This is a genomic window from Brevundimonas sp. NPDC092305 (assembly GCF_044755415.1).
GTDB lineage: Bacteria > Pseudomonadota > Alphaproteobacteria > Caulobacterales > Caulobacteraceae > Brevundimonas.
In genome coordinates, this window is the sequence record NZ_JBIVQY010000002.1 from 502,279 (window position 1) to 556,998 (window position 54,720).

The 54,720-nt window shown below is 68.2% G+C and carries 53 protein-coding genes and 1 tRNA gene (2 of these 54 cut by a window edge); 31 read left to right on the forward strand and 23 right to left on the reverse strand.

Annotated features, from left to right (window positions below; all coding sequences use genetic code 11):
• On the forward strand, positions 1–129 hold the 3' end of the coding sequence (locus ACIQC9_RS12935; protein ID WP_400616534.1) for a GNAT family N-acetyltransferase. Its footprint begins 546 nt before the window's first position; the window shows 129 of its 675 coding nt (coding positions 547–675); its start codon lies beyond the left edge, outside the window; the stop codon is at positions 127–129.
• Here the strand turns inward: ACIQC9_RS12935 and ACIQC9_RS12940 are convergent.
• A complete protein-coding gene (locus ACIQC9_RS12940) occupies positions 126–1,460 on the reverse strand; it encodes an RsmB/NOP family class I SAM-dependent RNA methyltransferase (protein ID WP_400616536.1) in 1,335 nt (444 codons plus the stop codon). The two genes, ACIQC9_RS12935 and ACIQC9_RS12940, sit on opposite strands and share 4 nt — an antisense overlap.
• Before the next feature lie 47 nt (positions 1,461–1,507).
• Positions 1,508–3,496 (reverse strand): potassium transporter Kup, encoded by a 1,989-nt coding sequence (locus tag ACIQC9_RS12945; RefSeq protein ID WP_400616539.1) that lies wholly within the window; start codon positions 3,494–3,496, stop codon positions 1,508–1,510.
• A 155-nt stretch (positions 3,497–3,651) separates the two neighbouring features.
• Between ACIQC9_RS12945 and ACIQC9_RS12950 the strand changes: the two genes are divergently transcribed.
• Positions 3,652–4,122, forward strand: coding sequence for an Rrf2 family transcriptional regulator (locus tag ACIQC9_RS12950; protein ID WP_400616542.1), 471 nt, complete (start codon positions 3,652–3,654; stop codon positions 4,120–4,122).
• 6 nt (positions 4,123–4,128) lie between these two features.
• Complete coding sequence (locus ACIQC9_RS12955) at positions 4,129–4,941, forward strand: SDR family NAD(P)-dependent oxidoreductase (RefSeq protein ID WP_400616544.1); 813 nt, start codon at positions 4,129–4,131, stop codon at positions 4,939–4,941.
• A gap of 60 nt (positions 4,942–5,001) precedes the next feature.
• Here the strand turns inward: ACIQC9_RS12955 and ACIQC9_RS12960 are convergent, their stop codons facing one another.
• Positions 5,002–7,347: a TonB-dependent receptor plug domain-containing protein gene (locus tag ACIQC9_RS12960; RefSeq protein WP_400616546.1), complete on the reverse strand. Its 2,346-nt coding sequence runs from the start codon at positions 7,345–7,347 to the stop codon at positions 5,002–5,004.
• A 248-nt stretch (positions 7,348–7,595) separates the two neighbouring features.
• Between ACIQC9_RS12960 and ACIQC9_RS12965 the strand changes: the two genes are divergently transcribed.
• Positions 7,596–8,693, forward strand: a complete 1,098-nt coding sequence (locus ACIQC9_RS12965; protein ID WP_400616548.1) for a phytase — start codon at positions 7,596–7,598, stop codon at positions 8,691–8,693.
• Between the two features lie 61 nt (positions 8,694–8,754).
• On the opposite strand, the gene ACIQC9_RS12970 is transcribed toward ACIQC9_RS12965, so the two are convergent.
• Positions 8,755–8,829: transfer RNA gene (locus ACIQC9_RS12970), tRNA-Gly, on the reverse strand.
• Between the two features lie 176 nt (positions 8,830–9,005).
• A complete protein-coding gene (locus ACIQC9_RS12975; protein ID WP_400616551.1) occupies positions 9,006–9,788 on the reverse strand; it encodes an SDR family oxidoreductase in 783 nt (260 codons plus the stop codon).
• Between the two features lie 54 nt (positions 9,789–9,842).
• Here ACIQC9_RS12975 and ACIQC9_RS12980 point away from each other — a divergent pair, with 54 nt between their 5' ends.
• Positions 9,843–10,238 (forward strand): YkvA family protein, encoded by a 396-nt coding sequence (locus ACIQC9_RS12980; RefSeq protein WP_400616553.1) that lies wholly within the window; start codon positions 9,843–9,845, stop codon positions 10,236–10,238.
• On the opposite strand, the gene ACIQC9_RS12985 is transcribed toward ACIQC9_RS12980, so the two are convergent.
• A complete protein-coding gene (locus ACIQC9_RS12985; RefSeq protein WP_400616555.1) occupies positions 10,235–10,960 on the reverse strand; it encodes a 2OG-Fe(II) oxygenase in 726 nt (241 codons plus the stop codon). The genes ACIQC9_RS12980 and ACIQC9_RS12985 overlap by 4 nt on opposite strands.
• A gap of 3 nt (positions 10,961–10,963) precedes the next feature.
• Positions 10,964–11,965: an NADPH:quinone oxidoreductase family protein gene (locus ACIQC9_RS12990; protein WP_400616557.1), complete on the reverse strand. Its 1,002-nt coding sequence runs from the start codon at positions 11,963–11,965 to the stop codon at positions 10,964–10,966.
• A 99-nt stretch (positions 11,966–12,064) separates the two neighbouring features.
• Between ACIQC9_RS12990 and ACIQC9_RS12995 the strand changes: the two genes are divergently transcribed.
• On the forward strand, positions 12,065–12,934 hold the full coding sequence (locus ACIQC9_RS12995; RefSeq protein ID WP_400616559.1) for an isoaspartyl peptidase/L-asparaginase family protein: 870 nt from the start codon (positions 12,065–12,067) through the stop codon (positions 12,932–12,934).
• 394 nt (positions 12,935–13,328) lie between these two features.
• Positions 13,329–13,955: a hypothetical protein gene (locus ACIQC9_RS13000; RefSeq protein ID WP_400616561.1), complete on the forward strand. Its 627-nt coding sequence runs from the start codon at positions 13,329–13,331 to the stop codon at positions 13,953–13,955.
• 93 nt (positions 13,956–14,048) lie between these two features.
• On the opposite strand, the gene acnA is transcribed toward ACIQC9_RS13000, so the two are convergent.
• Complete coding sequence (gene acnA, locus ACIQC9_RS13005; RefSeq protein WP_400616563.1) at positions 14,049–16,781, reverse strand: aconitate hydratase AcnA; 2,733 nt, start codon at positions 16,779–16,781, stop codon at positions 14,049–14,051.
• Between the two features lie 201 nt (positions 16,782–16,982).
• Here acnA and ccmA point away from each other — a divergent pair, with 201 nt between their 5' ends.
• Both ccmA and ccmB read left to right on the forward strand, forming a co-directional pair.
• The gene (ccmA, locus tag ACIQC9_RS13010; RefSeq protein ID WP_400616566.1) at positions 16,983–17,579 is read left to right on the forward strand and encodes a heme ABC exporter ATP-binding protein CcmA; all 597 of its coding nucleotides are present in this window, start codon (positions 16,983–16,985) and stop codon (positions 17,577–17,579) included.
• Entirely contained in the window at positions 17,576–18,241 is a 666-nt protein-coding gene (ccmB, locus tag ACIQC9_RS13015) for a heme exporter protein CcmB (RefSeq protein WP_400616568.1), read from the forward strand. The genes ccmA and ccmB overlap by 4 nt, the downstream gene beginning before the upstream one ends.
• On the opposite strand, the gene ACIQC9_RS13020 is transcribed toward ccmB, so the two are convergent.
• Positions 18,238–18,462, reverse strand: coding sequence for an alkylphosphonate utilization protein (locus ACIQC9_RS13020; RefSeq protein WP_400616570.1), 225 nt, complete (start codon positions 18,460–18,462; stop codon positions 18,238–18,240). The genes ccmB and ACIQC9_RS13020 overlap by 4 nt on opposite strands.
• An 87-nt stretch (positions 18,463–18,549) precedes the next feature.
• On the opposite strand from ACIQC9_RS13020, the gene ccmC reads away from it, so the two are divergent.
• From ccmC to ACIQC9_RS13055, 7 genes are all read left to right on the forward strand, one after another.
• Positions 18,550–19,272, forward strand: coding sequence for a heme ABC transporter permease CcmC (gene ccmC / locus ACIQC9_RS13025; RefSeq protein ID WP_400616572.1), 723 nt, complete (start codon positions 18,550–18,552; stop codon positions 19,270–19,272).
• Between the two features lie 3 nt (positions 19,273–19,275).
• On the forward strand, positions 19,276–19,428 hold the full coding sequence (gene ccmD, locus ACIQC9_RS13030; protein WP_400616574.1) for a heme exporter protein CcmD: 153 nt from the start codon (positions 19,276–19,278) through the stop codon (positions 19,426–19,428).
• Positions 19,425–20,021, forward strand: a complete 597-nt coding sequence (locus tag ACIQC9_RS13035) for a DsbE family thiol:disulfide interchange protein (protein ID WP_400616575.1) — start codon at positions 19,425–19,427, stop codon at positions 20,019–20,021. Before ccmD ends, ACIQC9_RS13035 begins: the two co-directional genes overlap by 4 nt.
• Before the next feature lie 34 nt (positions 20,022–20,055).
• Entirely contained in the window at positions 20,056–20,295 is a 240-nt protein-coding gene (locus ACIQC9_RS13040) for a hypothetical protein (protein ID WP_400616577.1), read from the forward strand.
• An 18-nt stretch (positions 20,296–20,313) separates the two neighbouring features.
• On the forward strand, positions 20,314–21,093 hold the full coding sequence (locus ACIQC9_RS13045; protein ID WP_400616579.1) for a DUF1223 domain-containing protein: 780 nt from the start codon (positions 20,314–20,316) through the stop codon (positions 21,091–21,093).
• A gap of 97 nt (positions 21,094–21,190) precedes the next feature.
• Positions 21,191–21,907 (forward strand): hypothetical protein, encoded by a 717-nt coding sequence (locus ACIQC9_RS13050; RefSeq protein WP_400616581.1) that lies wholly within the window; start codon positions 21,191–21,193, stop codon positions 21,905–21,907.
• A gap of 8 nt (positions 21,908–21,915) precedes the next feature.
• On the forward strand, positions 21,916–23,637 hold the full coding sequence (locus tag ACIQC9_RS13055; RefSeq protein ID WP_400616583.1) for a CHAT domain-containing protein: 1,722 nt from the start codon (positions 21,916–21,918) through the stop codon (positions 23,635–23,637).
• On the opposite strand, the gene ACIQC9_RS13060 is transcribed toward ACIQC9_RS13055, so the two are convergent.
• From ACIQC9_RS13060 to ACIQC9_RS13070, 3 genes are read right to left on the reverse strand one after another with little or no spacing between them, the layout of a single operon-like run.
• Positions 23,634–24,710, reverse strand: a complete 1,077-nt coding sequence (locus ACIQC9_RS13060; RefSeq protein ID WP_400616585.1) for a phosphotransferase family protein — start codon at positions 24,708–24,710, stop codon at positions 23,634–23,636. The genes ACIQC9_RS13055 and ACIQC9_RS13060 overlap by 4 nt on opposite strands.
• A complete protein-coding gene (gene glpK, locus ACIQC9_RS13065) occupies positions 24,707–26,200 on the reverse strand; it encodes a glycerol kinase GlpK (RefSeq protein WP_400616587.1) in 1,494 nt (497 codons plus the stop codon). The genes ACIQC9_RS13060 and glpK overlap by 4 nt, the downstream gene beginning before the upstream one ends.
• Positions 26,197–26,505 (reverse strand): hypothetical protein, encoded by a 309-nt coding sequence (locus ACIQC9_RS13070; RefSeq protein ID WP_400616589.1) that lies wholly within the window; start codon positions 26,503–26,505, stop codon positions 26,197–26,199. Before ACIQC9_RS13070 ends, glpK begins: the two co-directional genes overlap by 4 nt.
• Positions 26,506–26,567: 62 nt before the next feature.
• On the opposite strand from ACIQC9_RS13070, the gene ACIQC9_RS13075 reads away from it, so the two are divergent.
• The 4 genes from ACIQC9_RS13075 (at position 26,568) to ACIQC9_RS13090 (ending at position 30,245) form a co-directional block, all read left to right on the forward strand.
• Positions 26,568–27,554, forward strand: a complete 987-nt coding sequence (locus tag ACIQC9_RS13075; protein ID WP_400616591.1) for a threonine/serine dehydratase — start codon at positions 26,568–26,570, stop codon at positions 27,552–27,554.
• 54 nt (positions 27,555–27,608) lie between these two features.
• Positions 27,609–28,061 (forward strand): MaoC family dehydratase, encoded by a 453-nt coding sequence (locus ACIQC9_RS13080; RefSeq protein WP_400616594.1) that lies wholly within the window; start codon positions 27,609–27,611, stop codon positions 28,059–28,061.
• Between the two features lie 22 nt (positions 28,062–28,083).
• On the forward strand, positions 28,084–29,745 hold the full coding sequence (locus tag ACIQC9_RS13085) for an MFS transporter (RefSeq protein WP_400616596.1): 1,662 nt from the start codon (positions 28,084–28,086) through the stop codon (positions 29,743–29,745).
• A gap of 107 nt (positions 29,746–29,852) precedes the next feature.
• The gene (locus tag ACIQC9_RS13090; protein ID WP_400616598.1) at positions 29,853–30,245 is read left to right on the forward strand and encodes a hypothetical protein; all 393 of its coding nucleotides are present in this window, start codon (positions 29,853–29,855) and stop codon (positions 30,243–30,245) included.
• Positions 30,246–30,248: 3 nt separating this feature from the next.
• Here ACIQC9_RS13090 and ACIQC9_RS13095 read toward each other — a convergent pair whose 3' ends face one another.
• From ACIQC9_RS13095 to ACIQC9_RS13105, 3 genes are read right to left on the reverse strand one after another with little or no spacing between them, the layout of a single operon-like run.
• Positions 30,249–30,833 (reverse strand): GNAT family N-acetyltransferase, encoded by a 585-nt coding sequence (locus ACIQC9_RS13095; protein WP_400616600.1) that lies wholly within the window; start codon positions 30,831–30,833, stop codon positions 30,249–30,251.
• Entirely contained in the window at positions 30,830–31,762 is a 933-nt protein-coding gene (locus tag ACIQC9_RS13100) for a Gfo/Idh/MocA family protein (protein WP_400616603.1), read from the reverse strand. Before ACIQC9_RS13100 ends, ACIQC9_RS13095 begins: the two co-directional genes overlap by 4 nt.
• A 5-nt stretch (positions 31,763–31,767) precedes the next feature.
• Positions 31,768–32,928: a DegT/DnrJ/EryC1/StrS family aminotransferase gene (locus ACIQC9_RS13105; protein WP_400616606.1), complete on the reverse strand. Its 1,161-nt coding sequence runs from the start codon at positions 32,926–32,928 to the stop codon at positions 31,768–31,770.
• 165 nt (positions 32,929–33,093) lie between these two features.
• Here ACIQC9_RS13105 and ACIQC9_RS13110 point away from each other — a divergent pair, with 165 nt between their 5' ends.
• Genes ACIQC9_RS13110 through ACIQC9_RS13120 form a run of 3 tightly spaced genes read left to right on the forward strand, consistent with a single transcriptional unit; the run spans position 33,094 to position 34,831 of the window.
• Positions 33,094–33,609 (forward strand): D-glycero-alpha-D-manno-heptose-1,7-bisphosphate 7-phosphatase, encoded by a 516-nt coding sequence (locus tag ACIQC9_RS13110; RefSeq protein WP_400616609.1) that lies wholly within the window; start codon positions 33,094–33,096, stop codon positions 33,607–33,609.
• 42 nt (positions 33,610–33,651) lie between these two features.
• On the forward strand, positions 33,652–34,527 hold the full coding sequence (locus tag ACIQC9_RS13115; protein ID WP_400616612.1) for an alpha/beta fold hydrolase: 876 nt from the start codon (positions 33,652–33,654) through the stop codon (positions 34,525–34,527).
• Between the two features lies 1 nt (position 34,528).
• Complete coding sequence (locus ACIQC9_RS13120; RefSeq protein WP_400616615.1) at positions 34,529–34,831, forward strand: hypothetical protein; 303 nt, start codon at positions 34,529–34,531, stop codon at positions 34,829–34,831.
• Here ACIQC9_RS13120 and ACIQC9_RS13125 read toward each other — a convergent pair.
• A complete protein-coding gene (locus ACIQC9_RS13125; protein ID WP_400616617.1) occupies positions 34,828–36,867 on the reverse strand; it encodes an NAD(+) synthase in 2,040 nt (679 codons plus the stop codon). The two genes, ACIQC9_RS13120 and ACIQC9_RS13125, sit on opposite strands and share 4 nt — an antisense overlap.
• A 99-nt stretch (positions 36,868–36,966) precedes the next feature.
• On the opposite strand from ACIQC9_RS13125, the gene ftsY reads away from it, so the two are divergent.
• From ftsY to ACIQC9_RS13145, 4 genes are all read left to right on the forward strand, one after another.
• Positions 36,967–37,902, forward strand: coding sequence for a signal recognition particle-docking protein FtsY (gene ftsY / locus ACIQC9_RS13130; RefSeq protein WP_400616620.1), 936 nt, complete (start codon positions 36,967–36,969; stop codon positions 37,900–37,902).
• Positions 37,903–37,904: 2 nt separating this feature from the next.
• Positions 37,905–38,525, forward strand: a complete 621-nt coding sequence (locus ACIQC9_RS13135; protein WP_400616623.1) for an inner membrane-spanning protein YciB — start codon at positions 37,905–37,907, stop codon at positions 38,523–38,525.
• Positions 38,526–38,630: 105 nt separating this feature from the next.
• Positions 38,631–40,115, forward strand: coding sequence for an amidohydrolase (locus ACIQC9_RS13140; RefSeq protein WP_400616626.1), 1,485 nt, complete (start codon positions 38,631–38,633; stop codon positions 40,113–40,115).
• Entirely contained in the window at positions 40,115–41,461 is a 1,347-nt protein-coding gene (locus ACIQC9_RS13145) for an amidohydrolase family protein (RefSeq protein ID WP_400616629.1), read from the forward strand. Before ACIQC9_RS13140 ends, ACIQC9_RS13145 begins: the two co-directional genes overlap by 1 nt.
• Before the next feature lie 157 nt (positions 41,462–41,618).
• On the opposite strand, the gene ACIQC9_RS13150 is transcribed toward ACIQC9_RS13145, so the two are convergent.
• The 5 genes from ACIQC9_RS13150 to ACIQC9_RS13170 form a co-directional block, all read right to left on the reverse strand.
• The gene (locus ACIQC9_RS13150; protein ID WP_400616632.1) at positions 41,619–42,689 is read right to left on the reverse strand and encodes a substrate-binding domain-containing protein; all 1,071 of its coding nucleotides are present in this window, start codon (positions 42,687–42,689) and stop codon (positions 41,619–41,621) included.
• 65 nt (positions 42,690–42,754) lie between these two features.
• On the reverse strand, positions 42,755–44,152 hold the full coding sequence (gene lpdA / locus ACIQC9_RS13155; RefSeq protein ID WP_400616635.1) for a dihydrolipoyl dehydrogenase: 1,398 nt from the start codon (positions 44,150–44,152) through the stop codon (positions 42,755–42,757).
• Positions 44,153–44,154: 2 nt separating this feature from the next.
• Complete coding sequence (locus tag ACIQC9_RS13160; protein WP_400616638.1) at positions 44,155–45,780, reverse strand: 2-oxo acid dehydrogenase subunit E2; 1,626 nt, start codon at positions 45,778–45,780, stop codon at positions 44,155–44,157.
• 1 nt (position 45,781) lies between these two features.
• Complete coding sequence (locus ACIQC9_RS13165; protein WP_400617354.1) at positions 45,782–46,849, reverse strand: alpha-ketoacid dehydrogenase subunit beta; 1,068 nt, start codon at positions 46,847–46,849, stop codon at positions 45,782–45,784.
• Positions 46,850–46,908: 59 nt separating this feature from the next.
• Positions 46,909–48,159 carry a thiamine pyrophosphate-dependent enzyme gene (locus ACIQC9_RS13170; protein WP_400616641.1) on the reverse strand — a complete coding sequence of 417 codons (1,251 nt, stop codon included), beginning with the start codon at positions 48,157–48,159 and terminating at the stop codon, positions 46,909–46,911.
• Between the two features lie 148 nt (positions 48,160–48,307).
• Between ACIQC9_RS13170 and ACIQC9_RS13175 the strand changes: the two genes are divergently transcribed.
• The 3 genes from ACIQC9_RS13175 (at position 48,308) to ACIQC9_RS13185 (ending at position 51,351) form a co-directional block, all read left to right on the forward strand.
• Positions 48,308–48,796, forward strand: a complete 489-nt coding sequence (locus ACIQC9_RS13175; protein WP_400616644.1) for an Lrp/AsnC family transcriptional regulator — start codon at positions 48,308–48,310, stop codon at positions 48,794–48,796.
• A 33-nt stretch (positions 48,797–48,829) separates the two neighbouring features.
• Positions 48,830–49,777, forward strand: coding sequence for a pirin family protein (locus tag ACIQC9_RS13180; RefSeq protein WP_400616647.1), 948 nt, complete (start codon positions 48,830–48,832; stop codon positions 49,775–49,777).
• Between the two features lie 92 nt (positions 49,778–49,869).
• Positions 49,870–51,351 (forward strand): S41 family peptidase, encoded by a 1,482-nt coding sequence (locus tag ACIQC9_RS13185; RefSeq protein WP_400616650.1) that lies wholly within the window; start codon positions 49,870–49,872, stop codon positions 51,349–51,351.
• On the opposite strand, the gene ACIQC9_RS13190 is transcribed toward ACIQC9_RS13185, so the two are convergent.
• The gene (locus ACIQC9_RS13190) at positions 51,352–52,725 is read right to left on the reverse strand and encodes an alpha/beta hydrolase family protein (protein WP_400616653.1); all 1,374 of its coding nucleotides are present in this window, start codon (positions 52,723–52,725) and stop codon (positions 51,352–51,354) included.
• 134 nt (positions 52,726–52,859) lie between these two features.
• Between ACIQC9_RS13190 and ACIQC9_RS13195 the strand changes: the two genes are divergently transcribed.
• Positions 52,860–53,846, forward strand: a complete 987-nt coding sequence (locus ACIQC9_RS13195; protein WP_400616656.1) for an LLM class flavin-dependent oxidoreductase — start codon at positions 52,860–52,862, stop codon at positions 53,844–53,846.
• Here ACIQC9_RS13195 and ACIQC9_RS13200 read toward each other — a convergent pair.
• Positions 53,841–54,720, reverse strand: partial view of an alpha/beta fold hydrolase gene (locus ACIQC9_RS13200; protein ID WP_400616659.1) — the 3' portion only. 80 nt of this gene lie beyond the right edge of the window; the window shows 880 of its 960 coding nt (coding positions 81–960); the start codon falls outside the window, past its right edge; the stop codon is at positions 53,841–53,843. The two genes, ACIQC9_RS13195 and ACIQC9_RS13200, sit on opposite strands and share 6 nt — an antisense overlap.

The following is a 54,720-nucleotide window of genomic DNA, read 5'->3' on the forward strand; positions in this document are numbered from 1 at the left end:
ATCCTGGAGCGTGGGGACACGGCCTTCCTGCATGCGCGGATCGCCCATGACGCGACCATCGCCTTCTACGAAACCCTCGGCTTCAAACGTCGGACGACGCCCAGCTATCTGGTGATGGCGTCGGCCTAGGCGACCCGGTCCAGCCGCGCGACGAAGAAGCCGTCCAGTCCGCCCTTTTCCGCCCACATCGACGGCAGGATGCGCAGCCAGCCTTCCGGCGTCAGGGCTTCGGCAGGGGCGCCGAGCGCGGCCGGGTCGACGGGCGCGGTCTTGAAGGCCGGGTTGCGGCGCAGGAAGGCGATGATCTGGGTCTCGCCCTCTTCGCGCTCCATCGAGCAGACGCAATAGACCAGACGCCCGCCCGGCTTCACCCGTTCTGCGGCGGCGTCGAGCAGGCGATGCTGCACGTCGGCCAGTTTGGCGACATCGGCGGGCTTGGTGGCGCGCAGGACTTCCGGATTGCGGCGGAAGGTGCCCGTGGCGGTGCAGGGCGCATCCAGCAGGACGGCGTCGAACGTGCGGTCGTCCTCCCAGTCCTCGGCGGGGACAGCGACGATCTCGGCCGACAGGCCCGTGCGCTCAAGATTGGCGCGCAGGCGCTTCAGGCGGGTCTCCGACCGGTCCAGTGCCACAACGGCGGCGCCCGAGGCCGCCAGCTGCAGGGTCTTGCCGCCCGGCGCGGCGCACAGGTCGGCGACGATCTCGCCAGCTTTCGGGGCCAGCAGGCGCGCGGGAACGGCGGCGGCGGCGTCCTGCACCCACCAGTCGCCGTCCTCAAAGCCGGGCCAGGCCGCAACATCGCCGCGCTTGCCCGTTCGCACCGTCCCGCCGGTCAGGGCCTCGCCGTCCACCGAGGCGGCCACCGCAGCCGGATCGACGGCGGGCTTCATGCTCAGGTCCGTCGCCGGCTCGTCGCGCGCGACCAGAGCCAGCGCGGCCAGCGTCGCCTCGCCATAGGTCGCGCGCCAGCGGGCGGCGATCCAGTCGGGCAGGTTGCTCTCGGCCGTGGTCAGGCCGGGACCTTCGCGGTCGACGCCGCGAAGCACAGCGTTGACGAGGTTCTTGTAGGGGCGGGTCTTGGGATCGCGCTCGGCCAGTTTTACGGCCGTCGACACCGCCGCGAAGGCCGGAGTCTCCAGCACCAGCGTCTGGGCCAGCGCGACGCGGAGGATGGTGCGCACGGCCAGCGGCGGGGCTTTCTGCAAGCGGCGGTCGAGGATCTGGTCGATCTCGCCCAGCCGACGCAAGGCGGCCATGGCGACGGCGCGGGCGAAGGCGCGATCCGGTCCGGGCAGGGCGGCGACCTCGCGGAACGACAGGGCGGCGTCCAGACCGCCACGGCCTTCCAGCGCCGCGTTCAGCAGGACGCCGGCGGCCAGCCGCGCCTCGACGCCGATGTCGGCGGCCTCGTCGCGGACCTCCTGTCGGGGCGGGCGGGGTCCGCGGATCTTCTCGGCCATGCGGCGTCCACGCGCCGCCGAACTGCGGCCCGTCGCGGGCGGGGGGCTCAAACGGACACCTGCGTGCCCAGTTCAACAACCCGTCCGGGCGGAATGTGGAAGAAGTCGGTGGGATTGGCCGCGTTGCGCATCATGAAGATGTACAGCTTGTCCTGCCACAAGGGCATCCCCTGCGTCGCCGACGCGATCACCGAGCGGCGACCGAGAAAGAAGCTGGTCGCCATGATGTCGAACTTCAGACCCTGGCGGCGGCAGATGCTGAGCGCGCGCGGCACGTTCGGCGTTTCCATGAAGCCGTAGCTGATGGTCAGCTTCTTGAAGTCGTCCGAGATGGGCTCGATCGTGACGCGCTGATCTTCGGGCACGCGCGGCCGATCGGCGGTGCGGACGGTCAGGATGACGTTCTTCTCGTGCAGCACCTTGTTGTGCTTGAGATTGTGCATCAGGGCGACCGGGGCGACGTCGGGGTCCGAGGTCAGGAAGATGGCCGTGCCGGGCGCGCGGTGGGGCGGCCGGGCCCTCAACATCTCGATCAGATCGGCCAGCGGCAGGCTGTCCTTGCGAGTCTTGTCGGTCAGGATCTGGGTGCCGCGCACCCAGGTCCACATCAGCAGGATCAGGGCCGCGCCCAGCACCAGCGGCATCCATGCGCCGTCGGGGATCTTCAGCAGGTTGGAGGTCAGGAAGACGCTGTCGATGAAGCCGAACGGGATCAGCGTCGCCAGCACCGCCCATAGCGGCCACTTCCACTTCAGCCGGATGACCGAGTACGCCATCAGGGTGTTGATCAGCATCACGCCGGTGACGGCTACACCGTAGGCGGCGGTCAGATTGGCCGAGCTCTGGAACACGAACAGCAGAACCAGCACCCCGATCATGAGGAAGGTGTTCACCGCCGGCACGAAGATCTGGCCAGCCTGGGTCTCGGAGGTGTTCTTGATGTCGATGCGGGGCAACAGGCCCAGCTGGACCGCCTGCTGGGTCACCGAGAAGGCGCCTGTGATCACGGCCTGCGAGGCGATGACGGTCGCGACCGTGGCGAGCAGCAGCATGGGCCAGTAGATGGCCTCGGGCACCATGCTCCAGAACGGGTTCTCCGACGCGGTCGGATTATCGAGGATCAGGGCGCCCTGTCCGAGGTAGTTCAGCGTCAGGCAGGGCAGGACGAAGGCGATCCAGCCGATGCGGATCGGCGCCTTCCCGAAGTGGCCCATGTCGGCATACAGCGCCTCGGCGCCGGTCACGGCGAGGAAGACGCTGCCGAGGATGACGAAGCCCAGGAAGCCGTCGTTGATCAGCAGCTGCACGCCGTAGTGCGGCGACAGGGCCCTGAGCACGCTGATGTCGTCGAAGATGTGGATCAGGCCCAGAATGCCCAGACTCAGGAACCAGACGGCGGTGATGGGGCCGAAATATTTGGCCAGACCCGCCGTTCCGCGCGCCTGGATCATGAACAGGCCGATGAGGATGCCCGCCGACACCGGCACGATGAAGGGATCCAGCGATCCGCCCACGCCCGGCGCGTCCTTGACGCCCTCGATCGCCGACAGCACCGAAATGGCCGGCGTGATGATGCCGTCGCCGTAGAACAGCGCCGCGCCGCAGACGCCGAGGATGAAGATCAGGGCCGAACGTTTGCCCAGCGCGTGCTGCGCCAGCGCCATCAGCGCCAGGGTGCCGCCCTCGCCCTTGTTGTCCGCCCGCATCAGGAACATGACGTATTTGAACGTCACCACGACCATCAGCGCCCAGAAGGCCAGCGAGACCACGCCGATCACGGCCAGATCGCCGCCCACGCCCTCGCGCGCATGGCCGATGGCCTCGCGCAGCGCATACAGCGGGCTGGTGCCGATGTCGCCGAACACCACGCCGATCGCGCCGATGATCAGCCCGGCCTTGCCGTGCTTCACATGGCCGCCCTCGCCCGCCGCCGAGGGGTGCGGGTGAGCCGGAGCGACGTGTCCATCGGCGGCGGTTTTGGGATTTTGGGAATTGGCGGCGGAGCCGTCTTCACCTTGGGGAGCAGCCCCGGCCATGAAGTTCCTCCGGGACGCCGCCCGATGCGGTTCCCATCAAAAGAGCGGCGAGCCTTTAGGCTCTTTCCGGAGCCGTATCAATCGTGCTGCAGGTGCGAAGGTTGCACCGGTTTGTGAAAGGACGCGAGAGGCCCTATCTTCACGGTTGAAACGCCATGTCAGACAGCCAGAAATTCCCCGTCGCCGCCCATTCGTTGGCCTATCTGGCCCACAAGGGCGCCTATTCGCCCGCCGATGCGGCGGCGAGCGCGGTGCTGGCCGCCTCCGTACCGACCAATCCTGTCGTGGTGCGCCGTGTGACCGCTCTGCTGGCCAAGGCGGGGCTGATCGCCACGCGGCCGGGCGCATCCGGCGGCGCATGGCTGCTGCACCGGCCCGAGAACATCACGCTGGATCAGGTGCTGAAGGCCGTCAACGGCTGCGCCCATCTGGGCTCGACGCCGGCGGGCGCGCGGGGCTGCCCGGTCAGCGAACATATTCCCCGGCAGGTGGCCAAGGCCCTGACCGCCGCCGATCAGGCCGCGGGCGAGGCCCTGTCGAAGATCACCATCGCCGATCTGCTGGCCGAGAACCCGCCGTCTCTGGCAGGCTATGCGCCGCATTCGTCCTGCCCCGTCGCCGCCTAGGCCGCGATGAGCCTGCCGTCCCGGCGACGACCGACCATCCTGATCACCGGCGCCTCGGCCGGCATCGGCGCGGCGCTGGCGCGGGTTTATGCGGCCGAGGGCTGGGACCTGATCCTGACGGCGCGGCGGACAGGACCGCTGGAGGCTCTCGCTGAAGAGGTTGCGCGGCTCGGCGCCGTCTACACCGTCATCGCCGACGATCTGGCCGATCCCGAAGCGCCCCGCCGTCTGTTCGACGCCGTCGAGACCCGGGGTCTGCAGGTCGACGGCCTGATCAACAACGCCGGCTTCAGCCGCACCGCGGGCTTCCTGTCCACCGATCCGGCCGAGCATGCCGCCATGATCCACGTCATGCTGGCCGCCCCGACGGAGCTGTCCCGGCTGTTCGCGCCCGGTATGGTCGAGCGTGGCTTCGGCCGCATCCTGAACGTGGCCTCGCTCGCGGGTCAGATGCCGGCCACCGGGGGCGACACCCTGTATGGCCCGATCAAGAGCTTCCTGATCAAGGCCTCGCAGGGGCTGCATCTCGAACTGGCGGGAACCGGGGTGCATGTCACCGCCCTGTGTCCCGGCTACACCCTCACCGAGTTCCACGACGCCAACGGCACCCGCGCCGAGGTGTCTTCCGCCTATCCGGGATGGATGTGGATGAGCGCAGAACGTGTCGCCCGCGTGGGCTATGCGGCGTGCGAGAAGAACCGCGCCAAGGTGACCCCCGGCGCCATGAATGTGCTCCTTGCCACCTTGGGCAAACACCTGCCCGACGGACTGGCCCTGGCCATGGTCGGCGGCCACGCCCGCCGCCTGAAGCGGCTCTAGCTCAAAAGAAAGCCGGCCCGGAGCGAGCCCCGGGCCGGCTGATCCAATAGTCGTCTGAACTCAGAACGCGATCCGCATCACGGCCTGATAGACCGGGCCTGCGGTTTCCGTCTCGATTTCATACTCGTCGTAATCGCGGTCGATCTGGTCCTCGATGGTGTTGAACTTGTCGAACACCTCATCCTTGGACGAGTCGAGCAGGTTCGAACCAGTCAGGCGCACCACGATGTTCCGGGCGATCTGCTTCTCGACGAAGATCTCCAGATCGGCGCCATAGGTCGTGACGACCTCCTCGCCGATGAGCCGACCCTCGGCGTCGCCCTGCTTGCGGTAGGTCGCGCCGAAGGCGGCGCCCCAGCTGGGGATGTCTTGGGTGAAGCCGGCGTTGAAGACATAGTCCGATTGCGAGTTGAAGCGGCGCTTGCCGAAGACGTCCTCGACCGAGCTGTCCAGCCACGAGTAGTTCAGGAACACGCCGGTGTCGGGCATGCCGATGAAGTCCAGCGGCGTCGACAGATCGAATTCGACGCCCCAGACCTGACCGTCGCCGACGTTGTCGGCGGTCAGAACGAAGGAGGTCAGCTCTTCTTCGGCCAGCGCTTCGGCTTCCGCCTGAGTCAGGCCGTCATCAAGCGCCTCCTCCAGAGCGTCGTCGTAGTTGTCCTGCGCCTCTTCCGAGAAGTCGCCGGTGTTGACCAGCTCGATCAGGTCGGTGATGTCGCGATAGAAGAGGTTGATCCCCATCACGCCGCGGCGGCCCAGACGACGCTCGAACCCCAGATCGGCGCCCCAGGCGGTTTCCGGTTCCAGGTCCGGATTGCCGAGGAAGTCGTTGTCGCCGTACTCGCCGTCCAGCAGGGCGGGCGAGATGAAGTTGAAGTTCGGACGACGCACGGTGCGGGCCGCCGAGAAGGTGATCCGGTCCGATTCCGAGAGGCGGAAACGCAGGCTCGCCGACGGCAGCAGGATGCCGTAGTCCTTCTCGTTGACCCGGTCGGCCGGGTCGACGGTCTCGTCCGTGATGGTGACGTCGGTCGTCTCGTAACGCAGACCGGCCTCCCACTTCAGCGCGCCGGTCTCGCCCGACAGCATGACATAGGGGTCGAGTCGGGTTTCCTCGATTGTGTTGACGCCGCCGTTCACGGCCTCGAACGGCTCGAATTCGTCGTCGCGGACCAGACGGAAGGCGGTGACGTTCTCGATCGTGTCGTCCGGCTCCGATTCCTGAATGTTGGTGTCGCGATCCTTGCGGGCGTACTGAACACCGAACTCCAGTTCGAGACCGCCGAGGTCGAGCTTGTGCTCGAGGGCCGCCTGAAGCTCGTTGTCGGTGATCGCGGTGTCGGTGAGCGTCGCTTCCAGCTCTTCGTCCTGAACCGCGTACTCGTCCTCACGTTCGAACTGGCTGTCGTCGATGGAGGCGTAGCCGAGCTTGAAGGTCGTCTCGCCGCCGAACATCTCGCGCTCGTAGCGGCTGTTCAGCGACCAGTTGTCGGTCCGGATGTCCAGCGGATTGGCGTTGATGACCTCCAGCTCGTCCGGGTCGACCACGCCGCCCGAATATTCCATCGAGTTCTCGTCCTGCACCCGGTCGGTGCGGACGAAGACGCCATTCAGTTCCAGAGTGCCGCCGCCGACCTCGACCTCATACGAGGCGTTGGCCGAATAGTCGGTGCCGTCGCGGACGTCGGACTGGACCTCGATGTTGTCGATGTCGTCGCCCGGTTCGTCGAAGCGCTGGCTGAACTTGTCCTTGGGATTACGGCGATCCTGGATGTTGCCGCCGATCAGCAGGCGGCCCGGCCCGACCTGTCCGCCCCAGACGGCGCCGTAGGTGCCGCCCCACTGGCCGTACTCGCTGTCGTTCCAGTGCAGGGCGCCCAGACGCACATAGCCGCCGTCCAGCGACATGGCGTCGCGCAGCACGATGTTGATTGCGCCGGCCACGGCGTCGCCCGAACGGTTGGCCGAGGACGAACGCACCACCTCGACCCGCTCGATCAGCTCGGCGGGGATGCGGTCCACGAAGAAGCTGCGGTCCAGATTGGCGCCGGGCACCCGCTCGCCGTTGATCAGGATCTGCGTATAGGCCGAGTCCAGACCGCGGATGCGCACGCCGTCCGATTCCAGCACGTCGGACAGGAAGGCGACCGAGGGTACGCGCTTCAGGGCGTCGCCGGCGGTCAGCGGCTCGAAGCGCTGGAAGTATTCGAGGTCGTAGGACAGCGTCGGCACTACGTCGTCGGTGCGGTTGCGCATGACCGGCTCGCCGGTGACGATGACCTCGTCCAGCGCCGTGACCGGGCCCGGGCCCTGCGGGTCGATGGACGGGCCCGACTGCGCGGCGGCGATGTCGGCGAAGGCGAGAGGCGCAAGGGCGGCGCCGAGCAGAAGACCGTATTTCATTGAAGGCATCCCCGATGGCCGGTCGTCGTACGGACGCCGGTTCGGGGAGCCCAGCTAGGCCGTAGCGGCGACGGGGGTGCGACGTTTTGGCGAATGCAGCGCGGCGATTTTCGAACGCTGGAATGACAAAAGCTCACGTCACGGAAGGCTTGTCGCGAAGCTGACGCCAAACCGTCGCGGATCTCGCGTTGACGCCCGCGCGGACCGTATGGTCAGGCCGGGGCCATCAATCCTGTGAGGGGCACACCATGACGATCCGAACCCTGATGATCGCGGCCGGCGCCGCGGCTCTGCTGGCGGGCTGCGCCACCCATGAAGTGGACTTCCAAGGCGAGGGCGAAGGCTTCGTCGGCGAGGGTTCGCCCGTCCGCGCCGTGCTCGAGACCCCGTCAGTCGGCACCGGCGGGGGCGAGGACGCCGCGGATGATCCCGCCATCTGGGCCTCGGCGACGCCGGTGACCGTGAATGGCAAGTCCAGCCCGGGCTTCGTCGCCGGCACCGACAAGAAGGCCGGCCTCTACATCTACGACTTCGACGGTCAGGTGATGCAGTTCCTGCCCGAGGGTCTGTTGAACAACGTCGATGCGACCGAGGGGCTGTCGGTGGGCGGCAAGCCCATGGTGGTTCTGGGCGCAAGCGACCGGACGCCGGGCCGGATCGGCATCTCGCTCTATCTGTTCGACCCCGCCGGGACCGGCGAGAACGCGGTTCGCAGCTGGGGCTACATCCCCACCGACGTGGTCGAGCCCTACGGCTTCTGCTTCGCGCGTCGCGGAGCCGAGGTTCACGCTGTACTCGTCGGGCATGAGGGCGAGCTGCGTCAGTATGTGCTGATCGCTGACGCCGCCGGCCAGCCGTCGACGCGTCTGGTTCGCCGGGCCGAGATCGGCACGATCTCAGAGGGCTGCGCCGCCGACGAGGCGACCAGCGCCCTCTATATCAAAGAGGAGAACGTCGGCCTGTGGCGCTATGACCTCGACCCGGCCACAGGCGGCGCCCGCACGCTGATCCAGCCGATCGAGGCCGGCAAGCTGGTGGCCGACGCCGAGGGCCTGACCATTCTGGCTGACGGCGCCGCCCGCTATCTGATCGGCTCCAGCCAGGGCGACTCGACCTTCCCGGTGTGGCGCATCGACGGCGCCGCGCCCGAGTACAAGGGCCGGTTCGTGGTCGTCGACGGCCCGGTGGACGGCGTGACCGGCACGGACGGCCTCGCGGCCATGGGCGGCCGGGTTGGGCGCTTCCCCGAAGGCGTCGTCGTCATTCAGGACGACGTCAACGACGTGGGCACCCAGAACTTCAAATACGTCGACTGGCGCGACATCCGGACGGCCCTCGGCCTGTAGAGCCCCGGGACCCGGACGCAACAAAGGCCCGGTCTTGCGACCGGGCCTTTTCTGTTTCGACTGGAGCGGGCGAGGCGATTCGAACGCCCGACCCCAACCTTGGCAAGGTTGTGCTCTACCCCTGAGCTACGCCCGCGCTTCAGTCGAGGGCGGGCGTATAGCGGAGGGTCCTGCCTGACGGCAAGCCCCTTTTTTGCTGGCCGCAGTCAAAAGGCTCCGCCTTTTCGACCCGACGCGGCCTGGCGCTCCGCGCAGCACCTTGCGCTCAAGCAGCGAGCGACCGCGTCGCGAGCGGTAGCGCGCTTCCGCCCGTCAGCGCGGCGCCAGACGGATAGCCCCATCGAGCCGGATGCATTCGCCGTTGATGTAGACGTTGCGGGCGAGCTCCAGCACGAGGCTGGCGTAGTCGGCGGGCGTGCCCAGACGGCTTGGGAAGGGGATGGCGGCGGCCAGCGCGTCCTGAATCTTCTGGTCCATGCCCGCCATCATCGGCGTCCACATGATGCCAGGCAGGATGGTGTTGCAGCGGATGCCTTCCTGGGCGAGGTCGCGGGCGACCGGCAGGGTCATGGCGTAGACGCCGCCCTTGGACGCCGAATAGGCCGCCTGACCGATCTGGCCGTCCTGCGCCGCCACCGAGGCGGTGTTTACGATCAGGCCCCGCTCGCCGTCGGCCATGGGCTCCAGCGTGACCATGCCCAGCGCCGACTGCGACAGGACGCGATAGGTGCCGAACAGGTTGACCCGCACGGTGCGCTCGAAGCTGGCCATGTCGTGGCTGCGGATCTCGCCGGTGTCCTTCTTGCGCGAGACGGTCTTCTGGCCCGTGGCGATGCCGGCGCAGTTGACGGTCAGGCGCTCCTGCCCGTGGGCGGCGCGGGCCTTTTCGAAAGCCGCCGCGACGGACGCGTCATCGGTGACGTCGACCTGACAGAAGACGCCGCCGATCTCGGCCGCAATGGCCTCGCCCTTCTCGGCGTTGAGGTCGAACAGGGCGACCTTCGCGCCCGTCGCCGCGATGGCCCGCGCCGTGCCTTCCCCGAGGCCGGAGGCGCCGCCCGTAACCACCGCCGAGATCGAACCGTCGAGTTTCATGGCCGGAGCCCCTATGTTGGTTGAACCTTGAGATCGCCGCGGGGTTTAGCCGCCATGTCCGTCAAAGCCAAACCGATGACGCCGGAGGAGGCTCTGGATCCCTCCAGAGCCCTCGTGCCCTCTGTCCAGCGCGTCAACGAAGTGCGCGTCAGGAGCGGTTTCTGGCCCAAGCTGCGGCGCACGGCGGCCCGCATCCCGTTCGCGAAGCAGCTGGTCAGCGTATGGTATTCCGCCCGCGACCCGGAGACGCCGATGGCGGCCAAGGGGATCATGATGGGGGCGCTGGCCTATTTCGTCCTGCCGATCGACGCCATTCCCGACATCTTCGCCGGCATCGGCTTCACCGACGACGCGGCGGTGATCACGGCCCTGATCGCGACGCTGGGCGCCAACATCAAGAGCCGGCACCGCCAGCAGGCCGAAGAGGCGCTGGAGCGGTTGAAGGACTAGTCGGGCCGGCTCGAACGGATCCAGCCGGTGATGGCCAGCCGGTCGCCGCCGGCGAAGGGCGTCACCATCGACACCGAGTGCGGGGCGGGCACGGCGAAGACGTTCAGGGCGTTGAAGGCGGGCGTATAGGCCTCGGCCACGTGCCCGTCCTGATCGATGAACTGGAGCAGACCGCCCCGGTCCACGCTCCACCCGGGCGTCAGATTCATCACATAGGCGAACAGCCGGTTCTTGCCCTCGGCCTCATCCGTATGGGCGTTCAGATAGTCGCCGGGGCGATAGCGGGTGCACTGGGCGTCGCAATAGGTCGCGCGGTCATCGCCCGTCAGCGCCCGGACCCAGTCGAGAAAGACGTCGCCGTTGAGGAAGTCATGGAAGGCCTCGGCCGGGTGACCGGTGCGTCGCCCCGCCTCGATCTCGTCCGAGACCGGCCAGGTGTCGAAAGCGTAGTGGAAACCGGTTCGGGCCTGCTGGCGCATCCCGGTTTCCAGCTCCGTCCGCCGTGCATCCGGCAGAGCGTCCCAATCGCCGGCGGTCATCGTGAAGGGGGTCTGGCCCAGCAGCAGGGAACGGGTCCACGAGGTGGCTCCGGTCAGCGCTTCATGCAGGGTCGCGGCGCTTCCGGCGTCCAGAAAATCGGGCGCATGCAGTCGGCCGGCGCGGCGGAAGACCGGGCCGATGGTTGCGGGATCGAGATGGCGTCCGATCTGGAACCCGGCCAAGCGTCAGTCCTCGACCGTCACCACGACCTTGCCCATGACCGAGCGGTCGCCCAGCGCCTTGATCGCCTCGTGGGCGCGTTCCAGCGGGAAGGTACGGCTGACGCGGGGCCTGATCTTGCCTTCGCTCCAGAAGCGGAACAGGTCGGCCATGTTGGCGGCGTGGGCGGCCGGGTCGCGCATGACGGCCGCGCCCCAGAAGACCCCGATGACGGACACCGACTTCAGCAAGGTCAGGTTCAAGGGCAAGGCGGGGATGCCGGCAGGGAAGCCGACGACCAGATAGCGGCCGTTCCAGTCCATGGCGCGCAGGGCCGGCTCGCAGTAGTCGCCGCCGACCGCGTCATAGACCACGTCCGGCCCGTCGCGGCCCGAGGCCAGCTTCAGCTCGCCCGACAGCTCCTTCTGGGCCGCCTTGTCCATCTTGCCGGAGGGATAGATCAGGCCGTTGTCCGCGCCGGCCTCCAGCGCGAACTGGACCTTGTCGTTGGTCGAGGCGGCCGCGGTGACGGAGGCGCCCATGGCCTTGCCCAGCTCGACCGCCGCGACGCCCACGCCGCCGGCGGCGCCCAGCACCAGAAGGCGCTCGCCCGGCTGCAGGTTCGCCCGGTCCTTCAGCGCGTAGTAGGAGGTGCCGTAGGTCATCACCAGCGCGGCGGCGGTCTGGAAATCCATGCCGTCGGGGATCTTCATCACCGAGGCGGCGGGCACGGCCAGCCGCTCGACCATACCGCCCCAGCCGGGCACGGCGATGACCCGGTCGCCCTTGAAGACGCCCTTGACCCCTTCGCCCACGGCCTCGACCACGCCGGCCACCTCGCCGCCTGGCGAGAAGGGGCGGGTCGGTTTGAACTGGTACTTGTCCTCGATGATCAGGGTGTCGGGGAAGTTCACGCCGACGGCCTTCACCTCGATCACGACCTCGCCCTTCTGCGGCCGGGGATCCAGCACCTCCTCGACGACGAGGGATTCCGGACCGCCGGGGGCCTTGGACAGGACTGCGCGCATGAAACTCTCCGGAGAGGCGCGGCCTCGGTGGCGCGCCCGGTCCGGGAACGCTAAGCAGCCCCACGCCCGTTGAAAAGAGGCGATCGGGAGACGCGAGACATGACGGCCCTCATCCTGCACGGCGGAGCCGGCGCCCGACGCGAGCGCAACTACGACCGCGAGGTCGTGCACATGCGCGAGGTCGTCGAGGCCATGAAGGTCCGGCTGGACGCGGGAGAGGCCGCGCTGGACGTGGCCGTCGAGGCGGTGGTCATGCTGGAGAATTCGGGCCTCTACGTCGCCGGGCGCGGAGCCTCGCCCAATCTGGCCGGCGAGTACGAACTGGATGCCAGCCTGATGGACGGCGACGGACGGCGGCCGGGAGCGGTTGCGGCGCTGCAGGGTTTCCGCAATCCTGTGCGGGCTGCGCGGGCGGTGCTGGACCACACGCCGCATGTGATGCTGGTCGGCGCGGGCGCGGGTCAGTTCTGCGCCGCTCAGGGTCTGGACCGGATCGAGGACCCCGAGAGCTGGTTTACGAAGGCGGGCAAGGGCGAGGACAACCATCCGCCGGGCGTGCTGAGCCACGGCACCGTCGGCTGCTGTGTGCTGGACAGCCGGGGCCGGCTGGCGGCGGCGACCTCGACGGCGGGCGTCTTCGGCAAGATGCCGGGGCGGGTCGGCGATACGCCCATCCTCGCCGCCGGGACATGGGCTGACGACCGGATCGCGGCCTCCGGCACCGGTCAGGGCGAGTATTTCATGCGGGTGGCGGCGACGGCCCAGGTCAGCTGGCGCGTGGCGGCGGGCCAGTCGCTCGCCGAGGCGACCCGGGGCGTCATCGACGAGATCGGCGGTCTGGGCGGCGACGGCGGGCTGATCGCGCTGGACCAGCACGGGAACATCGCCCAGCCCTACAACAGTCAGGGCATGAAGCGGGCGTGGCTGACTATCGATGGCAAGATCGAGGTCGCGGTCTTCGACGATTAACGAACGTTGGTTCGTGATGCGGGCGTTCCGGATTGAGCGACGTCCGGAAAACACCGTACGAAGCGTCCGATGCGTCCGATGCGTCCGGGTCATCCGGGTGCGAGTCGTCGCGTCGGTGGCTCTCATACAGAAGATTGTATCCGAGCCCTGCGTCAGAACCGGTCGCAGGCCATGGACGCTAGTGATGCATCGACCAAGATGCGACGAAGACGGTCTCTGTGCGCCGTCAGTTCATCCAGCGTTCACGGACCCGGCACTCACCTCGATGGGTTGAGGGAGGAACGTTATGGAACAAGATTCTGGAGGTCTGGCGGACAAGACCCGGCAGGGGGATGCAGAAGCCGTCTGGACCCTTCGGCCCCGTTTGGTTCGTCTGCTTGGCATGGGCGCCGTCATGCTGATGATGTCCGCCTGCACGACGATGGACAAACCGGAGTTTGTCGGCGGCGCCCCCATCGCTATCGCAAACGCCGGGCGCGACGTGAAGGTTCGTTGGGTCTGGACCGAGCTGGGGCCGAATGCTCGAAGAAGCCACTTCCGCATAAGGGATGACGCCTACGACCTGCCGTTGATCGCCGATCCTCACAGCCCGGAATATTCCAGTCGGGAAACAGAACGCGCACAGAGACGTCAACTCATGGAGTGGGAGCTTGAGGAAGACATCTCTCACCAGGTTCTCGAGGAACTGAAGGCCTGCACGAACGGCGGCCGCATGGTCGATGTCCTCGTGAGGATCGAAGACCTTCAGTACTATGCATTTGAGGAGTCGGAGGGCGAGGATCGCATAGCTGCCGTCATAGAATTCTTTGAGACCGATGGATCGGGCCCTGTCGGCCGCTATCCCGTCCGGGCGGCGGCGGCGCGTACGTTCTCCGTCGAGGCGACGTCCGGAGGGGAGGGCTGGTCTATCGGGATCAATGATCGCGAAGACCGCATGGCGGAGCGGCTTGGGCGGGAGATCTGCAAGGAGACGTTCGACAGCACCGCTCGTCCGTCGTGGTGGCGGAACATGACCGACTGACAGAATGCGAAAACGGCCGGCGGAGCGATCCGCCGGCCGTTCTGCATTCTGGCTGCGCTAACGCTCGCCGCGCGGCGGCTCGCCGTTTGAGCGCTATTCCGCCGCGACCGCTTCCGGAGCCGGGGCGGTAGAACCGCCGGCGAGGTTGCGCAGGACGTAGGGCATGACGCCGCCGGCCTTGAAGTAGTCCAGCTCGGTCTGGTTATCGATACGGCAGCGGACCGGGAAGCGGGCCATCTTGCCGTCCGACGGGCGGAACAGCTCGACCCACAGGTCCTGACGCGGACGCAGGCGGCCGATGTTGACGTCCGACAGGCCGCGGATGGTGACGATTTCCTCGCCCGTCAGGTTCAGCTTCTGCCAGCCGTCCGTCTTGAACTGCAGCGGCACGACGCCCATTCCGACGAGGTTGGAGCGGTGGATGCGCTCGTAGCTCTCGGCGATGACGGCGCGGACGCCCAGCAGGCGGGTGCCCTTGGCGGCCCAGTCGCGCGACGAGCCGGTGCCGTATTCCTTGCCCGCGAAGACGACCAGCGGACGCCCTTCGGACTGGTAGCGCATGGCCGCGTCGTAGATCGACATCGTGTCCTGCGACGGGAAGTGCTTCGTCACGCCGCCTTCGATGTCCGGGGTGATCCGGTTGCGGATGCGGATGTTGGCGAAGGTGCCGCGCATCATGACTTCGTGGTGGCCACGGCGGGCGCCGTAGCTGTTGAAGTCCAGCGCATCGACGCCGTGGTTGGTCAGCCAGACGCCGGCGGGCGAGGTCTTCTTGATCGAACCGGCCGGGCTGATGTGGTCGGTGGTGATCGAGTCGCCGAAGATGGCCAGAACGCGCGCCTCGACGATGTCGGTGACCGGGGTCGGCTCCATCGACAGGCCCTCGAAATAGGGCGGGTTGGCGACGTAGGTCGAGCTGTCATCCCACTGATAGGTCTGGCCGCCCGTGACCTTGATGTTCTGCCAGTGCTTGTCGCCCTTGAAGACGTCCTTGTAGCGCTTGGCGAACATGGCCGGGGTGACGGACTTGCGCTGGATGTCGGCGACTTCCTGCGAGGTCGGCCAGATGTCCTTCAGGAAGACGTCCTTGCCCTTCTTGTCCTGACCGATCGGGTCCTTCGAGATGTCGATGCGCATCGAACCGGCGATGGCGTAGGCGACGACCAGCGGCGGTGAGGCGAGATAGTTGGCCTGCACGTCCGGGTTCACCCGACCCTCGAAGTTGCGGTTGCCCGAGAGCACGCTGGTGGCGACCAGGGCGTTGTCGTTGATCGCCTTCGAGATCGCCGGATCCAGCGGACCCGAGTTGCCGATGCAGGTGGTGCAGCCGTAGCCGACCAGATTGAAGCCCAGCGCGTCCAGATCCTTCTGCAGGCCGGCGTCGGTCAGATAGTCGGTCACAACCTGCGAGCCTGGGGCCAGCGAGGTCTTGACCCAGGGCTTGGCCTTCAGGCCCAGCGCATTGGCCTTGCGCGCCACCAGACCGGCGGCGATCAGGACCGACGGGTTGGAGGTGTTGGTGCAGCTGGTGATGGCCGCGATGACGACGTCGCCGTCGCCGACGGTGAACTTCTCGCCGTCGACGGTTGCGCGAGCGGCGTCGGCCGGGCGGCTGAACACGCTGGCCAGAGCCTCTTCGAAGGCCGGGGCGGCGTTGGTCAGTTCAACGCGGTCCTGCGGACGCTTCGGTCCGGCCAGCGACGGCACGACCGAGGCGAGGTCCAGTTCGAGGGTGTCGGTGAAGACCGGCTCTTCCGAGGTTTCGTCGATCCACAACCCTTGAGCCTTGGCATAGGCTTCAACCAGGGCGACGCGCGCCTTGTCGCGGCCCGTGGCGGTCAGATAGTCGATGGTCGCGCGCGAGACCGGGAAGAAGCCGCAGGTGGCGCCGTATTCCGGGGCCATGTTGGCGATGGTCGCCTGATCTTCCAGCGTCATCCCGGCCAGCGCATCGCCGAAGAACTCGACGAACTTGCCGACCACGCCCTTCTTGCGCAGCATCTGGGTGACGGTCAGCACCAGATCGGTGGCGGTCGCGCCTTCCGGCAGCTTGCCGGTCAGTTTGAAGCCGATGACTTCCGGGATCAGCATCGGGATCGGCTGGCCCAGCATGGCCGCCTCGGCCTCGATGCCGCCCACGCCCCAGCCCAGAACGGCCAGACCGTTGATCATGGTCGTGTGGCTGTCGGTGCCCACGACGGTGTCGGGATAGGCGACGGTCTTCTTGCCCTCTTCCAGCGTCCAGACGGTCTGGGCCAGGTTCTCGAGGTTCACCTGGTGGCAAATGCCGGTGCCGGGGGGCACGACGCGGAAGTTGTTGAAGGCCGACGAGCCCCAGCGCAGGAAGTTGTAGCGCTCGATGTTGCGCTCGTACTCGCGCTCCACGTTCTGGCCGAAGGCCTTGGCGTCACCGAAGTGGTCGACCATGACCGAGTGGTCGATGACCAGATCGACGGGGTTCAGCGGGTTGATCTTCGACGCGTCGGCGCCCAGCGCGCTCATGGCGTCGCGCATGGCGGCCAGATCGACAACGGCCGGAACGCCGGTGAAGTCCTGCATCAGCACGCGGGCCGGACGGAAGGCGATCTCGTGCTCGACCGAGCCCTTGTTCTCCAGCCAGGCGGCCATGGCCTGCAGGTCGGCCTCGGTGACGGAGACGCCGTCCTCGTTGCGCAGCAGGTTCTCGAGAAGGACCTTCATCGAGCGCGGCAGGCGGGAAATCCCGGCCAGACCGGCTTCCTCGGCGGCGGGAAGGCTGTAATAGGCGTATTTCTTGCGCCCGACGGAAAGGTCCTGACGGGTCTTGAGGCTGTCGTTCGACGGCATGGAGAGGCTTCCTCTGGTCAACGCCGCCCGACAATCCGGTTGCACGATCGCGCGGTCGACGGCGGGGCGCACAGGTCCCCGACGCGCGCGGCGAACGCCTGCTGCGGCGACCGCGCATATAGCGAGGCTCGGGTTGCACGTCCATGAATCCATGACGCGTGGAGGGTCATTGAGAGGGGTTCGCAACTGGGGCGGCTGCGGATGATCGAGGTCGAGGGCCTGACCTTGTCGCGTGGCGGGCGGGTGCTGTTCCGCGACCTGTCGTTCGCGCTGGCGTCCGGCGAGGCGCTGGCGCTGACCGGAGCGAACGGCGCGGGCAAGACTTCGCTGCTGAGATTTATAGCGGGGTTTGTTGAGGCTGACGCCGGCCGGCGCGTCTTTGCTTCTGAGGGATCAGAGGCGAGGACCGACATGTTTCACTGGCTGGGCCATCTCGACGGTCTGAAGGGCGGGCGTCCGGCGCGGGACGAGCTGGCGTTTCAGGCGCAGTGGCTGGGGGCCGACGCTGACGGCACCGAGGCGGCCATCGATGTGCTCGCCCTGCGCCCGCTGCTGGATCTGGAGGTGCGCAAGCTGTCGGCGGGGCAGCGCCGGCGTCTGGCCTTCGCCCGTCTGATCGCATCGCCCCGGCCGTTGTGGCTGCTGGACGAACCGCTCAGCCCGCTGGATGCCCGATGGCGCGAGGCGGTCGGCGTGCTGATGCAGGCGCATCTGGACAAGGGCGGGGCCATTCTCGCCGCCGTGCATGATCCGCTGCCGGTCCCGTCGCGCACTCTTGATCTTGGGGCGGGACGGTGAGGGCGCTTATGGTCCTGTGGCGGCGCGAGCTGGCGCTGGCGTGGGGCGGCGGCGGCGGGCCCCTGCTGGCCTGCGGCTTCCTGCTGTGCCTCACGGTGTTGATCCCGCTGGCGGCGGGCGGCGATCCGGCGGGGCTGAGGCCGGTGGCGGGCGGCCTGACGTGGGTGTCGCTGGCGGTGGCCTCGATCCTGTCGCTGGAGCGGCTTTTCGAGCGGGATTTCGAGGACGGCGCGCTGGACCTGATCGCGCTGGGCCCCGCGCCGCTGGAACTGGTCGTCATCGCCAAGGCCAAGGCGCAGTGGCTCGCGGTCGGTTGGCCGCTGGCCCTGACCGCCCCGGTCGCCGCCGTCACTCTTGGTCTGCCGCCCGTGCTCGCGCCGCTGACTGCGCTCGCCGCCCTGATCGGCGGGCTGGCGTTCGCCCTGACCGGGGCGCTGGGTGCGGCGCTCGCGCTGGGATCGAAGCGCGGCGGGCTGCTGATCGCGGTGATCGTCCTGCCGCTCTATATTCCCCCGGTGGTGTTCGGCGCGGGCGCGCTGGAGCAGGCGGCGACCGGTCTTTCGCCCTTGCCGGCGCTGGCGCTGCTGGTCGCCTATGTGCTGTTCGCCGGAGTGATCACGCCCTTCGCCGGAGCGGCGGCGATCAGGAATGCGCAGGGCTAGGCCTTCTTCACGAACTCGGTCCGCAGCACGAGCCCACGCACCTTCTCGACATTGGCTTCAATCTCTTCCACGTCGCCGGTCAGGCGAATGTTCTTCACCAGCGTGCCGCGTTTCAGCGTCACCCCGCCCGATCCCTTGACCTTCAGATCCTTGATCAGGGTCACGCTGTCGCCGTCGGCCAGAAGGTTGCCGTTCGAATCCCGCACGATGTCTTCGCTCATAAAGCCCCTCTAGCAGACGCGGCGCTCTGGCACAGCGCATGGCGGCGTATAGCGCGTGCAGCAATCAGTCTCTAAAGAGCCGCTCTGATGTTCGGCTTGGCCAATCCTGATCGTTTCGCTCGCTTTACCGCGCCGCTCGTGCCGGTGCTTTGGGGGCTGGCCGCTATTCTGTTCGGCGTGGGCGTCTGGCTGAGCTTCATCGCGCCCGAGGACTATCAGCAGGGCGACACCGTGCGGATCATGTTCGTGCATGTGCCAGCGGCGTCGGTGGGGCTGGGCATCTATCTGGCGCTAGGGATTTCCAGCTTCTTCGCGCTGGTGTTCCGGCATCCGCTGGCCGATGCGGCGGCGCGGGCGGCGGCGTTGCCGGGGGCGGCCTATACGTTTCTGGCTCTGGTCACCGGCAGCCTGTGGGGCAAGCCCATGTGGGGCGCATGGTGGGTGTGGGGCGACGCCCGCCTGATGAGCGAGCTGATCCTGCTGCTGTTCTACATCGGCTATATGGCGCTGAGGGCCTCGATCGACGATGAGGCGAAGGCTGCGCGAGCCGCGGCCGTGCTGGGGCTGGTCGGGCTGATCAACCTGCCCATCGTCAAGTTTTCGGTCGACTGGTGGAACACCCTGCATCAGCCGGCGTCGCTGCTGCGGTCCGAGGGGCCGTCGGTGACGGGCGACATCCTCGCGCCGCTGCTGGTCATGATGGCGGCCTATGGCCTGCTGTTCCTCGCGGTCTGGCTGACCGAGATCCGCACCGAGATCGTACGCCGCCGTGTCATGGGGCTGCGCGCCCGACGGGCGATCGAGGCCTGACGCATGCTGGACTTCGACATGGGCGCCTACGCCGCCTACGTGTGGCCCGCCTGGGGGATCAGCGTCGTGGTGCTGGCCGGGCTGGCCGTGCGATCGGCGCTGGCGTCACGCCGCTGGAAGGCGGAGCTGAAGCGGCTGGAGAAGGACCGGGCATGAACCGCTGGTGGGCCCTTCTGCCGCTGGCCGCCCTAATCGGGCTGGTCGCGTTCGCGGCGCTGCGTCTCGGGGATGCGGCGAGCGAGCGCATGGCGGGGCGCGGCAATGAGTATCGTCCGGACGCGCTCGTCGGACAGCAGATCCCGGAAACCGTCCTGCCCATCCTGACCGGCGAGGTCGCGGGGCCGGGGCAGGTGGACCTGAAGACGGCCGGCGTCGGCCGGCCGATGCTGGTCAACGTCTTCGCCAGCTGGTGCGCGCCGTGCCGGGTCGAGCATCCGCAGTTGATGGCGCTGAAGGACCGCGGCGTCGCGGTGGTCGGGGTGGCGTGGAAGGACGATCCGATCAACACCCGCGCCTTCCTCGACGAACTGGGCGATCCCTATTCGATGGTGCTGATGGATCAGAACGGCCGTGCGGGGCTGGATCTGGGCATCACGGGCGCGCCGGAGACCTTCGCCGTCAACGCCATGGGTCAGGTGGTGGCCAAAGCGTCCGGGCCTCTGGTTGATCAGGCCGAGATCGACCGGCTGGTCGAGGCGATACAGGCGCCGGCCCGTCAGCCGCCCACGGCGACCGAACGGGCGCGTTAACCCTTTTCCGACGGATTCCGTTAACCCTGTCGGCATGAGCGCGATTCGCCCGCACACGCCGTCTCCCCTGTTCCCGACGCAGGTCCCGCCGTCACCGGCGCGCGCGTCCCGGTCGGACTTCTTCCGCGCCGCTCTGGATCAGGCGCAGGGCGTGCAGAGCGCCCCGCCGACCGTCGTCGACACGCCGGTGCGCGCCGTGCCCCGCAGCCAGACCCCGGCCGACGCGCCCGAGATCTTCGCGCGGCCCGGTTCCCTGCTCGACATCCGGATCTGATTTCCGGCTCACGCGAAAATGAGCGGCGTGATCCCGAACGCCGTGATTAAGGTTCGCGCCATGCGCAAGGGCCGGATCACGCCTGCCGCGGCCGGTCTGGCCGTACTCGTCGCGGCGGCCTCATCGGTCTCGCCGTCGACCGCCCGCACGTCGCGCGAAGAGCCGGTGGTGGTCGAGCTGTTCACCGCCCAGGGCTGCGCCGGCTGCCCGCAGGCCAACGCCCAGCTGGAGGCCGTCGCGGCCGAACCCGGGGTCATCGCCCTGACCTACGCCGTCGACTATTGGGACTGGCAGGGGTGGAAGGACACCTTCGCCAAGCCCGAGTTCAGCCAGCGCCAGCGCGCCTACGCCCGGCCGCTGCAGCAGCGCTCCGTCTCGACGCCCCAGCTGGTTATCGACGGCCGGCGCGAACTGTCGGGTGCGCCCGAGACCGACCTTCAAGCCGCCATCGACGAGGAAGCCGCCCGTCGCGGCGCGCCGCCCGAGATCGAGTTCCGCGAAACCGGCGACCGTGTCGGCGTCGGCTCCGGCCGGGCGCCCGAGGGCGGGGCCGAGGTGGTGGCGGTGGTGTTCACCCCCGGACCGCAGTCGGTGCAGATCCGTTCGGGCGACAACCGCGGCCGGACGGTGCGGCACATGAATGTGGTGCGCTCGGTGCGCAGTCTCGGCGACTGGACCGGCCGGCCGGTTCTCTACGCCCTGCCGGAGGGGCTGGCGGCCAACCAGTCGGTGGCGGTGATGGTTCAGGCCAAGCGCGATCGCCGCATTCTGACCGCCGCGGTCGCCGACCGGCCCTGACGCCGCGAGTCAGCTTCCGTCAGTACCCCTGTTCCGCCGGAGCGGGACAGTGCATGATCGGCCCCGTGACGACGGGGCGCGGCATCGAGGTGACGTCATGACATCGGGCAAGTTCGCGCTCGCCGCCCTCGTCGCGGCCGGGGCTGTCGCCGCCGCCTGCGGCACCACGGCCATCGCCCGACAGGACCGCGAGGCCCTGATCACTCCGGAGGCGAAAGGCGTCGCCCAGACCGTCACCGCCGCCGAACTGGCCGCCTGGGGCCGCGAGCGCCGCGATCCCGGTGCGCTGGTCATGGCCGCCCGGCTTCTGGCCGAGGTGCCGATGCGCGAGGGTCAGGCCGGCGATCCGGGAGCAGGCTTCCTGACGCCCGAAGCCCTGATGGCCGAGGCGCGTGCGCTACGACCCGGCGATGAGGAACTCGCCGATGCGCTGGACGAGATCGTGGTGACCGGCTCGCGGGTGGCCTCGGGCGCCGTTGCGCCAGCGGCGCCGTCCGCCGCCCTACGGGGCGTCGCGGACTCGCCGTTCGGGGCCGGGCCGGTGTCGACGGTCAAACAGCTGAGGGCACGCGAGCGCTGGGGCTTTGAGGTCAACGCCCGCGCGGGCGAGGTGCTGCGCGTCGCGGCCATCGGTGACGGGGACACCGACATCAACCTGATGGTGCTGGACGAGCGGGGACGCGCGGTCTGCACCGACGGCTTCGGCGACCACTATCCGGTTTGCACCATCGCACCGCGCAGCGGCGGCAAGATGCGGATCGACATCGTCAATCGCGGCGCGGTCTGGACCAAGGTCCAGGTGCTCAGCAACTAGGAGACGCCATGGCGGGGGCTGGGGGCGGCCTGAGCGGATCACTGAAGCGGGGGCTGATCGGACTGGCGGCCCTGGCCTTGCTGGTTCCGGCGTCCGCACCCGCGCGTGACGACACGCCGGACGCCCTGCGCGCGCAGGCCTTCGAGGCCGCGCAGTGGGCCATGTCTTCAGAGGCCGCCGACGCGCTCGCCCTCGTATCCGCCCGCTTTGCGCAGGGCGACGACGCGCTGGCCCGGCTGGCCGAGCGGCGCGAGGCGCTGGTGGTCGAGCGCGACCGGCTGGAGCGCAGGTTGGAAGGCCTCTACGTCAGCGAGGACGCCGCGGCCCTGACCGCCCGCGCCGAAGCGCGACAGGCGTGGGAGGCCGCCAATCGCGACCTCGCCGCCGCCGATGTGGACATCCGGGCGCGCTTTCCCGCCTATGCCGATCTGACCAACCCGCGGGCGCTCGCCGTCGACCGGGTGCAGGCCCTGCTGAAGCCGGACGAGGCCCTGCTGCTGGTGCTGGTCAATCCGGAAGCGACCTATGTCTGGGGCGTCACCCGCGAGCGCGTCGTCTGGGCGCGGTCCGATCTGGGCGAGACGGAGATCGATGCCGCCGTGCAGACCCTGCGGTCGTCGCTGACCGCGACGGCGGCGCGGGGCGATAATCTGGCCCTCTACGCCGGGCCCCAGCCGCCGGTGTTTCAACGGGCGGTCGCGTATGATCTGTATACGGAGCTTGTCCGGCCGGTGGAGGCAGCGTTCGAGGGCAAGACGACGCTGGTGACGGTCGCGACCGGCTCCTTGGCGACCCTGCCGTTCTCTGTCCTGACCACGGCCCCGCCGCATGGCCGGGATGCGTCCCGACGCGCGCTGGCCGCCACGCCGTGGCTGATCGACCGCTATGCGCTGGCGGCCCTGCCGTCGGTGTCCAGTCTGGAATCCCTGCGCTGCCATCTGGCCAGCGCCGGGACGCGCAGCCCCGGGTGTCTCACGGGCGGACCCGCGGCCCGGCCCGCCCGCCCGACCGGCTCGCCGCTCGCGGCCTATGGCGCGCCGTTGCTGACGGGCGCCCCGGATGACAGCGGGCGCGGCGCGGAGGGTGCGGACATGATCGGCGGGGGGCGGCTGGCGGACGTCGCGAAGCTGCGCGCCCTGCCGTATCTGAAGGGGTCGCAGCAGGAGCTTGAGGCGCTGAAGGCGCGTTATCCCTCCGCCCTCGTCCGGATGGGCGCGGAGGCGACGGAAGGCGCGGTGAAGGCCGACGATCGCGGCGCCCTGTCGGAAGCCCGCTATGTGCTGTTCTCCACCCACGGTCTGATGGCGGGCGCCGCCGCAGCCGAGCCGGGTCTGGTGCTCACGCCGCCGGATGAGGCCAGCGAGCTGGATGACGGCTATCTGTCGGCGTCGGAGGCGGCGCAGCTGAGGCTGAACGCGGAGTTCGTGGTTCTCTCGGCCTGCAATACCGCGGCCTCGGACGGGCGGCCGGGCGGAGAGGGCTTGTCCGGGCTGGCGCGGGCCTTCTTCTACGCCGGAGCGCGATCGGTGCTGGTGTCGCACTGGGCGGTGTCGGACGCGGCCACGACGACCCTGATCACCTCCGCCTTCGCCGATCTGGACGCGGGCGGCGCCCGGCCCGCAGCCCGGGCACGCGCCTTGCAGGCGGGGGTGCGCGAGGTGCGAAAGGATCCGCGCTGGTCGCATCCGGCCTACTGGGCGCCGTTCAGCCTCGTGGGCGACCCCGGCTAGGCCCCGGCCTTCCGCGCGAACGACCAGGCGCCCTCCGCCAGGGTCGGTACCTGCCCGGCCATCAGCTTCGCTTGGGGACTGGCGGCGGTGCCGTCGCGGACCCGGCCGGCGATGCCCTGACAGATGGCGGCCAGCCGGAACAGATTGTAGGCGAACAGCCAGTCGAGGTTGGCCGGCGCCGCGCCGGTACGCGCCGCATAGCGGGCGACCGTCTCTTCCACCGACGGAATGCCGAGCGCCGCGATGTCGGCCCCCGCCAGCCCGTTCCGCTGCGTCGCCGGAATGACCCAGCCGATCAGCAGGTAGGAGAAGTCCGCCATCGGATCGCCCAGCGTCGACAGCTCCCAGTCCAGCACGGCGCGGACCTCGGGGCCATCCGGGGCGAGGATCAGGTTGTCGAGGCGGAAATCGCCGTGGACGATGCGGGGCGCGGCCTCGGCCGGCAAACTGTCGGGCAGGAAGGCGATGAGGCGGTCCATGGCCGGGATCGGGTCGATCTCGGAGGCGCGGTACTGTTTGGTCCAGCGCCCCACCTGCCGCTCGAAATAGTTGCCGGGCCTGCCGTAGTCGCCCAGCCCGATGGCGGCGGGATCAAAGCGATGCAGGTCCGCCAGCGTATCGACCTGCGCCTCATAGATGGCGCGGCGCTGGTCCGGCTCCATGCCGGGCAGTTTCAGGTCCCACAGGACCCGGCCCTCGACCTTGTCCATGACGTAGAACATGGAGCCGATCACCGCATCGTCCGTGCACAGAGCACGTGGTCTGGCGACGGGGTAGCTCTGTGCGTGCAGGGCCGAAATGACGGTGAACTCGCGGTCCACGGCGTGGGCGCTGGGCAGCAGGGTTCCAGGCGGCTTGCGGCGCAGGACGTAGGTCCGTCCCGGAGTCGTCAGCTCATAGGTCGGATTGGATTGCCCGCCCTTGAACTGCCGCAGGGTCAGCGGGCCCTCGTAGCCGTCGACGTGTTCGCGCATCCACGCGTCCAGCGCGGCGACGTCCAGTGCGTGACGCGGGTCGACGTCCCGGGTGCCCGAGAAGGTGGACTGGGGATCGGTGAGGGCGGGATCAGTCATTGGGCGGCGATGATGGCCGCGCGCACCGCCCCGCGCCAGCCCTTCAGCAGCCGTTCCCGCTCGTCCGGCCCCATTCGCGGCGTCCAGCGGGCCGGGGCCTCGACGGGATGGTCCTTCAGGTCCGGGATCAGGCTGACGCCGAGCGCGGCCAGCTTGGCGGCCCCCAGCGCCGTCATCTCCTGAAACGCCGGCCGCTCGACCGTCACCTCGCAGATGTCAGCGACGAACTGCATGGCGAAGGCGTTGGCGGTGACCCCGCCATCGACGCGGAGCACCGACAGCTTAGGCGCACCGTCCTTCTCCAGCGCGTCCAGCAGGTCGCGGGTCTGGTAGGCGAGGCTTTCGAGCGCAGCCCGCACCATATGCGCCGGTCCGCTGTCGCGGGTCAGCCCGACGATGGTTCCGCGCGCCCCCGGTTCCCACCACGGCGCCCCCAGTCCGGTGAAGCCGGGGACCAGATAGACGCCGCCGTTGTCCTTCAGGCCGGACGCCATGGCCTCGGACTGGCGCGATTCCGAAATGACCTTCAGCCCGTCCCTCAGCCACTGGATCGCCGAGCCGGCCGAGAAGATCGACCCCTCCAGCGCATAGGCCGTCACATCCCCGACTGCATAGCCGAGGGTGCCGAGCAGACGGCTTGTCGAGGTCACCGGCGCGTCGCCGACATTGGCCACCAGAAACGCGCCGGTGCCGTAGGTGATCTTGGCGTCGCCGGCGTTCAGCGCGCCATGCCCGACCAACGCCGCCTGCTGGTCCCCCGCCGCGCCATGGATCGGCAGGGCGGCCCCGAACAGGGACGGCTCGCAGTCGCCGAGATGATCGGCGCAGCCCCGGATGTCCGGCAGGGCCTCCATCGGCACGCCGAACAGGTCGGCCAGATCCGGTCGCCACTGCATCGTCCGCAGGTCCATCAGGCTGGTGCGGCTGGCGTTGGTGGCGTCGGTGACGTGGCTGGCGCCGCCGGTCAGCTTCCAGATCAGCCAGCTCTCGATCGTACCCAGCTTCACCTCGCCCCGCGCCGCCCGCTCGCGCGATCCGGGCACGGCGTCCAGCAGCCAGGCGAATTTCGAGGCGGAGAAATAGGGGTCGAGGATCAGGCCCGTCGCGGCCTGCACCTCTGGCTCATGCCCGGCCGCCGCCAGCCGGCCAGTGGCCTCGGCGGTGCGGCGATCCTGCCAGACGATGGCGCGGTGCAGGGGTTCGCCGGTCGCGGCGTCCCAGAGTACCGAGGTCTCGCGCTGGTTGGTGATGCCGACCGCGGCGAACCGGCCGATACCGCCGCCCTTGCGCACCACCTCGCGACAGGTCTGCAGCGTCGCGGTCCAGATCTCGCCGGCGTCATGCTCGACCCAGCCGGGCTTGGGGAAATGCTGCTCCAGCTCGATCTGGCTCACGGCGACGGGCCGCAGGGCGCCGTCTTCGCTGCACTCAAAGGCGATGGCGCGGGTGGAGGTCGTGCCCTGGTCGATGGCAAGGATCAGGCGGGTCATGTCTCGCGTCGTTTCCATGCCTCGACCCTCTGGATGGCCAGCTCCAGAGCGTCCCCAAACCCCGCTGTTGTTCCCCTCCATGTTTGCTCGAATTCCAGACCGTGGTCGGTGTCTACGGATCTCGCAGTAATGGCTATCGCTTCGGCTTCAGGCGGGTCGATGGAGATCTGAAAGCAGTCCCCGGGCAATGAACCGCTGATGTAAAAGAACCGCGCAGGCGCGTCGCCCCATTCGGTAAAGATGGTCCATCGTTCGGCTGCTGCTCGTCTGGCGAGTTGCGGGTCTATGATCCGGTAGAGGTCCATCCGCTGATCCTGCGCGGCGTCCGTCGTCTCGACAAGCGAGCAGATGCGGCTAAATGCACGACATGCATACAGCCTCCTTCGAAGGCGTCCGCGACGCCGCCCGCCAGATCGCCGGCCACGCCGTCCGCACACCCCTGATCGAGAGTCCGGCCCTGAACGAACGGCTGGGCGGGCGGGTGTTGCTGAAAGCCGAAAACCTGCAGCGGGCCGGAGCCTTCAAGTTCCGCGGCGCCTACAACCGCATCAGCCGGCTGACCCCCGATGAGCTGAAGCGCGGCGTGGTCGCCTATTCCTCCGGCAACCACGCGCAGGCGGTGGCGGCGGCGGCGCAGATGATGGGGACCAGCGCCATCATCGTCATGCCGGCCGACAGCCCGAAGGTGAAGGTCCAGGGCGTCATCGGCTTCGGCGGCGAGGTGCGGATGTACGATCGCTACACTGAGAGCCGCGAGGCCATCGGCGAGGAGATCGCCCGCACGCGCGGCTCCGTGCTGGTCCGTCCCTTCGACGATCCGTTCGTGATCGAGGGGCAGGGCACGACGGGACTGGAAATTGTCGAGCAGGCGCAGGCCGAGGGGGCCGATATCGACCAGCTTTTGTGCGGCGCCTCGGGCGGCGGGCTGATCGCGGGCATCAACCTGTCTCTGGCGGCGCTGGCGCCGCAGACGCCGGTGATCGGTGTGGAGCCGGAGGCCTATAACGACACCTTCCTGTCGCTTCAGGCGGGGGAGCGGTTGACCCATGCGCCGGTGGCGAAACCGTCGATCTGCGACGCCCTGATGACCGACCGGCCGGGCGAGCTGACCTTCCCGATCAACCGCCGGCTTGAGCGGGTCGTCACCGTGTCCGACGCCGAGGTCGCGGCGGCGGTGGCCTATGCCTTCCGTGTGCTGAAGCTTGTGGTCGAGCCGGGCGGCGCCGTGTCGCTGGCGGCGCTCCTGGCCGGCAAGGTCGAGGCGGCGGGCAGGACGACGGCGGTCGTGCTGTCAGGCGGCAACATCGACCCCGGCCTGTTCGCGGAGATCATCGAGGGCCGGTTCGTGGGGTGACCTTGCCCTTTCCCACGCCTCGGCTAGCGTGACCCTGAACAGGGGAGACGCGCCATGCCCAAGCCGACGGAACTCGCCGGTCTGATCGGGACCGAGGTCGGGGTCTCGAAGTGGTTCGAGATCGATCAGGCGCGCATCGACGCCTTCGCCGACGTCACCGAAGACCATCAGTTCATCCATGTGACCCCGGAGCTGGCGAAGCAGACGCCGTTCGGCGGCACGATCGCCCACGGCTTCCTGACCCTCAGCCTCGCCTCGGCCATGAGCTATGACGCGGTGAAGCCGCTGGAGGGGGTGGCGATGGGGGTCAACTACGGCTTCGACAAGCTGCGTTTCCTCGCCCCTGTGCCCGCCGGTTCGAAGGTGCGGGGCCGGTTCAAGCTGCTGTCGGCCGAGGACAAGGGGGGCGGGCGCTGGCTGATCAAGCATGAGCTGACCGTCGAGATCGAGGGCGGCGACAAGCCGGCGCTGATCGCGGAATGGCTGGGCATGCAGATTGTCGGCTGACGTCGGCTTCAGGGGGAATGATATGACCGACGCCGTCGCCGAACCGGAGCACAAGGTCGACCGCAACGACCGTCTGGTCATCCTCGCCTCGTCCGTCGGTACGGTGATCGAGTGGTACGACTTCTATCTGTACGGGTCGCTGGCGGCGATCATCACGGCCCAGTTCTTCTCGGGCGTGAACGAGACCACCGGGTTCATCTTCGCCCTGATGGCGTTCGCAGCGGGGTTTGCCGTCAGGCCGTTCGGGGCGATCGTGTTCGGGCGGCTGGGCGACCTGTGGGGGCGCAAGAACACCTTTCTGGTGACCATGCTGCTGATGGGGCTATCGACCTTCGTGGTCGGCTTGCTGCCGTCCTATGCGGCGATCGGGATCGCGGCGCCGGTGGTGTTGGTGGCCATGCGGCTGGTGCAGGGGCTGGCGCTGGGCGGGGAGTACGGCGGGGCCGCGACCTATGTGGCCGAGCATGCGCCGCCGGGCAAACGCGGCTTCTACACCAGCTTCATCCAGATCACGGCGACGGCGGGGCTGATGCTCAGCCTCGTGGTCATCCTCGGCGTGCGGGTGACGCTGGGCGAACAGGCGTTCGCGGACTGGGGCTGGCGCATTCCCTTCCTCGTCTCGATCCTGCTGCTGGGCGTGTCGTTGTGGATCCGGCTGAAGCTGGCGGAGAGCCCCGCCTTCCAGCGCATGAAGGCCGAGGGCAAGGGGTCGTCGACGCCGCTGAAGGACAGCTTCGGCAAATGGCCGAACCTCAGGCTGGTGCTGATCGCCCTGTTCGGTCTGGCCGCCGGTCAGGCGGTGGTCTGGTACACGGGCCAGTTCTACGCCCTGTTCTTCCTCGAAAAGATTCTCAAGGTCGACGCCGCGCTGGCCAATACGCTGATCGCCGTCGCCCTGCTGCTGGCGACGCCCTTCTTCATCTTCTGGGGCTGGCTGTCGGACAAGGTCGGGCGCAAGCCGATCATTCTCGCCGGGTGTCTGCTGGCGGCCGCGACCTATTTCCCGCTGTTCCACGCCCTGACCGACGCGGCCAATCCCCGACTGGGCGCGGCGGTCGCGAGCGCGCCGGTCACGGTCTACGCCGACCCGGTGGACTGTTCGGTGCAGTTCGATCCGGTCGGCAAGGCGAAGTTCAACAGCTCGTGCGACCTCGCCAAATCGTACCTGGCGAAGGCCGGGGTTACCTATGAAAACGTCGCCGCCCCGGCCGGAACGGTGGCTGAGGTGCGGATCGGGTCCGCCTCTGTGGTTCCGTCGTTCCGGGGCGAGGCGCTGCCTGCAGCCGACTTCGCCGGGCAGAAGAAGACGTGGGAAACCAGCCTCGGCGAGGCCCTGTCCTCGGCCGGCTATCCGCTCAACGCCGACAGCGCGCTGGTGAACAAGCCGCTGGTCGTCGGCATCCTGTTCGTGCTCGTCTTCTATGTGACCATGGTCTACGGGCCGATCGCGGCGGCGCTGGTGGAGATGTTCCCGACCAACATCCGCTATACCTCCATGTCCCTGCCCTATCACATCGGCAACGGCTGGTTCGGCGGCTTCCTGCCCACCACGGCCTTCGCCATGGTCGCGGCCACGGGGAATATCTACTACGGTCTCTGGTATCCGATCGCGATCGCGGTGCTGACGGTCATCGTGGGCGCGCTACTGGTGAAGGACGGCAAGGACGTGGACATTCACGCCTGAGCTTTGGCGCGTTCACCTCCCGGCAACCGCGGGCTGCAAAGCTTGGCGGTCAGTGGAGTAGCGTGATGTTTGGATGGAGCCAGCCCCTCGGCCGCCTCGGGTTCCTGTTGATCTGGGGATCCGCCATCCTGCTGGATCAGGCCCTCGGAAAGGTTGATCAGAGCGCGCCGGCGATATTCACTTCGGCGCCGGAAGACGCGACGGTAATGGTCGGCCTGACGCTCGCGGTCGCTGGCATCGTCAAAGGCATCCTGATCCCACTCATCGTCTTTGTATCGATCGCTCGCCGGCTGAAGGACGCGGGCATTACACGGTGGTTGACCCCTGTCTTTTTCGCGGCGCTGGGGTGCCTGCCGATCTTCATGACGGGCGTGATCCTCGGCTTGATGGAGGGGCCCGGATACCTTTCGGCGCTCGCCGTTCTCGTCTTGCTCAGCCTCACTCTCATGCTGGTTCCGGGTGACTCTTACCGGTCCCGCAGAGCCTCCGGGTTCGCCTGATCGTTAGTCGAAAGCCGCAAGCCTTTCGTCGAGCCGCGCCCGGATGTCGGGCCACTCTTCCGCGAGGATGGAGAAATAGACCGAGCTGCGCGTGCGGCCCGTCCATGTGATCTTGTCGTTGCGCAGCACGCCCTCGCGGACCGCGCCCAGCTTGCTCATCGCCGCCTGACTGCGAGCGTTGGCGGCGTCGACCTGAAAGGCGACGCGGGCCGCGCCGGCGTCGAAGGCATGCTGGAGCAGAAGGCGTTTGGCGGCCGGATTGACCACGCCGCCCCGCGCGTCCGGCCGATAGTAGGTCGTGCCGATCTCGACCGCGCGATCCTTGGGGCGGATGTCGATGAAGGTCGACAGGCCGACGACCTCGCCGTCCCGAACCACCGCAAACGGGATGCGCGACCCGGCCGCCTGTTGCTCGCGGATGGCGGTCCAGCCGCCGTCGAATTCCGCGCCGCCCAGCGAGTTGTAATAGAGGCTGGGCCACAGCTCCGGATCGGCGTCGCAGGCGGCGCGCAGCGGCTCGCGATGGCGATCCTCGAACGGCTCCAGACGGACGAAGCGGTTCTCCAGAACCGCCGCCTCCAGCCTCATTCGCCCAGACACCTGAGCGCGACTTCCAGATTGCGGAGGCCGTCCTCGCCGGTGACCGCGGGCGTCTCGCCCGTGCGGATGGCGTGGGCGAAGGCCTCCAGCTCCTTCTTAAGCGGCTCGTTCGGCCAGCTCATCACGCCGCGCGTGGAATAGCTGCCGTCGGGCTGCTGGCCGAAATACTCCGTGACCTGACGGGTCATCAGATCGGCGACGATGAACTTGCTCCTGGTCGCCACCTGCAGGGTGCGCGTCTTGTAGGGGGTCACCCAGTTGGTGGTGATGTGGGCGATGGTCCCGTTGGCCAACCGGAACTGCAGCAGCGCCGTATCCTCACGCTCGGCCTTGGTGCGGGCGAGCTGGGGCTGGACCTCGGTGATCTCCGAGTCCGTCAGATGGCGGATGATGTCGATATCGTGGACCGCCAGATCGATAACGACGCCCACTTCGCCCATGCGGGGTGGGAAGGGGCCGACGCGGGTGATCTGGATGGAGATGACCTCTTCGCCGGCGATGGCGCGCTTGACCGCCTCGACCGCCGGATTGAAGCGCTCGACCTGACCGACCATCAGCACCCGATTGTTCGCCTTCGCCGCATCGATGATGCGCTGGGCGTCGGCGACGGTCGCGGCGATCGGCTTTTCGACCAGCACGTGGACGCCGGCTTCCAGCAGGGCCACCGACAGGTCGGCATGGGTCCGGTTGGGCGTCGCCACCACGGCGGCGTCGAGACCCGCCGCGACGAAATCCTCGGCCGTCGTGACCGACTTCGCCTCATAGAGCGACGCCACGCCGTCGGCGACGGTCGCGTCCGGATCGAAGATGGCGGCCACGCTCACGTCGCGAATGTCGCTGAGCACGCGGGCGTGGTTGCGGCCCATCACGCCGGCGCCGGCGACGCCGATCTTGAGCGGGGCGAGGTTTGCGGTCATGCGGGTCAGCCCTTGAACGATGCGACGGCGGCGATGATGCGGTCCTGCGTCGCCTCGTCCAAGTCCGAGTGCATCGGCAGGCTGATCACCCGGTCCTTCAGCCGCTCGGTGACCGGCAGCCCCTGCGGTCCGCGGGGGTACATGTCATAGGCGGGCTGCAGATGCAGCGGGATCGGATAATAGACCGCCGTCGGCACGCCCTGCTCCTTCAGGTGGGCGGCCAGACCGTCCCGGTCGTCGTGCTCGATCGTGTACTGGGCCCAGTTGGAGATGTTTCCGGCGGGCACGTCGGGCACGGCGGCGACGTGGGGGCGAAGGCCCTCGTTGTAGCGGGCGGCGATGCGGTTGCGCCATTCGATCTCCTGACCGAAGACCTTCAGCTTCTCGATCAGGACGGCGGCCTGGATGGTGTCCAGACGGCTGTTCAGGCCGATGCGCATGTTCAGATATTTGGTCTCGTGCTCGAAGGTCCGGCCGACCAGATCACGCTCGACCGCCTTGCCGTGCACCCGGATGGAGTCGATCAGCTGGGCCAGATCGTCGTCATTGGTCAGCACCGCCCCGCCGTCGCCGTAGCAGCCCAGCGGCTTGGCCGGGAAGAAGCTGGTGGTCGTGATGTCGGCCCATTTCAGCGGATGCTCGCCGTCGATGGTGCAGCCGAACCCCTGCGCCGAATCCGAGATCAGCTTGAGGCCATGCTTGTCGCAGATCGCCTTGATGGCCGGATAGTCTGCGGGCTGGCCGAACAGGTCGACGGCGATGACCACGCGCGGCTTCAGCCGGCCTTCCTTCAGCGTCGCCTCGATAGCCGCCTCGAGATGGCCGGGGTCCATGTTGTAAGTCTTCTCGTCCACGTCGATGAAGACGGGCTCGGCGTCGAACCACGGCACGATCTCGGCGGTGGCGGCGAAGGTGAAGCTGGGCACGAAGACGGCGTCGCCACGCCCGATCCCCCACGCCATCAGCGGCAGGGCCAGGGCGTCGGTGCCGTTGGCGCAGCCCAGAGCGTGTTTCGCGCCGCCGAACGCCGCCAGATCGGCCTCGAACTGGCGCACCTGCGGGCCCATGACCCAGGCGCCGCCGACCACGGCGTCGGCCACGGCGGCCTCGATCCTGCCGCCCAGCCGAAGGCGTTGCGCCTGAAGGTCGATGAAGGGAATGGTCATCGGATGATCTCCGTTCGCGGGCCGGGCCACGCAGCAGGGCGCGGGAACAACGCCGCGCCGGGGTGGGGCGCTCCCTACCAAATGGATCGCTGTCGCGCCAAATCGTATGGAGTCACTTCCCGTGAGGGATTGCAACGGTTCGTGTCCGGGCCCTAATCCTCGCTTATGACCGAAGGCCGACCCGCCGCCTTCCTCGACCGCGACGGCGTGCTGATCGAGGACGTGGGCTATCCGCACCGCGAGGACCAGCTGCGCCTGATGCCCGGCGCGGTGGAGGCCGTGCGGCGGCTGAATGCTCTCGGCTATCTCTGCATCATCGTCACCAACCAGTCGGGCGTGGCGCGGGGCTATTTCACCGAAGAGCGGATGCACGCCTTCAACGCCCTGCTGGTCGAACGGCTGACGGAGGCGGGCGCGCGGATCGAGGCGGTCTACGCCTGTCCGTTTCACGCTGATGCGGTGATCGACGAGTATCGCCATCCCGACCATCCCGATCGCAAGCCGAACCCCGGCATGCTCCTCAGGGCCATCGCCGACCACGGGATCGATCCGGCACGAAGCCTGATGATCGGTGACCAGCCGTCCGATACGGAGGCGGCGCGACGCGCGGGCGTGAGGGGCTATCTGTTCGATGGCGACGATCTGGACGCCTTGGTGCGCAGACTTCCCCTCGAAACCTGACCGACGGTGTCATTTCCCGCGGCGATGAATTATCTTTCCGGTATGACGCAAGCCTATGTCGACCGCCGCTGGACCTCCTCTGACGGGCTCAGCCTGTACGCCCGCGACTACGCCGCCGCGCCGGGCGAGGCGAAGCTGCCGGTCATCGCCATCCACGGCCTGACGCGCAATGCGGCCGACTTCGAGCATATCGCCCCCCTGATCGCAGAGAGCGGCCGCCGCGTGCTGGCCATCGACGTGCGGGGGCGCGGGCGCTCCGATCCGGCGCCGGATCCGATGACCTACCAGCCCGCCGTCTATGCGCAGGATGTGCTGGCCCTGATGAGCCAGGCGGGGATCGAGCGGGCGGTGTTTCTGGGCACCTCCATGGGCGGGCTGATCACCATGGCGCTGGCCGCCATCCGCTCGAAGGTCATCGCCGCCGCAATCATCAATGACGTCGGACCTGAAGTCTCGCCAGTGGGACTGGGCCGCATCGCCGCCTATTCCGGCCAGCCGGTCGAGACGCCGGACTGGGCCGCGGCCGCCGCCTATGCGCGCCGGATCAATGAGATCGCCTTCCCGCACTACAGCGACGCCGACTGGGACGCCTTCGCCCGCCGAGTCTTCCGTGAGGACGAGACCGGATCGCCGGTGCTGAACTACGACCCCGACATCTCCGTGCCGATCCGGGCGGCGGGGGCCAAGGCGCTGGTTCCGAACCTGTGGCCGATGTTCACCCGGCTTACGCGGGGCCGGCCCGTGCTGCTGGTGCGGGGCCAGACCTCCGACCTGCTCAGCGAGGAGATCGCGGCGAAGATGCGCAAGCGGGCGCCGAAGATGGACTTCGTCGAGGTCCCCGGCGTCGGCCACGCCCCCATGCTGGACGAGCCCGAAGCCAAGGCGGCGATATTCCCGTTCCTGGCGGAGCTGCCCTGACATGGCGGGCGCGGCATGGGCGGCGCTAGGTCTGGACGTGATCCTGACCTTGATCCTGCTGCTCTACCTTGATCTGCGGCTTCACGCCCTGAAGCAAAGCGGCGACCTTCCGGCATCCACCCCGCAGCTTTTCGGATTTGGCGGCAACGTTCTGGGGGCCGGGCAGACGATCGATTTGCTGGAGCTGTACTCGCGACGCTACCGTGAGATCGACACGCATACGCGCCGCTTCGTGCCTGTTGTACGGGTTTCTCTTCCCCTGATTCCGGTGCTGCTCGGCCTTGCCGTTCTGGCCTCGGCCTAGGGCACGTTCGCGTCGAGCTCGTCCAGCCAGACCCGCGCCGTGCCGTCTGACGGCGCGCGCCAGTCGCCGCGCGGGGACAGCGAGCCGCCGGTGACCACCTTCGGCCCGTTCGGCAGGGCGGAGCGCTTGAACTGGCTGGTCTGGAAGAAGCGGATCAGGAATTTGCGCAGCCAGTGTTTGATGGTCGCGAGGTCGTAGGTGATCTTCTCGTCGTCCGGCGTGCCGGCGGGCCAGTGGCCGCGCGAAGCGTCCTTCCAGGCCTGATGCGCCAGGTACGCCACCTTGGACGGCTTCAGGCCGAAGCGGGTGATGTAGAACAGGAAGAAGTCGTTCAGCGCATAGGGGCCGACAGTCGCCTCGGTCGACTGGATTTGCCCGTCCTTCGCCGGGACCAGTTCGGGTGAGATCTCGGTGTCGAGGATGGCGTGCAGGACGTCGGCCGTGGCGCCCTCGTGCTGTTTCGTCGCCACCCAGCGGATCAGGTGGCGGATCAGCGTCTTCGCCACCCCGCCGTTGACGTTGTAGTGGCTCATGTGGTCGCCGACGCCATAGGTGGCCCAGCCGAGCGCCAGCTCCGACAGGTCGCCGGTGCCCAGCACCATTCCGCCGTTCTGGTTGGCCAGCCGGAACAGATAGTCGGTGCGCAGTCCGGCCTGCACGTTCTCGAAGGTGATGTCGTGGACCGGCTGGCCATCAGAGTACGGATGGCCAATGTCCTTCAGCATCCGCTCGGCTGCCGGGCGGATGTCGATCTCCCCGCCGGTGATCCCCAGTGCATTCATCAGACGCCACGCGTTGGACTTTGTGCCCTCCGACGTCGCGAAGCCGGGCATGGTGTAGCCGAGGATGCCGGTCCGGGGCAGGCCCAGCCGGTCGAAGGCGCGGCAGGCGACCAGCAGGGCCTGCGTCGAGTCCAGCCCGCCCGAGACGCCGATGACGATCGTCCTGCCGTTCGTCGCCTTCAGGCGCCGCATCAGCCCCTGCACCTGAATATTGAAGGCCTCGTAGCAGTCCTGATCCAGCCGGGCAGGATCGTCCGGGACGAAGGGGAAGCGGTCGAGGGGGCGGATCAGATCGGAGTCGGCGGGCGCGGCCTCTGAGAAGCTGATGGTCTCGTAGCGCGAACCCTGAAGCTCGCGCCCGGCGCAGTCGGCGAAGGTGCCGGTTCGCAGGCGCTCCATGCCGATCCGTTCGACATCGATGTCCGCGATCGTCAGCGTCGGCTCCAGCGAGAACCGTTCGTTGTCCGCCAGCCGGGCGCCGAGCTCGTAGATGGTCGACTGGCCGTCCCAGGCGAGGTCGGTCGTCGACTCGCCCCAGCCCGAGGCCGTGAAGACATAGGCCGCCATGGCGCGCGCCGACTGGCTGGCGCAAAGCACCGCCCGGTCGTCGGCCTTGCCGATAAGAACGTTGGAGGCCGACAGGTTCAGCAGGATGCGAGCTCCGGCCAGCGCCTGACGCGTCGAGGGCGGCAGGGGCGCCCAATAGTCCTCGCAGATTTCCACCCCGAAGACGAAGCCGGGTCGGTCGGCTGCCGCGAACAGCAGGTTGGCTCCCAGTTCGACCGGCTGCCCTGCAATTCCGAAGTCCTCGAAGATCGCCTCGACGTCGCCGCCCGAGGCGAACCAACGCTTCTCATAGTACTCGCGATAGTTCGGCAGATAGGTCTTTGGCACGACGCCGAGGATGCGGCCGTTTCCGGCGACGACCGCGCAGTTGTACAGCCGGTCGCCCGCCATGACGGGCGCGCCGAATACGGCGACGGGACCGCCTCCGGTCGCCTCGGCCACCCGGGCGGTCTGCCGCTCGACCTCTCCGAGCAGTGCGTCCTGCAGCAGCAGGTCGTCGATGGCGTAACCGCTGAGGCTCAGCTCAGGAAAGACGATCAGGTCCACGCCCTGCGCGCCCGCCTGCGCGATCAGCACCAGATGCTCATCGGCATTGGCGACCGGATCGGCGGTGTGCACCACCGGAGTCGCGGCGGCGACGCGGACGAAGCCGTGGGCAGCCGGCGCGTGGAACGAGGTCTGGGCCAAGGTGCGATCCCTGCAGGTCTTTTGCTCATATAGAGGCAAAGGCGAAGCTTCGCCACGATTGCCCGTGACCTGCAAACGTCCGCCCGCTAAAGCGGGTCCATGAACGATACGCCGAAAAAAGGCTGGTTCTCGCGCCTTACCGAAGGCCTGAGCCGCTCTTCGAAGCAGATGACCGAACAGGTCGTCGCGACCTTCGTGAAGGAGCCGCTCAGCGAGGCGGCGCTGGAGGGGCTGGAAGAGCATCTGCTGGAAAGCGATCTGGGGCCGGCCGCGACCGACCGGATCGTCGCGCGCTTCCGCGATCTGCGCTTCGGCGCGGGCGCCAATGAACACGAGGTGAAGGAAGCCCTTGCCGAGGCCGTCACCGCCGAGCTGATCAACCATCAGGCCCGATATGAACCGCTGTCAGGGCCGAAGCCCTTTGTGACCCTGTTCGTGGGCGTCAACGGCTCGGGCAAGACGACGACGCTGGGCAAGATCGCCGCCGATCTGACGGGGCAGGGCGCCAGGGTCATGATCGTGGCTTGCGACACCTTCCGCGCCGCCGCCCGCGAACAGCTGAAAGTGTGGGCCGAGCGCGCCGGCGCGACGTTCGAGAGCCGTCGCGACGGCGCCGACCCCGCCGGACTGGCCTTCGACGCCTATACCCGGGCGCGGGAGGAGGGCTTCGATGTCGTGCTGATCGACACCGCCGGCCGGCTTCAGAACAAGTCGGCCCTGATGGACGAACTCTTGAAGATCGTCCGGGTGCTGAAAAAGATCGACGCGGACGCCCCGCACGAGACCCTGCTGGTTCTCGACGCCACCGTGGGCCGCAATGCGCTGGAACAGGAGAAGATCTTCGGCCGCACCGCCTATGTCTCCGGCGTGGTCATGACCAAGCTGGACGGCACCGCGCGCGGCGGGGTGCTGGTGCCCGTCGCACAGGCGTCCGACGCCCCGATCAAGCTGATCGGCGTGGGTGAGGGGATCGAGGATCTGCAACCGTTCGACGCCCGTGCGTTTTCCCGCTCTCTGGTGGGGCTGGAGGACTGATCATGGCCGAGGCCTCGAAACGCAACTCAAACATCCGGCAGGCCGTCGACTTCGGCGCGCTGGTCGCCTTCATGGCCGCCTATGCGGTGAACCGCTTTGCGCGCGGTCTGGACGGACAGGAAGCGCTGGTTCAGGCGACCTGGGTGCTGGTGGGCGCGTCGGCTCTGGCGCTGATCGTCGGCTACATCGTCGAGAAGCGTCTGGCCCCGCTGCCGCTGCTGACCGGCGGCTTCGCCCTGATCTTCGGCGTGCTGACGCTGGTCTTCCATGACCCGACCCTGCTGAAGATCAAACTGACCATCCAGAACGGTCTGCTGGCCATCGTCCTGCTGGGCTCGCTGCCGCTCGGGAAGTATCCGTTCAAATATCTGCTCGGCGACGCGATCAGGATCACGGACGAGGGCTGGCGCGGGCTGACCCTGCGCTACGGCCTGTATTTCGCGGCGGTGGCGATCATCAACGAGATCGTCTGGCGCACCCAATCCGATGATACGTGGGTGGCCTTCCGGGGCGGCCTCTGGATCGCTTCGGCGGCGTTCGGCATCTGGCAGGTGTTCTTCATCATGAAGCACCTGATCAAGGACGAGGAGGCCGAGCCCGTCTCGCCCGACACCGGCCTCTGAGGCCAACCTGAACGATCTGTAATGAATCGGGCTTTGACGCGGCGGCGCGTTGGCTTTTGTAATCCGCCCCGACCTGCGCCTTAGGGCGCATCAGGGGAGCCCCATATGAGACGTTCCGCCCCGCGAGGCCTGAGCCTCGTCGCCCTGGCCTGTACGGCCCTGTTGGCCGCCTGCGCCACCACCGGTCAGGACTCCCCTCCGTCGGCGGACGGATCGTCATCCGACGAGGATGCGAACGTCCTGCCGACCGGGCTGGACTACGCCGCCAACCCCGACCCGTACCCCTCGACCTATCGCGGCCTGCCGCGTGAGAACTTCGCCATCGTCGGCGGTACGGTCTACGACGGCGCCGGACGCCGGTTCGAGAACGGCGTGGTCATCGTGACGGACGGCAAGGTCGCTTCGGTCGGCGACGCCTCGACGGCGGTTCCGGCCGGCTATCGCACCGTCAACGCACAGGGCCGCTACGTGACCCCGGGCGTCATCGACGTGCACTCGCACCTCGGCGTCTATCCCTCGCCGGGCGTGACCGGCATGAGCGACGGCAATGAGGCGACCAGCCCGAACACCGCACAGGTCTGGGCCGAGCACAGCCTGTGGCCGCAAGACCCCGGCTTCAACACCGCCCGCGCCGGCGGGGTGACGACCCTCCAGATCCTGCCCGGCTCGGCCAACCTGTTCGGCGGCCGTGGCGTGACCGTGCGCAACATTCCGTCGGTGACCATGCAGGGCATGAAGATGCCCGGCGCGCCTTATGGCCTGAAGATGGCCTGCGGCGAGAACCCGTCGCGGGTCTACGGCGGCCGCAACCAGAGCCCGGCCACGGGCATGGGCAATATGGCCGGCTATCGCGCGGCCTTCATCGCGGCCCGCGACTACAAGGACAAATGGGACAAGTGGCGCGAGACCGGCGAGGGCACGCCGCCCACGCGCAACCTGCAGAACGAGACCCTGGCCGGGGTGCTGGACGGCACGATCCTGATCCAGAACCACTGCTATCGCGCCGACGAGATGGCGATGATGATCGATCTGTCGAAGGAGTTCGGCTACCGCATCACCGCCTTCCACCACGCGATCGAGGCCTACAAGCTGGCCCCGCAACTGGCCCGTGAAGGCATCTGCGCCGACATGTGGACCGGTTGGTGGGGCTTCAAGATGGAGGCTCTGGACGCGGTCGAGGCCAACGCCGCCCTCGTCGATGCGCCCGAAGGCTCCTGCGCCGTCATCCACTCCGACGACGCGGAACTGACCCAGCGCCTCAATCAGGAAGCCGCCGCCGCGGTCGCCGCCGGTCGTCGCATCGGAATGAACATCTCGGAAGAGCATGCGATCAGATGGATCACACTGAACCCGGCCCGATCGCTCGGCATCGCCGACCAGACCGGCTCGCTGGAAGCCGGCAAGCGCGCAGACGTCGTGATCTGGAGCGCCAGCCCGTTCAGCGTCTACGCCCGCGCCGATCAGGTCTTCATCGACGGCGGCCTGGCCTTCGACCGCATGAACCCGGCCTATCAGCCCGTCTCCGATTTCGAACTCGGCCAGCCCGGCTTCGGACTCTCCGCCGCCAACGTTCCGCAGGGAGCCCGCTGATGCGCCTCAAGAGCCTCATCCTCGGCGCCGCCCTTGCGGCGCTCGCACTTCCCGCCGCCGCGCAGGAGCTGACTGCGATCACGGGCGGCAAGATCCTGACTGGTACCTCCGTGATCGAGAACGGCACCGTCGTGATCCAGAACGGCCGTGTCGTCGCGGTCGGGGTCATGGCGCCGCCTGCCACCGCCCGCATCATCGACGCGACCGGAAAGGTAGTGTCGCCCGGCTTCGTCGCTGTCGACAGCGGACTGGGCGCGTCCGAGATTTCGTCCGTGGGCGGATCGGACGACCTGAGGAACAGCGCCAACTCGATCAGCGCCTCGTTCGACGTCAGCTATGGGCTGGATCCGTGGTCCTTCACCCTGCCGGTGGCGCGTCTGGGCGGCATCACGCGCGCCGTCGTCGTCCCGGCCCATCCGGGCGGCGGAGGCGGCGGTCACGCCCATGACGACTCCGACTTCGCCGGCGTCTCTGACGGCTTCCAGTCGCCCAGCCTGTTCGCCGGGCAGGCCGCCATCATCCATCTGGCCCAGGGCAACGACATACTCGTAAAGCCGCGCGTGGCCATGGTAGCGCCGTTCGGCGAGGCCGGAGCGGGCGTGGCCGGCGGCGCGCGCGGGGCCGAGTTCGTCCAGTTCAAGGAAACGCTCGCCGAGGTTCGCCTCTATGCCCGCAACAAGGCCGCCTATGACCGGGCCGGCCTGCGCGACCTCAGCCTGTCACGGGCCGATCTGGAAGCGCTGATCCCGGTGGCCAACGGCGAGATGCCCCTGATCGTCACCGTGCGCCGCGCGGCCGATATCCAGCAGGTCCTGCGTCTGGCGCGTGAAGAGGGGGTGAAGATTATCCTCGATGGCGTCGAGGAGGGCTGGCTGGTCGCCGACCAGATCGCGGCCGCCAATGTCGCCGTGCTGCTGAATCCCATCTCCAACCTGCCGGGCAATCTCGAAACCCGGGCGGCGCGGATGGAGAACGCCGCGGCGCTTCAGGCGGCGGGCGTGACCATCGCCATCAAGGGGAACGAGGGCTCGATCCACCGCGCCCGCGAGACCCGCTATAACGCCGGCAACGCCGTATCCCACGGCCTGCCCTATGCGGCGGCGATCGAGGCGATCACGGTCAATCCGGCGAAGATCTTCGGCATGGCCGGTCAGGTCGGCGAACTGCGCCCCGGCGCGGCCGCTGACGTGGTCGTCTGGTCGGGCGATCCACTGGAGCCGCTGTCGATCGCCGAACACATCTGGATCAACGGTCAGGAACAGGCCCCGACCAGCCGCCAGTTCCTGCTGCGAGACCGCTACAAGGACGGCGGCGAAGGGGCGATGCCGCCAGCCTATACGCGGTGATATGGAACTCTCCCTCCCCCGCCGGGGGAGGGTGTCGGCGCGGAGCGACGACGGGTGGGGGCGGCTCGGCGAAACAGCGCGGCTGCCTTGCTGAGCCCTCCCCACCCGGTCGCTGCGCGACCACCCTCCCCGAACGGGGAGGGAGAACGCTTCTCGCCTACTTCGTCGGCGCGGCCATCACGGTCAGCGCCTGCGCCACGGCGCGCTGGGCCGCCAGCTCCGTCTCCGGCAGCGGCACCAGACCCCGGTCCTGCAGATAGCCGCCACGGCCGGCGGCGGCCTCGCTCATGAACTCCATCACGAACTGCTCCAGCCCCGGCGTCACGCCGACGTGCTGCTTCTTGACGTAGATGTAGAGGCTGCGGGCCAGCGGGTAAGAACCATCAGCGATGGTGTCGGCCGAGGGAGCCACGCCGTTGATCGTCTCCGGCTTCACCGTGTCGAGGTTCTGCTCGAGGAACGAGAAGCCGAACACGCCCAGCGAGCCCGGCGTGCGGGTCAGGGTCTGGACGATGGCGTTGTCGTTCTCGCCCGAGTCGATCCACAGCTGGTCCTCGCGCAGGGTGTGCGCCAGCGTTTCGAAGCGGTCGCCGTCGTCGTCCTTGATCGTCTTCAGGGCGGGGATCAGGGCGGCGCCCGGCGCCATACCCAGTTCGAGGAAGGCGTCGCGCGTGCCCGAGGTGGGCGGCGGGCCATAGACCTGAATGCGCTGGTTCGGCAGGGCGGGGTTGATCTGGTTCCAGGTCGTGGCCGGGTTGGCGACCATCTGGCCGTTCGCGCCGGGGACCTCCTTGGCCAGACCCATGTAGAGGTCCTGCAGGCGGAAGTTGAAGCTGTTGCCGCTGCGGGCCGTGGCGATGACGATCCCGTCGAAGCCGATCTTGATCTCGACGATCTCGGTGACGCCGTTCTTCTGACACAGCTCGTACTCCGACTTTTTCATCGGACGCGAGGCGTTGGCGACGTCGGGGGTCGAGGGCCCGACGCCTTGGCAGAAGGCTTGAATGCCGCCGCCGGTGCCCAGCGATTCCACGCGGGGCGACGCGCCGCCGGACGTGCGCTGGAAGTTCTCGGCCACCCGGTTGGCGAACGGGAAGACGGTCGAGGAGCCGGCGGCCCAGATGCCCGCACGGGGACCTTGAGAACTGCCGCCCGCCCCGCCGTCGCCACAGGCGCCCAGAGCGAGAAGGGCCGCGCTCGAAACGGCGGCGAGCAGGATGCGGGTCATCGTCAGTCTCCGGACAGCGTGAGGTGGCCCGCTTAGACCAGAGGATTGTGACGGTTGGGCGAAACTCAGATGTGGATCGCGTGGCCCAGCGCGCGCAGCGACGCCTCGTGGAAGGCCTCGCCCAGCGTCGGGTGCACGTGGATGACGCCGGCGACGTCTTCCAGCACCGCGCCCATCTCCAGCATCTGGGCGAAGCTGTTGGACATTTCCGACACATGCTGGCCGACCGCCTGCACGCCCAGCAGCCGGTGGTCGGTCTTCGAGGCGATCACCCGCACGAAGCCGCCGTCCTCGCCCGCCTCTATCGCCAGCGCGCGGCCGATGGCCATCAGCGGGAAGACGGACTGGATCACGTCGTCGCGGCCCTCGACGTCCTGCGGACCGAGGCCGGCGGAGACGATCTCCGGCTCGGTGAAGCAGACGGCGGCGATGGTGACGGGATCGAACCGCCTGTCGTGGCCGGCGATGATCTCGGCGACGACCTCGCCCTGCGCGCTGCCCTTGTGGGCCAGCATGGGTTCGCCGGTCAGGTCGCCGACGGCCCAGACGTTGCGCATACTGGTGGCGCAGCGATCGTCGATCTTCACAAACGGCCCGGCCATGGCCACGCCCATGTTCTCCAGACCCCAGCCCTGCGTCCGCGGCTTGCGGCCGACGGTGACCAGCACCTTGTCGGCCTTGAGCTGGATGGTTTGACCATCCTTCGTCGTGACGTTGAGGGCGCCCTTTTCGAACGACCCCGCCTTCGCGCCCAGATGCAGTTCGACGCCGTGCTTCTCCAGCCACTTGGCGACCGGATCGGTCAGGGCCTTGTCGTAGAGCGGGAGCAGGCGGTCGGCCATTTCGACGATAGCGACGTCGGCGCCGAGTTTGCGGAAGGCGATCCCCAGCTCCAGCCCGATATAGCCGCCGCCGACGACGACCAGCTTCTTCGGGACCTCAGCCAGCGACAGGGCCTCGGTGGAGGAGATGACGTCGCCGCCGAATTTCAGGAACGGCAGTTCGACCGGGTCCGAGCCGGTGGCCAGAATGACGTGTTCGGCGGTGATGGTGATGTCGCCGTCGTCCGTCTTGACCGTGCAGGTCTTGGCGTCCGCGAACGTCGCCCAGCCCTTGATGACCTTCACCTTGGCCTTCTTCAGCAGGGCCGCCACGCCGGCGTTCAGCTTTTTGACGATGCCGTCTTTCCACGCGACCGTCTGCGACAGGTCGATGGCCGGCTTGGCGACCGTGATCCCCAGCGTGCCGCCGTTCGCGGCCTTGGACACCGTCTCGAACTTGCCCGCCGCATGGATGATGGCCTTGGACGGAATGCAGCCGACGTTCAGGCAGGTCCCGCCCAGCCCGTCGCCGCCGTCGACGAGGATGGTGTCCAGCCCCAGCTGGCCGCAACGGATGCCGGCGACATAGCCGCCGGTGCCGGCGCCGATGATCAGGACTTTGGTCTTGAGGGTCTGGGTCATGCTCACATCCACAACGTCGCCGGATGCTCCAGCAGGCCCTTGATGCGCTGCACGAAGACCGCCGCATCATGCCCATCGACGATGCGGTGATCGAAGCTGGAGGACAGGTTCATCATCTTGCGCACGACCATCTGGCCGTCCTTCACCACGACCCGCTCCTGGATCTTGTTGGGGCCGACGATGGCGACTTCGGGGTGGTTGATGATGGGGGTGTGGGTGATGCCGCCCAGCGTGCCCAGCGAGGTGATGGTGATGGTGGAGCCCGAAAGCTCCTCACGCTTGGCCGAACCGTCCTTGGCCGCGCCTGAGACGCGGGCGATTTCCAAGGCCGTGTCATATGGATCGCGCGCTTCAGCGTGACGGACGACAGGCACCATCAGGCCGTTCGGCGTCTGGGCGGCGATGCCCAGATGGACCGGGGCATGCTGGGTCAGGACGCCGGCCTCGTCGTCATAGGTAGCGTTGATCTGCGGCTGGTCGCGCAGGGCGACGACGATGGCGCGGGCGATGAAGGGCAGGACGTTCAGCTTGGGCTGGTCCTTGGCCTTGGTCGCGTTCAGGTGCGCACGCAGCTCTTCCAGCGCGGTGACGTCGATCTCTTCCACATAGGTGATGTGCGGAATGCGCCGGACGCTCTCGGCCATCTTCTCCGCGATCTTGCGGCGCAGGCCAATGATGCGGACCTCGGTCGTTCCCTCGGCTTTCGCATAGGTCGAACCGGTCGATCCTCCGGACACGGACGATCCGCGACCGCCCGAGGCGACGAAGGCGTCCAGATCGGCGTGTTCGATGCGGCCAACGGGGCCGGAGCCGGGGACGAACTGCAGCTCGACGCCCAGATCGCGGGCGCGGTTGCGCACGGCCGGCGAGGCCAGCGGGCGCTGGTTGCGATCGGACAGGGCGCGGGGCTTGCTGTCGGCGGCGACCGGAGCGGCGGGCTTCGGCGCCGGGACCTTGGCGGCGACGGGGGCCGGAGCGGCCTCGGTCTTCAGAGCGGGGGCGGGGGCTGCGGCCACATTGCCCGGACCCTCGACCTTGAAGCTGACCAGCGGCCCGCCGACGGGGACCTGCTGTCCGGCCTCGCCATGGATGGCGACGACCACGCCTGCGACGGGCGAGGTGATCTCGACGGTCGCCTTGTCGGTCATGATGTCGGCGAGGATCTGGTCCTCCGACACGCTGTCGCCGACCTTGACGTGCCAGCCGACCAGTTCGGCCTCGGCCGTGCCTTCGCCGACGTCGGGCAGTTTGAAGACGTAGTTTGCGCCGGACGCCGGCTGTGCGGCCGGGGTCGGGGCGGGCGCGACGGCCTTCGGAGCCTCGACCGGCGCCGGAGCGGCTTCGACCTTCGGAGCCGGGGCGGGCTCGTCCGCCGCATTGCCTGCGCCCTCGACCTCGAACTCCACCAGCGGACCGCGTACCGGGACCATCTGGCCGGGTTCGCCATGGATGGCGGTGACCTTGCCGGACACAGGCGCGGTGATCTCCACCGTCGCCTTGTCGGTCATGACGTCGGCCACGATCTGGTCCTCGGCGACCACGTCGCCGACCTTCACGTGCCAGCCGACCAGTTCGGCCTCGGCGGTGCCTTCGCCCACGTCGGGCAGTTTGAAGACGAAACGACCCATCTCAGCGACCCCCGCTCATGACGGCCTTCAGCGCCGCGGCGACCCGCTCGGGGCCGGGGAAATATTCCCACTCGAAGGCGTGCGGATAGGGGGTGTCCCAGCCGGTCACCCGCGCGATCGGCGCCTCGAGGTGGTAGAAGCAGCGCTCCTGAACCAGTGCCGACAGCTCCGCTCCGTACCCGGACGTTTTCGGGGCTTCGTGCACGACGACGCAGCGGCCGGTTTTCTTCACGCTGGCCTCGATCGTCTCGATATCCAGCGGCACCAGCGTGCGCAGGTCGATCACCTCGGCGTCGACGCCCGCGTGTTCGGCGCCCGCAAGCGACACCCAGACCATGGTCCCATAGGCCAGAATGGTGACGTCGGAGCCCTCGCGCATGACCCGCGCCTTGCCGATCGGCTCGACGTATTTGCCGGTCGGGACCTGCGCCAGTTCCTGCGCCTTCCACGGGCTGACCGGCTTCTCGTGCCAGCCGTCGAAGGGGCCGTTGTACAGGCGTTTGGGCTCGAAGAAGACGACCGGATCGTCGTCCTCGATCGCCGCGGTCAGCAGGCCCTTGGCGTCATACGGGTTGGACGGAATGACGACCTTCAGGCCGGCGATGTGGGTGAACAGGCTCTCGGGGCTCTGGCTGTGGGTCTGACCGCCGAAGATGCCGCCGCCGTAGGGGCTGCGGATGGTGATCGGCGAGGTGAACTGCCCGCCCGAGCGATACCGCAGCTTGGCCGCCTCCGAGACGATCTGGTCATAGGCCGGATAGATGTAGTCGGCGAACTGGATCTCCACGACGGGACGCAGGCCGTAGGCGCCCATGCCGATGGCGGCGGCGACGATGCCGCACTCGCTGATCGGGGCGTCGAAGCTGCGGGTCAGGCCATGCTTCTTCTGCAGGTGGTCGGTGACCCGGAAGACGCCGCCGAAATAGCCGGCGTCCTCGCCGAACGAGAGGACGCTGGAGTCCTCAGACATCTTGACGTCCAGCGCCGAGTTGAGCGCCTGGATCATGTTCATCGGCTGAACGCCGCCGGTCGGGGCCTCCGACTTCGGCGCATTGTTCTGATCGACCATGTCCGGCTCGACGCCGTCGCGGCGGTCGGCTTCGGTGAAGGTGGTTTGCTCAGTCATGATCAGACCCCCACCTCGCGGCGCTGTTCGACCAGACGCCAGTCCTCGGTCGCATAGACTTCCTCGAACATCGTCTTCACGCTGGGACGCGACTGGCCAAGGGTGCCGATGGCCTCGGATTCCTTGCCGGCCGCGCGAACCTGTTCGACGGCGTCCTTCTCGGCCTCTTCCTGCTGCGCGTCCGACCATTCGCCGAGCGCGATCAGGTGCTGCTTCAGCCGGTCAACCGGGTCGCCCAGCGGCCATTTCTCATGCTCGTCGCCCGGCCGGTAGCGGCTCGGGTCGTCCGAGGTCGAATGCGGCGCGCCGCGATAGGTGAACAGCTCGATCACCGTCGCGCCCTGATTGGTCCGCGCCCGCTCCTCCGCCCACTGGGTCGCGGCCCAGACGGCGAGGAAGTCGTTGCCGTCGACGCGCAGCGCCGGCAGGCCGTAGCCGATGGCCTTGGACGCGAAGGTCGTCTCCAGACCGCCCGCGATGCCCATGAAGGACGAGATGGCCCACTGGTTGTTGACGACGTTCAGGATCACCGGGGCGCGATAGACGGCGGCGAAGGTCAGGGCGTTGTGGAAGTCGCCCTCCGCCGTGGCGCCGTCCCCGATCCAGCTGATGGCGATCTTGTCGTCGCCCTTGTAGGCGCTGGCCATGGCCCAGCCGACGGCCTGCGGCACCTGCGTCCCCAGATTGCCGCTGATGGTGAAGAAGCCATACTCCTTCGACGAGTACATGATCGGCAGCTGGCGCCCTTTGATCGGGTCGCTCGCGTTCGAATAGATCTGGTTCATCATATCGACGAGCGGATAGCCGCGCGCGATCAGCAGGCCCTGCTGGCGATAGGTCGGGAAGCCCATGTCCTCGCGGTTCAGGATCATGCCCTGGGCTACCGCGATGGCCTCTTCGCCGGTGCACTTCATGTAGAAGCTGGTCTTGCCCTGGCGGTGGGCGCGGTGCATCCGGTCATCGAAGGCGCGGGTCAGGATCATGGCCTTCAGACCCTTGCGCAGGGTCTCCGGGTCCAGCCGTGGGTTCCACGGCCCGACCGCCTTGCCGTCGTCGTCCAGCACCCGCACCAGCCGGAAGGCGTGGTCGCGCATGTCGAACGGCGCGGTCGACACCTCGGGCCGCTCGACGGCGCCCGCCGGATCCAGCTTCAGATGGCTGAAATCGGTGGGATCGCCCGGCCGCCCCGAGGGTTCGGGCACGCGCAGCGAAAGGGCCAAAGAATTCTGGGCCTGCGTATTGGGCTTCTTCATTCCGTCCTGCCGTTCGGTTGATCCGACCGCGTTTCCTCAGAATGGCCGTCTAGCACGAACGGTCAAGCGAAGGCTCGCTCGATTTTCACCTTGCACTCTGCCAATCAGGGGTATTTTATTGCGCGATAATAAGAGCGGGAGAAACGCATTGGCCGACGAACTCGATCCCATCGACGCGCGGATTCTGGACATCCTGCAGCAGGACGCGGGCCTGTCGGTGGCCGAGGTGGCCGAGCGCGTGGGCCTGTCGGCCTCGCCCTGCTGGCGCCGGATCAAGCGTCTGGAGGACACCGGGCTGATCCTCCGCCGCGTCACCATTCTGGACGCGGTCAAGCTGGGGCTGGACTTCGAGGTCTACGCCATCGTCAAGCTGAATCTGCCGTCGACCGAGAATCTGAACGCCTTCGAGGCCGCCGTCGCCAACTGGGCCGAGGTCGTCCAGTGCGCCACCATCACCGGCCGCGAGGACTATGTGCTGCGTATCGTCACGTCCGACATGCACGCCTTCGACAAGTTCCTGCGCGAGAAACTGCTGGCGCTGGGCATCGTCTCGGACTGCGAAAGCCACATCGTCACCCGCGGCGTGAAGAATGTGACCGCCCTGCCTCTTGGCATAGTGACGCCTCACGTCGGATAGTCCGTCCCGGCCGTTCAGCCGGAGGGATACGACATGATCGAGATGGTGATCGACGCGCGCCGCAAGGACCTTGGCGGGTTCGAGGTCGGGCGGGTGCTGCCGTTCCATTCGCGCCGCATGGTCGGCCCCTTCATCTTTCTGGACCAGATGGGCCCCGCCGAGTTCGCGCCGGGATCCGAGGCCATCAATGTGCGCCCGCACCCGCACATCGGCCTGTCGACCCTGACCTATCTGTTCGAGGGCGAGATCATGCACCGGGACAACACCGGCGCGACCCAGGCCATCCGCCCCGGCGAGGTCAACTGGATGACCGCCGGCAAGGGCATCGTCCATTCCGAGCGCACCGATCCGCTGAAGAAGAGCCGCGGCGGCCCCATGCACGGCATGCAGGCCTGGATCGCCCTGCCCGAAGAGGCGGAAGAGATCGATCCTGCGTTCTGGCACCACGCCGAGGACGACCAGCCGACCTATGACAACAACGGCCTGTTCGCGCGTCTGGTGGCGGGCGAAGCCTACGGCGCCAGTGCGGCGGTCAAGACCTCCTCGCCCCTGTTCTACGTCCACTGGGAACTGGCCGAGGGCGTCAGGACCGCGCCGCCGCCCGGCAAGGGCTTTGTCGGCTCCGGCGGCTATTCCGAACGCGCCCTCTATGTGGCCAAGGGTGAGATCGAGGTCGGCGACCGCGTCTTCCACGAAGGCCAGATGATCGTTCTGGACCCCAACGCCGAACCGACGGTGAAGGCGTTGCGCCCCTCGACCGTCATGGCGCTGGGCGGCGAGCCGGTCGGCCCGCGCATTATCTGGTGGAACTTCGTCCACTCGAAACAGGAGCGCATCGATCAGGCCAAGGCCGACTGGAAGGCCGGCCGCATGTCCCTGCCGACCGAGGACGACATCGAGTTCATCCCCCTGCCGGACGTGCCCTCGACGCCAGAACCCGCCCCCGCCCCGGTCAAGCCGGAGCCGACACATCCGGTCTGAACGCGCGCTTCGTCGATGTCCCGTCGCATTACGATCGACAGGCGTGCCTTCCGCGATAGAGCACGGCGTCGAATCCGACCGCCGGAGCTCTCATGCGCCTCACCTTCGCCGCTGTCCTGATGCTTGCGGCCGCAACGCCTGTTGCGGCTCAAATTCCACCTGAGCCAACCCCCTTCAATGCCGAAGGCTGGGTCGCCGATCTTCAGCAGACGCGCGAGGCGATGGCGTCGCATTACGCTAACCTCCAGTGGGCGGCGACCGAACGCGAAGCGCCGCTGGGCCAGCTGTTTCAGGTCGGCGAGCAACGTCTGCGCGCGGCCCGCAGCGACGCCGAGGCGCGCGAGGTCTTTGACCGTCTGGAACAGTACCTCGGCGATGGCCACGTCGACTTCGTCTGGGCGCCGGCGCCCTCGGGTGGAGCCGGTCAGGGCGGGGCCGACGAACGCCCGCCATGCGATGTTCTCGGCTATCGCGCAGACGGTCGGGACGGCTCGGCCATCGCCACGCGCCTGCCCGGCTATCAGCCTCTCGAGGGGGAGAGCGGCTTCCCGGCCGGGATCGTCGAGATCGACGGCCGCAAGCTCGGAGTGATCCGCATCGCCCAGCTGTCGCCTCGCGCCCACCCGGCCGCCTGCGCCGCCGCCTTCGCCGCCATGAGCCGACCGGCGGACCAGCCTTGCGATGAGGACTGTCTGGAAACCCTGCGCGCGCTCGCGACGGACAACGTCACTGACGACGTCTCCGCCCGGCTGCGCGCGCTGCGAGATGCGGGCGCAGAGACGCTGCTGGTGGATCTGGCCGGCAATGGCGGAGGCACCGAATGGGTCGAGGTCGTGGCCCGCGTCGTCACCCCCGTACGGCTCCGATCCGAGCGCGTCGGCTTTCCCCGCCACCCTCACTGGGTCGAGAACTTCGCAGGGGACGAGCAGCGCCTGACCGACGCCGCTCGCGGCCAGCCCCGCGCAGACCGCGCCCGCCTCGAGGGCTACCGCGCCGTCTTCACCCAGGCTCGTCAGGAGGCCGCGACGCCGTGCGACCCGACGCCTCTGTTCGCGGGCCGGCCGCTCGAGTGCGAGTGGCTGACGACCGCCCCGCTCTACAGCACCGGCCCGGTGGCCGAACTGGACCCAAGCTTGATCGGAAAGCCTTGGGCGGCCGAGGTCTTCACGCCGCTGCGGTATCGGTTCGAGCCCGGTGTCTGGACGGGTCCGCTCATGGTTATGGTGGACGGCGCCACGGCTTCGGCCAGTGAGGAATTCGCCGCCGTCCTGCAAGACAACCGTGCGGCTGTGATCGTCGGCGCGCCCACCCGCGGCGCCGGCTGCGGCCACGCCAACGGTGAGATCGAGACGGTGCTGAACCACAGCGGCGCCCGTCTGCGCCTGCCCAACTGCGCCCGTCTTCGCGAGGATGGGACCAATGAGGTGTCAGGCATCGACCCGGACATCCTGATCGGCTTCCGCAGCAACGACGGAAACCAGCGCCGTATCCATCGGCTGATGGCCGCACTGCCTGCTGCGATTTACAGCGCTGAAAAGCAGGCCGCCGCCCGTCCCGGACCGGCCGCTCCCTGATCAGCGGGCCGTCGTCTTCACCACCCAGTCCACGACGGTGGAGATGACCGATGGATCGAGCGTGGTTTCGATCTGGCCATATTCAGTCATCAGACCGGTCGTCGCCGGCTGGAACAGGTGGTTGAGGCCGGGCAGGACCACGACGTCTGCGTCCGGCCGATACTGACGCATCAGGGGCGCGTTCTGGCTGGCCGGGACCTGCAGGTCTTTCTCGCCATAGACGGCGAGCAGGGGGATGCGCAGCGTGCGAAGCGACTCCGCAGGGTCGTGGGCGATATAGCCGCGGTACCAGGCGTTCGACATCTGGGCGCCGGTCCGGGCGGCGGCGTCGGGCGTCGCCCCGTTTTCGAGGGCGATGGCGGTCACCTCGCGGCGTACGGCCTCGCCATCGTCTGCATTGGCGACCACGGCGGCCATGAAGCGGCGCTGCAGGCGGTTGCCTTCCTCCACGACCTCTGGCGCCGCGCCGGCGGCGGTCGTGAACCGTCGCTGCTGCTCCTGAATGATCTCTGCGCCCGAGGCGGCAGGTCCGGCCAGCATGACCATCCACGCCGGATCGGCGCCCTGCTGCACGGCGATGGGGGCGAAGACGCCGCCCTCGCTGTGGCCGATCATGCCGATGCGCGCCGGGTCGACCTCTGGCCGGGTCTTCAGCCAGTCGAACGCCGCCTTGGCGTCGGAAGCGAAATCGACGCCGGTCGCCGCCGCGAAATCCCCTGTCGATCCCGCCACGCCCCGGTCGTCATAGCGCAGGACCGCGATCCCGCGTCGGGTCAGCGCGTCGGCCCAGACGGCGAACGGCTTGTGGTCCAGAATGGTCTCGTCGCGATCCTGGGGTCCGGTGCCGGTGATCAGGACGGCGGCCGGGAAGGGGCCCTCGCCCGCCGGCAAGGTCAGGGTGGCGCCCAGCCGCACGCCCGGTGCCGCGGGATTGTCGATCGTCACGTCCTCGCTGCGATAGGGGAAGGGCGGCTTCGGCGTTTGTGGGCGGCTGACGACCTCGACGGTCGCGGCGGAATGGGCAAGGACCAGCGGCAGGGTGACGCCGCCTTGCGACAGGACGCCGGTCAGGGTCTTGCCGTCCTCCGATCGCGTCCCTTCGAACCGGCCGCCGATCGCGGGCACGAGGAAGCGCACGACGCCGCCCTCGACCGTCGGTCCCTGCACGGGAATGCCGCGCGCGCCCTGATCCGGGCTGTCCATCACCGTCTGGCCTGTGTCGTCGACGCGGAACACGACCCGCAGCGACTGCCCCCCGAATGCGATCCGTCCCTCCCAGTGACCTGTCAGGTCCGCGGGCGTCTGCGCACTGTCGGGGTTGGAAACGGCGCAGACGGCTGCGAGGACGCTTGCGGAGATGAAGAGGTTCGACATGACCATTCCCTTGGACGCACGGTGTGTACGAGGGCACTACGTGGTGATTGATCCGTGAGCCAAGACTGCCCGTCGAGTCTTCATCGCACGTGACGCCCATTGAATGGTCGGCCCGACACCCGATCTAGGCTGGCATGACCGCCTTCTCAGTGCTCGACCTCTCCCCCGTGGTGGAAGGCGGCGACATCCGCCGCGCCCTGCAGGAAACCACCCGCTACGCCCAGGCCGCCGACCGGCTCGGCTTCAACCGCTTCTGGCTGGCGGAACATCACAACATGCCCGGCATCGCCTCGGCCGCCACCGCTGTGGTGATCGGGCAGGTGGCGGGGGCGACGGAACGCATCCGAGTGGGCTCCGGCGGGGTTATGCTGCCCAACCACGCGCCCATGGTAATCGCCGAGCAGTTCGGCACGCTGGAGGCGCTGTACCCCGGCCGGATCGATCTCGGCCTCGGCCGCGCGCCCGGCACGGACGGCGCCACCGCCCGCGCCCTGCGTCGATATTTCGAGGCGGCGGACCAGTTTCCGCGCGACGTGATGGAGCTTCAGGCCTTCCTCGGCGCACCGGTCGAAGGCCAGCAGGTCACCGCCTGGCCCGGCGCGGGCTCGAACGTGCCGATCTGGCTTCTGGGCTCCAGCCTGTTCAGCGCCGAACTGGCCGCCCATCTGGGCCTGCCCTTCGCCTTCGCCAGCCATTTCGCACCCGAGCTGCTGCTGCAGGCGTTGCAGACCTATCGCGCCGGGTTCCGGCCGTCGAAGACGCTGGACCGCCCCTATGCGATGGCGGCGATGAACGTCTTGGCGGCCGACACAGATGAAGAGGCGCGCCACATCTCCACCTCGATGCAGCAGGCCTTCGCCGCCGTGGTTTCGGGCACGCCCGGCAAGCTGAAGCCGCCGGTGGATGATGTGACTCGCGTGCTGACGCCGCAGCAGATCGCGGCGGTCGAAAGCCGGCTGACCTATGCGGCAATCGGGGGCGTGGACGCCGTCCGCGCCGGCCTGTCCGACTTCATCGCCCGCACGCAGGTGGATGAGGTCATGGTCACCGGCATGATCTTCGACGCCGACGCCCGCGTGCGCAGCCTTGAGGTCACGGCTGAGGCGATGGCCGGGTTATAGGGACCGCAGAAAGTCGATCAGCAGCCGGTTCACCTCGTCCGGCCGCTCCTGCTGAAGCCAGTGGCCGGCGCCGGGGATGACCTGCTGCACCCGCAGATCGGTCACCCAGTCCTTCAATCCCGCTTCCGCCGGCCCGGCGTAATGCCGCACGGGATCGCGCTCGCCGACAATAAAACCGGCAGGAACCTCGATCCGCCTGTCCTGCAGCCAGGCCGTCTCCGCCCAGTTGCGGTCGAGGTTGCGGTACCAGTCCAGCGGAGCCTTGAACCCGGCCGCGGCGAAGGCGTCGACGTACTCCCGGAAATGCGGCTCGGTCAGCCACGGCGGCAGGATCGCATCGTCCGCGATAGACCCCATCAGATCGACGCCCTCGGGAAAAAAGCCCGTCGACTGCCGCCCGTCCGGCGTCGCGCCGTCATAGGCATGGAACATCTTGCGCAGCGCCTGTTCCGGATCGGCGTCCATCGGCTCGTGGGCGTCGGGCGCCTGAAACCGGCTGATGTAGAGATCGCCCCGGCCGCGCCGTTTCGAGATCGCCGCCATCGCCGCGGTGGGCGGTCCCTGCACCCGTCGCGGGTGGAACGGCACCGACAGGGCGAAGACCGCGCGGAACAGATCTGGCCGCGTCAGGGCGCAATGCCATGCGACCGGCGCGCCCCAGTCGTGGCCGACCACGACGCACGATGTCTCCCCCAGCGCCCGGACCAGATCGACCATGTCGCCCACCAGCGCCATCAGCCCGTAGGCCGCGGTCTCGGTCGGCTTCTCCGTCCCGCCATAGCCGCGCATGTCCGGCGCCACCGCGCGATACCCGGCCGCCGCCAGCGCCCCGACCTGCGCGCGCCAGCTGATCGCCAGCTCTGGAAAGCCGTGG

Bases quoted from the DNA above. Each gene is read 5' to 3' on its own strand.
- ACIQC9_RS13180 (WP_400616647.1), top strand. From the start codon at position 48,830: ATGATCGAGATGGTGATCGACGCGCGCCGCAAGGACCTTGGCGGGTTC.
- ACIQC9_RS13190 (WP_400616653.1), bottom strand. From the start codon at position 52,725: ATGTCGAACCTCTTCATCTCCGCAAGCGTCCTCGCAGCCGTCTGCGCC.
- ACIQC9_RS13150 (WP_400616632.1), bottom strand. From the start codon at position 42,689: ATGACCCGCATCCTGCTCGCCGCCGTTTCGAGCGCGGCCCTTCTCGCT.
- ACIQC9_RS12975 (WP_400616551.1), bottom strand. From the start codon at position 9,788: ATGAAACTCGACGGTTCGATCTCGGCGGTGGTTACGGGCGGCGCCTCC.
- ACIQC9_RS13160 (WP_400616638.1), bottom strand. From the start codon at position 45,780: ATGGGTCGTTTCGTCTTCAAACTGCCCGACGTGGGCGAAGGCACCGCC.
- ACIQC9_RS12945 (WP_400616539.1), bottom strand. From the start codon at position 3,496: ATGGCCGGGGCTGCTCCCCAAGGTGAAGACGGCTCCGCCGCCAATTCC.
- ACIQC9_RS13040 (WP_400616577.1), top strand. From the start codon at position 20,056: ATGAGCGCGATTCGCCCGCACACGCCGTCTCCCCTGTTCCCGACGCAG.
- ACIQC9_RS13060 (WP_400616585.1), bottom strand. From the start codon at position 24,710: ATGACTGATCCCGCCCTCACCGATCCCCAGTCCACCTTCTCGGGCACC.
- ACIQC9_RS13070 (WP_400616589.1), bottom strand. From the start codon at position 26,505: ATGGACCTCTACCGGATCATAGACCCGCAACTCGCCAGACGAGCAGCA.
- ACIQC9_RS13105 (WP_400616606.1), bottom strand. From the start codon at position 32,928: ATGACCATTCCCTTCATCGACCTTCAGGCGCAACGCCTTCGGCTGGGC.
- acnA (WP_400616563.1), bottom strand. From the start codon at position 16,781: ATGCCGTCGAACGACAGCCTCAAGACCCGTCAGGACCTTTCCGTCGGG.
- glpK (WP_400616587.1), bottom strand. From the start codon at position 26,200: ATGACCCGCCTGATCCTTGCCATCGACCAGGGCACGACCTCCACCCGC.
- ACIQC9_RS13170 (WP_400616641.1), bottom strand. From the start codon at position 48,159: ATGAAGAAGCCCAATACGCAGGCCCAGAATTCTTTGGCCCTTTCGCTG.
- ACIQC9_RS13080 (WP_400616594.1), top strand. From the start codon at position 27,609: ATGCCCAAGCCGACGGAACTCGCCGGTCTGATCGGGACCGAGGTCGGG.
- ccmA (WP_400616566.1), top strand. From the start codon at position 16,983: ATGATCGAGGTCGAGGGCCTGACCTTGTCGCGTGGCGGGCGGGTGCTG.
- ACIQC9_RS12990 (WP_400616557.1), bottom strand. From the start codon at position 11,965: ATGCGCGCAGTCCTGTCCAAGGCCCCCGGCGGTCCGGAATCCCTCGTC.
- ACIQC9_RS12965 (WP_400616548.1), top strand. From the start codon at position 7,596: ATGACGATCCGAACCCTGATGATCGCGGCCGGCGCCGCGGCTCTGCTG.
- ACIQC9_RS13140 (WP_400616626.1), top strand. From the start codon at position 38,631: ATGAGACGTTCCGCCCCGCGAGGCCTGAGCCTCGTCGCCCTGGCCTGT.
- ACIQC9_RS13075 (WP_400616591.1), top strand. From the start codon at position 26,568: ATGCATACAGCCTCCTTCGAAGGCGTCCGCGACGCCGCCCGCCAGATC.
- ACIQC9_RS13000 (WP_400616561.1), top strand. From the start codon at position 13,329: ATGCTGATGATGTCCGCCTGCACGACGATGGACAAACCGGAGTTTGTC.
- ACIQC9_RS13045 (WP_400616579.1), top strand. From the start codon at position 20,314: ATGAGCGGCGTGATCCCGAACGCCGTGATTAAGGTTCGCGCCATGCGC.
- ftsY (WP_400616620.1), top strand. From the start codon at position 36,967: ATGAACGATACGCCGAAAAAAGGCTGGTTCTCGCGCCTTACCGAAGGC.
- ACIQC9_RS12980 (WP_400616553.1), top strand. From the start codon at position 9,843: ATGTCCGTCAAAGCCAAACCGATGACGCCGGAGGAGGCTCTGGATCCC.
- ACIQC9_RS13035 (WP_400616575.1), top strand. From the start codon at position 19,425: ATGAACCGCTGGTGGGCCCTTCTGCCGCTGGCCGCCCTAATCGGGCTG.
- ACIQC9_RS13095 (WP_400616600.1), bottom strand. From the start codon at position 30,833: ATGAGGCTGGAGGCGGCGGTTCTGGAGAACCGCTTCGTCCGTCTGGAG.
- ACIQC9_RS13110 (WP_400616609.1), top strand. From the start codon at position 33,094: ATGACCGAAGGCCGACCCGCCGCCTTCCTCGACCGCGACGGCGTGCTG.
- ACIQC9_RS13135 (WP_400616623.1), top strand. From the start codon at position 37,905: ATGGCCGAGGCCTCGAAACGCAACTCAAACATCCGGCAGGCCGTCGAC.
- ccmC (WP_400616572.1), top strand. From the start codon at position 18,550: ATGTTCGGCTTGGCCAATCCTGATCGTTTCGCTCGCTTTACCGCGCCG.
- ccmD (WP_400616574.1), top strand. From the start codon at position 19,276: ATGCTGGACTTCGACATGGGCGCCTACGCCGCCTACGTGTGGCCCGCC.
- ACIQC9_RS12940 (WP_400616536.1), bottom strand. From the start codon at position 1,460: ATGGCCGAGAAGATCCGCGGACCCCGCCCGCCCCGACAGGAGGTCCGC.
- ACIQC9_RS12950 (WP_400616542.1), top strand. From the start codon at position 3,652: ATGTCAGACAGCCAGAAATTCCCCGTCGCCGCCCATTCGTTGGCCTAT.
- ACIQC9_RS13115 (WP_400616612.1), top strand. From the start codon at position 33,652: ATGACGCAAGCCTATGTCGACCGCCGCTGGACCTCCTCTGACGGGCTC.
- ACIQC9_RS13050 (WP_400616581.1), top strand. From the start codon at position 21,191: ATGACATCGGGCAAGTTCGCGCTCGCCGCCCTCGTCGCGGCCGGGGCT.
- ACIQC9_RS13195 (WP_400616656.1), top strand. From the start codon at position 52,860: ATGACCGCCTTCTCAGTGCTCGACCTCTCCCCCGTGGTGGAAGGCGGC.
- ACIQC9_RS12955 (WP_400616544.1), top strand. From the start codon at position 4,129: ATGAGCCTGCCGTCCCGGCGACGACCGACCATCCTGATCACCGGCGCC.
- ACIQC9_RS12960 (WP_400616546.1), bottom strand. From the start codon at position 7,347: ATGAAATACGGTCTTCTGCTCGGCGCCGCCCTTGCGCCTCTCGCCTTC.
- ACIQC9_RS13085 (WP_400616596.1), top strand. From the start codon at position 28,084: ATGACCGACGCCGTCGCCGAACCGGAGCACAAGGTCGACCGCAACGAC.
- ACIQC9_RS13120 (WP_400616615.1), top strand. From the start codon at position 34,529: ATGGCGGGCGCGGCATGGGCGGCGCTAGGTCTGGACGTGATCCTGACC.
- lpdA (WP_400616635.1), bottom strand. From the start codon at position 44,152: ATGACCCAGACCCTCAAGACCAAAGTCCTGATCATCGGCGCCGGCACC.
- ACIQC9_RS13055 (WP_400616583.1), top strand. From the start codon at position 21,916: ATGGCGGGGGCTGGGGGCGGCCTGAGCGGATCACTGAAGCGGGGGCTG.
- ACIQC9_RS13020 (WP_400616570.1), bottom strand. From the start codon at position 18,462: ATGAGCGAAGACATCGTGCGGGATTCGAACGGCAACCTTCTGGCCGAC.
- ACIQC9_RS12995 (WP_400616559.1), top strand. From the start codon at position 12,065: ATGACGGCCCTCATCCTGCACGGCGGAGCCGGCGCCCGACGCGAGCGC.
- ACIQC9_RS13100 (WP_400616603.1), bottom strand. From the start codon at position 31,762: ATGACCGCAAACCTCGCCCCGCTCAAGATCGGCGTCGCCGGCGCCGGC.
- ACIQC9_RS13145 (WP_400616629.1), top strand. From the start codon at position 40,115: ATGCGCCTCAAGAGCCTCATCCTCGGCGCCGCCCTTGCGGCGCTCGCA.
- ACIQC9_RS13165 (WP_400617354.1), bottom strand. From the start codon at position 46,849: ATGGTCGATCAGAACAATGCGCCGAAGTCGGAGGCCCCGACCGGCGGC.
- ACIQC9_RS13185 (WP_400616650.1), top strand. From the start codon at position 49,870: ATGCGCCTCACCTTCGCCGCTGTCCTGATGCTTGCGGCCGCAACGCCT.